The 55974-nt window shown below is 71.0% G+C and carries 57 protein-coding genes and 1 riboswitch (1 of these 58 only partly in view); of the genes, 42 read left to right on the top strand and 15 right to left on the bottom strand.

Translation table 11 applies throughout. The annotated features are described in order from the left end of the window. The 18 genes from rpsH to truA form a co-directional block, all read left to right on the top strand. Nucleotides 1-381 carry the 3' portion of a 30S ribosomal protein S8 gene (gene rpsH, locus ACFHWU_RS04305; protein ID WP_123606136.1) on the top strand. 27 nt of this gene lie to the left of the window's left edge, so the window shows 381 of its 408 coding nt (coding positions 28-408); its start codon lies off the left edge, out of view; it ends in the stop codon at nt 379-381. A 17-nt stretch (nt 382-398) separates the two neighbouring features. Next, nucleotides 399-941 carry a 50S ribosomal protein L6 gene (rplF, locus tag ACFHWU_RS04300; protein ID WP_416589856.1) on the top strand — a complete coding sequence of 181 codons (543 nt, stop codon included), beginning with the start codon at nt 399-401 and terminating at the stop codon, nt 939-941. An 8-nt stretch (nt 942-949) separates the two neighbouring features. Then, entirely contained in the window at nt 950-1333 is a 384-nt protein-coding gene (gene rplR / locus ACFHWU_RS04295; RefSeq protein ID WP_416551407.1) for a 50S ribosomal protein L18, read from the top strand. Between the two features lie 69 nt (nt 1334-1402). Beyond that, the gene (gene rpsE / locus ACFHWU_RS04290; protein ID WP_123606133.1) at nt 1403-2017 is read left to right on the top strand and encodes a 30S ribosomal protein S5; all 615 of its coding nucleotides are present in this window, start codon (nt 1403-1405) and stop codon (nt 2015-2017) included. A 28-nt stretch (nt 2018-2045) separates the two neighbouring features. Beyond that, nucleotides 2046-2228, top strand: coding sequence for a 50S ribosomal protein L30 (rpmD, locus tag ACFHWU_RS04285; protein ID WP_416551281.1), 183 nt, complete (start codon nt 2046-2048; stop codon nt 2226-2228). Then, nucleotides 2228-2671, top strand: coding sequence for a 50S ribosomal protein L15 (rplO, locus tag ACFHWU_RS04280; protein ID WP_278173697.1), 444 nt, complete (start codon nt 2228-2230; stop codon nt 2669-2671). Before rpmD ends, rplO begins: the two co-directional genes overlap by 1 nt. A 230-nt stretch (nt 2672-2901) precedes the next feature. Further along, the gene (gene secY, locus ACFHWU_RS04275) at nt 2902-4233 is read left to right on the top strand and encodes a preprotein translocase subunit SecY (RefSeq protein WP_416589855.1); all 1332 of its coding nucleotides are present in this window, start codon (nt 2902-2904) and stop codon (nt 4231-4233) included. Then, nucleotides 4234-4887, top strand: coding sequence for an adenylate kinase (locus ACFHWU_RS04270; protein ID WP_416551283.1), 654 nt, complete (start codon nt 4234-4236; stop codon nt 4885-4887). A gap of 6 nt (nt 4888-4893) precedes the next feature. After that, on the top strand, nt 4894-5742 hold the full coding sequence (gene map, locus ACFHWU_RS04265; RefSeq protein WP_416589854.1) for a type I methionyl aminopeptidase: 849 nt from the start codon (nt 4894-4896) through the stop codon (nt 5740-5742). A gap of 83 nt (nt 5743-5825) precedes the next feature. Next, entirely contained in the window at nt 5826-6404 is a 579-nt protein-coding gene (locus tag ACFHWU_RS04260; RefSeq protein ID WP_416589853.1) for a DUF1707 SHOCT-like domain-containing protein, read from the top strand. Nucleotides 6405-6786: 382 nt separating this feature from the next. Next, nucleotides 6787-7008 carry a translation initiation factor IF-1 gene (gene infA / locus ACFHWU_RS04255; protein ID WP_007073013.1) on the top strand — a complete coding sequence of 74 codons (222 nt, stop codon included), beginning with the start codon at nt 6787-6789 and terminating at the stop codon, nt 7006-7008. 88 nt (nt 7009-7096) lie between these two features. Next, nucleotides 7097-7210 (top strand): 50S ribosomal protein L36, encoded by a 114-nt coding sequence (rpmJ, locus tag ACFHWU_RS04250; RefSeq protein WP_012184307.1) that lies wholly within the window; start codon nt 7097-7099, stop codon nt 7208-7210. A 242-nt stretch (nt 7211-7452) separates the two neighbouring features. Next, the gene (gene rpsM, locus ACFHWU_RS04245; RefSeq protein ID WP_123606127.1) at nt 7453-7833 is read left to right on the top strand and encodes a 30S ribosomal protein S13; all 381 of its coding nucleotides are present in this window, start codon (nt 7453-7455) and stop codon (nt 7831-7833) included. Nucleotides 7834-7894: 61 nt separating this feature from the next. Further along, nucleotides 7895-8302 (top strand): 30S ribosomal protein S11, encoded by a 408-nt coding sequence (gene rpsK / locus ACFHWU_RS04240; RefSeq protein ID WP_007073011.1) that lies wholly within the window; start codon nt 7895-7897, stop codon nt 8300-8302. A gap of 14 nt (nt 8303-8316) precedes the next feature. Further along, nucleotides 8317-8943: a 30S ribosomal protein S4 gene (rpsD, locus tag ACFHWU_RS04235; protein ID WP_416567410.1), complete on the top strand. Its 627-nt coding sequence runs from the start codon at nt 8317-8319 to the stop codon at nt 8941-8943. Between the two features lie 114 nt (nt 8944-9057). Continuing rightward, nucleotides 9058-10080, top strand: a complete 1023-nt coding sequence (locus ACFHWU_RS04230) for a DNA-directed RNA polymerase subunit alpha (protein ID WP_278173705.1) — start codon at nt 9058-9060, stop codon at nt 10078-10080. Nucleotides 10081-10114: 34 nt separating this feature from the next. Continuing rightward, a complete protein-coding gene (gene rplQ, locus ACFHWU_RS04225; protein ID WP_416589852.1) occupies nt 10115-10690 on the top strand; it encodes a 50S ribosomal protein L17 in 576 nt (191 codons plus the stop codon). Nucleotides 10691-10833: 143 nt separating this feature from the next. Next, a complete protein-coding gene (gene truA, locus ACFHWU_RS04220) occupies nt 10834-11667 on the top strand; it encodes a tRNA pseudouridine(38-40) synthase TruA (protein WP_416551288.1) in 834 nt (277 codons plus the stop codon). Nucleotides 11668-11674: 7 nt separating this feature from the next. Here the strand turns inward: truA and ACFHWU_RS04215 are convergent, their stop codons facing one another. After that, nucleotides 11675-12433: a hypothetical protein gene (locus ACFHWU_RS04215; protein WP_416589851.1), complete on the bottom strand. Its 759-nt coding sequence runs from the start codon at nt 12431-12433 to the stop codon at nt 11675-11677. A gap of 651 nt (nt 12434-13084) precedes the next feature. Between ACFHWU_RS04215 and ACFHWU_RS04210 the strand changes: the two genes are divergently transcribed. The 6 genes from ACFHWU_RS04210 (at nt 13085) to ACFHWU_RS04185 (ending at nt 18799) form a co-directional block, all read left to right on the top strand. Continuing rightward, the gene (locus ACFHWU_RS04210; RefSeq protein WP_416551408.1) at nt 13085-13699 is read left to right on the top strand and encodes a class I SAM-dependent methyltransferase; all 615 of its coding nucleotides are present in this window, start codon (nt 13085-13087) and stop codon (nt 13697-13699) included. Nucleotides 13700-13788: 89 nt separating this feature from the next. Further along, nucleotides 13789-15465: an ABC-F family ATP-binding cassette domain-containing protein gene (locus ACFHWU_RS04205; protein ID WP_416551290.1), complete on the top strand. Its 1677-nt coding sequence runs from the start codon at nt 13789-13791 to the stop codon at nt 15463-15465. A gap of 28 nt (nt 15466-15493) precedes the next feature. After that, a complete protein-coding gene (locus ACFHWU_RS04200; protein ID WP_416589937.1) occupies nt 15494-16474 on the top strand; it encodes an aldo/keto reductase in 981 nt (326 codons plus the stop codon). A gap of 381 nt (nt 16475-16855) precedes the next feature. Continuing rightward, nucleotides 16856-17731 (top strand): helix-turn-helix domain-containing protein, encoded by an 876-nt coding sequence (locus ACFHWU_RS04195; RefSeq protein ID WP_416589850.1) that lies wholly within the window; start codon nt 16856-16858, stop codon nt 17729-17731. After that, nucleotides 17728-17928: a DUF397 domain-containing protein gene (locus ACFHWU_RS04190; RefSeq protein ID WP_416551292.1), complete on the top strand. Its 201-nt coding sequence runs from the start codon at nt 17728-17730 to the stop codon at nt 17926-17928. Before ACFHWU_RS04195 ends, ACFHWU_RS04190 begins: the two co-directional genes overlap by 4 nt. Nucleotides 17929-17950: 22 nt before the next feature. Continuing rightward, nucleotides 17951-18799, top strand: coding sequence for a GNAT family N-acetyltransferase (locus ACFHWU_RS04185; RefSeq protein ID WP_416551293.1), 849 nt, complete (start codon nt 17951-17953; stop codon nt 18797-18799). Here ACFHWU_RS04185 and ACFHWU_RS04180 read toward each other — a convergent pair. Next, entirely contained in the window at nt 18789-19028 is a 240-nt protein-coding gene (locus tag ACFHWU_RS04180) for a hypothetical protein (RefSeq protein ID WP_416551294.1), read from the bottom strand. The two genes, ACFHWU_RS04185 and ACFHWU_RS04180, sit on opposite strands and share 11 nt — an antisense overlap. A 196-nt stretch (nt 19029-19224) precedes the next feature. Continuing rightward, nucleotides 19225-19923, bottom strand: coding sequence for an asparagine synthase-related protein (locus tag ACFHWU_RS04175; protein ID WP_416589849.1), 699 nt, complete (start codon nt 19921-19923; stop codon nt 19225-19227). A gap of 575 nt (nt 19924-20498) precedes the next feature. Next, nucleotides 20499-20610, top strand: a riboswitch (TPP riboswitch). On the opposite strand from ACFHWU_RS04175, the gene ACFHWU_RS04170 reads away from it, so the two are divergent. The 7 genes from ACFHWU_RS04170 (at nt 20605) to thiC (ending at nt 26481) form a co-directional block, all read left to right on the top strand. Then, nucleotides 20605-21276 carry a thiamine phosphate synthase gene (locus ACFHWU_RS04170; protein ID WP_416551296.1) on the top strand — a complete coding sequence of 224 codons (672 nt, stop codon included), beginning with the start codon at nt 20605-20607 and terminating at the stop codon, nt 21274-21276. Its footprint overlaps the riboswitch before it by 6 nt. Further along, entirely contained in the window at nt 21273-22421 is a 1149-nt protein-coding gene (thiO, locus tag ACFHWU_RS04165) for a glycine oxidase ThiO (RefSeq protein ID WP_416589848.1), read from the top strand. The genes ACFHWU_RS04170 and thiO overlap by 4 nt, the downstream gene beginning before the upstream one ends. Beyond that, on the top strand, nt 22412-22612 hold the full coding sequence (thiS, locus tag ACFHWU_RS04160; RefSeq protein WP_416551298.1) for a sulfur carrier protein ThiS: 201 nt from the start codon (nt 22412-22414) through the stop codon (nt 22610-22612). The genes thiO and thiS overlap by 10 nt, the downstream gene beginning before the upstream one ends. 5 nt (nt 22613-22617) lie before the next feature. Continuing rightward, complete coding sequence (locus tag ACFHWU_RS04155) at nt 22618-23388, top strand: thiazole synthase (RefSeq protein WP_416551299.1); 771 nt, start codon at nt 22618-22620, stop codon at nt 23386-23388. Next, nucleotides 23385-23981: a thiamine phosphate synthase gene (locus ACFHWU_RS04150; protein ID WP_416551300.1), complete on the top strand. Its 597-nt coding sequence runs from the start codon at nt 23385-23387 to the stop codon at nt 23979-23981. Before ACFHWU_RS04155 ends, ACFHWU_RS04150 begins: the two co-directional genes overlap by 4 nt. Nucleotides 23982-24049: 68 nt before the next feature. Further along, the gene (gene thiD / locus ACFHWU_RS04145; RefSeq protein WP_416589936.1) at nt 24050-24889 is read left to right on the top strand and encodes a bifunctional hydroxymethylpyrimidine kinase/phosphomethylpyrimidine kinase; all 840 of its coding nucleotides are present in this window, start codon (nt 24050-24052) and stop codon (nt 24887-24889) included. Further along, nucleotides 24889-26481 (top strand): phosphomethylpyrimidine synthase ThiC, encoded by a 1593-nt coding sequence (gene thiC / locus ACFHWU_RS04140; protein WP_416589847.1) that lies wholly within the window; start codon nt 24889-24891, stop codon nt 26479-26481. The genes thiD and thiC overlap by 1 nt, the downstream gene beginning before the upstream one ends. 12 nt (nt 26482-26493) lie before the next feature. Here the strand turns inward: thiC and ACFHWU_RS04135 are convergent, their stop codons facing one another. The 3 genes from ACFHWU_RS04135 to ACFHWU_RS04125 all read right to left on the bottom strand — a co-directional run bounded on the left by ACFHWU_RS04135 (nt 26494) and on the right by ACFHWU_RS04125 (nt 29822). Beyond that, the gene (locus tag ACFHWU_RS04135; protein WP_416589846.1) at nt 26494-28023 is read right to left on the bottom strand and encodes a hypothetical protein; all 1530 of its coding nucleotides are present in this window, start codon (nt 28021-28023) and stop codon (nt 26494-26496) included. A 69-nt stretch (nt 28024-28092) separates the two neighbouring features. Further along, nucleotides 28093-29034: an LLM class F420-dependent oxidoreductase gene (locus ACFHWU_RS04130; protein ID WP_416589845.1), complete on the bottom strand. Its 942-nt coding sequence runs from the start codon at nt 29032-29034 to the stop codon at nt 28093-28095. 2 nt (nt 29035-29036) lie between these two features. After that, nucleotides 29037-29822: an ABC transporter ATP-binding protein gene (locus ACFHWU_RS04125; protein WP_416551304.1), complete on the bottom strand. Its 786-nt coding sequence runs from the start codon at nt 29820-29822 to the stop codon at nt 29037-29039. 303 nt (nt 29823-30125) lie between these two features. Here ACFHWU_RS04125 and ACFHWU_RS04120 point away from each other — a divergent pair, with 303 nt between their 5' ends. Then, nucleotides 30126-31160 carry an ABC transporter substrate-binding protein gene (locus tag ACFHWU_RS04120; protein ID WP_416589844.1) on the top strand — a complete coding sequence of 345 codons (1035 nt, stop codon included), beginning with the start codon at nt 30126-30128 and terminating at the stop codon, nt 31158-31160. Between the two features lie 81 nt (nt 31161-31241). Next, the gene (locus ACFHWU_RS04115) at nt 31242-32081 is read left to right on the top strand and encodes an ABC transporter permease (RefSeq protein WP_416589843.1); all 840 of its coding nucleotides are present in this window, start codon (nt 31242-31244) and stop codon (nt 32079-32081) included. A gap of 89 nt (nt 32082-32170) precedes the next feature. Here ACFHWU_RS04115 and ACFHWU_RS04110 read toward each other — a convergent pair whose 3' ends face one another. Then, entirely contained in the window at nt 32171-33370 is a 1200-nt protein-coding gene (locus ACFHWU_RS04110; protein WP_416551307.1) for an ABC transporter substrate-binding protein, read from the bottom strand. A gap of 465 nt (nt 33371-33835) precedes the next feature. Between ACFHWU_RS04110 and ACFHWU_RS04105 the strand changes: the two genes are divergently transcribed. From ACFHWU_RS04105 to ACFHWU_RS04090, 4 genes are all read left to right on the top strand, one after another. Next, nucleotides 33836-37144 (top strand): nitrate- and nitrite sensing domain-containing protein, encoded by a 3309-nt coding sequence (locus ACFHWU_RS04105; RefSeq protein WP_416589842.1) that lies wholly within the window; start codon nt 33836-33838, stop codon nt 37142-37144. Then, the gene (locus ACFHWU_RS04100) at nt 37141-37554 is read left to right on the top strand and encodes a roadblock/LC7 domain-containing protein (RefSeq protein WP_123606103.1); all 414 of its coding nucleotides are present in this window, start codon (nt 37141-37143) and stop codon (nt 37552-37554) included. The genes ACFHWU_RS04105 and ACFHWU_RS04100 overlap by 4 nt, the downstream gene beginning before the upstream one ends. 80 nt (nt 37555-37634) lie before the next feature. Beyond that, on the top strand, nt 37635-38006 hold the full coding sequence (locus ACFHWU_RS04095; protein ID WP_416551309.1) for a DUF742 domain-containing protein: 372 nt from the start codon (nt 37635-37637) through the stop codon (nt 38004-38006). After that, nucleotides 37987-38610: a GTP-binding protein gene (locus ACFHWU_RS04090; RefSeq protein ID WP_416551310.1), complete on the top strand. Its 624-nt coding sequence runs from the start codon at nt 37987-37989 to the stop codon at nt 38608-38610. Before ACFHWU_RS04095 ends, ACFHWU_RS04090 begins: the two co-directional genes overlap by 20 nt. Nucleotides 38611-38720: 110 nt before the next feature. Here ACFHWU_RS04090 and ACFHWU_RS04085 read toward each other — a convergent pair whose 3' ends face one another. From ACFHWU_RS04085 to ACFHWU_RS04065, 5 genes are read right to left on the bottom strand one after another with little or no spacing between them, the layout of a single operon-like run. After that, on the bottom strand, nt 38721-39809 hold the full coding sequence (locus tag ACFHWU_RS04085; protein WP_416551311.1) for a uroporphyrinogen-III synthase: 1089 nt from the start codon (nt 39807-39809) through the stop codon (nt 38721-38723). After that, complete coding sequence (gene nirD / locus ACFHWU_RS04080) at nt 39809-40171, bottom strand: nitrite reductase small subunit NirD (RefSeq protein ID WP_416551312.1); 363 nt, start codon at nt 40169-40171, stop codon at nt 39809-39811. Before nirD ends, ACFHWU_RS04085 begins: the two co-directional genes overlap by 1 nt. Then, nucleotides 40168-42747 (bottom strand): nitrite reductase large subunit NirB, encoded by a 2580-nt coding sequence (gene nirB / locus ACFHWU_RS04075; protein ID WP_416551313.1) that lies wholly within the window; start codon nt 42745-42747, stop codon nt 40168-40170. Before nirB ends, nirD begins: the two co-directional genes overlap by 4 nt. Next, nucleotides 42744-44201: an FAD-dependent oxidoreductase gene (locus ACFHWU_RS04070; protein WP_416551314.1), complete on the bottom strand. Its 1458-nt coding sequence runs from the start codon at nt 44199-44201 to the stop codon at nt 42744-42746. Before ACFHWU_RS04070 ends, nirB begins: the two co-directional genes overlap by 4 nt. Then, nucleotides 44198-46345, bottom strand: a complete 2148-nt coding sequence (locus ACFHWU_RS04065; protein ID WP_416551315.1) for a molybdopterin oxidoreductase family protein — start codon at nt 46343-46345, stop codon at nt 44198-44200. Before ACFHWU_RS04065 ends, ACFHWU_RS04070 begins: the two co-directional genes overlap by 4 nt. A gap of 421 nt (nt 46346-46766) precedes the next feature. Between ACFHWU_RS04065 and rplM the strand changes: the two genes are divergently transcribed. The 3 genes from rplM to glmM all read left to right on the top strand — a co-directional run bounded on the left by rplM (nt 46767) and on the right by glmM (nt 49285). Then, nucleotides 46767-47210, top strand: coding sequence for a 50S ribosomal protein L13 (rplM, locus tag ACFHWU_RS04060; protein WP_416551316.1), 444 nt, complete (start codon nt 46767-46769; stop codon nt 47208-47210). Nucleotides 47211-47230: 20 nt separating this feature from the next. Then, nucleotides 47231-47713 (top strand): 30S ribosomal protein S9, encoded by a 483-nt coding sequence (gene rpsI, locus ACFHWU_RS04055; protein ID WP_416551317.1) that lies wholly within the window; start codon nt 47231-47233, stop codon nt 47711-47713. A gap of 207 nt (nt 47714-47920) precedes the next feature. Next, a complete protein-coding gene (gene glmM, locus ACFHWU_RS04050; RefSeq protein ID WP_416551411.1) occupies nt 47921-49285 on the top strand; it encodes a phosphoglucosamine mutase in 1365 nt (454 codons plus the stop codon). 57 nt (nt 49286-49342) lie between these two features. Here the strand turns inward: glmM and ACFHWU_RS04045 are convergent, their stop codons facing one another. After that, nucleotides 49343-50551 carry a pyridoxal phosphate-dependent aminotransferase gene (locus ACFHWU_RS04045; protein WP_416551318.1) on the bottom strand — a complete coding sequence of 403 codons (1209 nt, stop codon included), beginning with the start codon at nt 50549-50551 and terminating at the stop codon, nt 49343-49345. A gap of 150 nt (nt 50552-50701) precedes the next feature. Here ACFHWU_RS04045 and glmS point away from each other — a divergent pair, with 150 nt between their 5' ends. Continuing rightward, entirely contained in the window at nt 50702-52642 is a 1941-nt protein-coding gene (glmS, locus tag ACFHWU_RS04040; RefSeq protein WP_416589841.1) for a glutamine--fructose-6-phosphate transaminase (isomerizing), read from the top strand. Nucleotides 52643-52772: 130 nt separating this feature from the next. Here the strand turns inward: glmS and ACFHWU_RS04035 are convergent, their stop codons facing one another. Beyond that, nucleotides 52773-53033 carry a zinc ribbon domain-containing protein gene (locus tag ACFHWU_RS04035; protein ID WP_416589840.1) on the bottom strand — a complete coding sequence of 87 codons (261 nt, stop codon included), beginning with the start codon at nt 53031-53033 and terminating at the stop codon, nt 52773-52775. Between the two features lie 354 nt (nt 53034-53387). Beyond that, entirely contained in the window at nt 53388-53519 is a 132-nt protein-coding gene (locus ACFHWU_RS04030) for a hypothetical protein (protein WP_416589839.1), read from the bottom strand. A 172-nt stretch (nt 53520-53691) separates the two neighbouring features. Between ACFHWU_RS04030 and ACFHWU_RS04025 the strand changes: the two genes are divergently transcribed. Further along, nucleotides 53692-55242: an NAD(P)H-hydrate dehydratase gene (locus ACFHWU_RS04025; protein WP_416589935.1), complete on the top strand. Its 1551-nt coding sequence runs from the start codon at nt 53692-53694 to the stop codon at nt 55240-55242. Nucleotides 55243-55974 lie beyond the last annotated feature (732 nt).

Genomic DNA, 55974 nt, shown 5'->3' with positions numbered 1-55974 from the left:
ATGCTGACCCGTCTGCGCAACGCCAACCAGGCGTACCACGACCGGGTGACGATGCCGTACTCGAAGGTCAAGGCGAACATCGCCGAGGTCCTCAAGGCCGAGGGTTACATCTCGACCTGGCAGGTCGAGGACCCCGCAGAGGGTGCCGTCGGCCGGCGGCTGGTGGTCGATTTGAAGTACGGCCAGAACCGGGAGCGCAGCCTCGCCGGGATCAAGCGCGTGTCCAAGCCGGGTCTGCGGGTGTACGCCAAGTCGGATGAGCTGCCCCGGGTGCTCGGCGGCCTGGGCGTGGCGATCATTTCGACGTCCCAGGGGCTGCTCACCGACCGGCAGGCCCGTAAGCGGAGCGTGGGCGGGGAAGTCCTCGCCTTCGTCTGGTAATCGGGAGACTGGTAACAATGTCGCGTATTGGACGTAAGTCGATCCCGGTGCCGGCCGGCGTCGATGTCAAGATCGATGGCCAGACCATCACGGTCAAGGGCCCCAAGGGCGAGCTGTCGCACGTCCTGCCCGAGTCGATCACCGTTGAGCGGGCCGAGGACGGTCAGCTCCAGATCAACCGGGCCAACGACGAGCGCCAGGCCAAGGAACTGCACGGGCTGAGCCGCACCCTGGTGTCGAACATGGTCATCGGGGTGACCGACGGTTACCGAAAGACCCTGGAGATCGCGGGTACGGGTTACCGGGTCACCGCCAAGGGCAAGGACCTGGAGTTCGCGCTCGGGTTCTCGCACCCGGTGCTGGTGCCGGCCCCGGAGGGGATCACCTTCACCGTGGAGCGGCCGACGCTGTTCCACGTGGCCGGGATCAGCAAGTGGCAGGTCGGTGAGGTCGCCGCCAACATTCGGAAGATCCGCCCGCCGGAGCCGTACAAGGGCAAGGGCGTGAAGTACCAGGGCGAGGTCATCCGCCGCAAGGCCGGAAAGGCAGGTAAGAAGTGAGCGCCACACTGTTGAAGCGTCGGGCGGGCGGGAGCGTCTCCGCGCGGCGTGCCATCGGGCGGGCGCGCCGGCACTTCCGGGTGCGCAAGAACCTCAGCGGGACCGCGCAGCGGCCGCGCCTGGTGGTCACCCGTTCCCTGAAGCACATGGTCGCCCAGATCGTCGACGACACCAAGGGCCACACCCTGGCGTCCGCGTCGACCATGGACGCGTCGCTGCGGGGTACCGCGGGTGCCAAGAGCGAACTGGCCGGCAAGGTGGGCGCGCTGCTCGCCGAGCGGGCCAAGGCGGCAGGTATCTCCAAGGTCGTGTTCGACCGTGGGGGCAACCGGTACGCGGGGCGGATCGCCGCGCTGGCCGACGCCGCCCGCGAAGCCGGACTCGAGTTCTAGCGGCCGTCTGATGCCTGTCCAGACGCAAATCGAAGCAAACCCCGTCACGAGTAGGAAGGAAGGCTGCTGATGCCAGGTCAACAGCGTCGTGGCGGCGGGTCCGGTGGCAACGAAGGTGGTCGCCGCGACAACCGCCGTGAGGGCGGTCGCGGCAACGCGCCCGTCGAGAAGACCCCACACCTGGAGCGCGTCGTCGCGATCAACCGGGTCGCCAAGGTCGTGAAGGGCGGTCGGCGTTTCAGCTTCACCGCCCTGGTGATCGTGGGCGACGGTGACGGCACGGTCGGCGTGGGTTACGGCAAGGCCAAGGAGGTGCCGGCGGCGATCGCCAAGGGCGTCGAGGAGGCCAAAAAGCACTTCTTCAAGGTGCCCCGGATCGCCGCGTCGATCCCGCACCCGGTGCAGGGCGAGGACGCCGCCGGCGTGGTCCTGCTCAAGCCGGCGAGCGCCGGTACGGGTGTGATCGCCGGTGGCCCGGTGCGTGCGGTGCTGGAGTGCGCGGGCATCCACGACGTGCTCTCCAAGAGCCTCGGCTCGTCGAACCCGATCAACATCGTGCACGCCACGGTCGCCGCGCTGAAGAGCCTGGAGTCGCCGGAGGCGGTCGCCACCCGGCGTGGCCTGCCGGTCGAGGACGTGGCCCCAGCCGCGATGCTCGCGTCCCGCGCGGGCGCAGGGGCGTGACAGCGAAGATGAACGGAGGGCGGCTGTGATGGCACGTCTCAAGGTGACCCAGGTCCGGTCCGGGATCGGGACCAAGCGTAACCAGCGGGAGTCGCTGCGGTCGCTCGGTCTGAAGCGGATCAACGACGTGGTGGTCAAGGAGGACCGGCCCGAGATCCGGGGCATGATCTTCACCGTGAACCACCTCGTGACGGTCGAGGAGGTCGAGTAATGGCGATCAAGGTCCACCACCTCCGGCCGGCGCCGGGGGCCAAGACCGCGAAGACCCGGGTGGGCCGCGGTGAGGGCTCCAAGGGCAAGACCGCCGGTCGGGGCACCAAGGGCTCCAAGGCCCGCAAGAACATCCCGGCGGCGTTCGAGGGTGGGCAGATGCCCATCCACATGCGTCTGCCGAAGCTGAAGGGCTTTAAGAACCGGTTCAAGGTCGTCTACCAGGTGGTCAACCTGGACCGGTTGGCGGAGCTCTTCCCGAACGGTGGTGAGGTCGGTCCGCAGCAGTTGGCCGAGTCCGGTGCGGTCCGCAAGGGCCAGCCGGTCAAGGTGCTGGGCAGCGGCGACCTCGGTGGTGTATCTCTCCAGGTGTCGGCGCACGCGTTCAGCGGGTCGGCCAAGGAGAAGATCACCGCAGCTGGCGGCTCGGTCACCGAGCTCTGAACGCCCAGCTTGGACGTGGCGCTCGCTCAGTTGTCCGCGACTGACGGGCGCCACGGCCTACTGGTGAAGCCTCCGTCCCGTTAATATCGGGACCGGTGTATGTTCTAGGCACGCCTGCCCAGACCGACGCCGGACTGTTAGAGTCCGATGCCAGCCATGGATATCGGGCGCTCCGCACCCATCCCGACCCGCCAGAACATCCGGCGGCCGCCTCGCGCAGGAGGAAGAAGTTGCTCTCCGCCTTTCTCAGTGCGTTTCGCACGCCTGACCTGCGCAAGAAGCTGCTGTTCACGGTCTTCATCGTCGCGGTCTACCGGCTCGGCGCCACGCTGCCGAGCCCAGGCGTGTCGTACGGCAACGTGCAGCAGTGCATCACCGTCATGGAGTCCGGGGACTCCAGCGGGGTCTTCACCCTGCTGAACCTCTTCTCCGGCGGTGCGTTGCTGTCCCTGTCCGTCTTCGCGCTGGGCATCATGCCCTACATCACCGCGTCGATCATCCTGCAGCTGCTCACGGTGGTCATTCCGCGGCTGGAGCAGCTCCGCAAGGAGGGGCAGTCCGGCCAGGTCAAGATCACCCAGTACACCCGTTACCTGACCCTGGGCCTGGGTATCCTGCAGGCCTCGGCGTTCGTCGCGTTGGCCCGCTCCGGTCAGCTGTTCAACAACCTGTGCGACGACTACCCGATCATCCCCGACGGGACCGGCCTGCCGATCTGGCTGACGCTCAGCGTGCTGGTCATCACGATGACCGCCGGCACCGGCATGGTGATGTGGCTCGGCGAGCTGATCACCGACCGGGGTGTCGGCAACGGCATGTCGGTGCTGATCTTCACCTCGATCGCGGCACGGCTGCCCAGCGAGGGGTGGACGATCAAGAACACCCACGGCTGGGGCATGTTCGGTCTGGTGATCGTGCTGGTCCTGGTGGTCATCACCGCCGTGGTCTTCATCGAGCAGGCACAGCGCCGGATCCCCGTGCAGTACGCCAAGCGGATGATCGGCCGGCGGATGTACGGCGGCACCTCGACCTACATCCCGTTGAAGGTCAACCAGGCCGGGGTCATCCCGGTGATCTTCGCCTCGTCGGTGCTCTACCTGCCGCAGCTCGGGCTGCAGTTCTTCGATCCGAACGACCCTGGTCAGGTCCAGGCGTGGATCCAGAACAACTTGGCGAACCCGACCAGCCCGATCTACATCATCACGTACTTCTTTATGATCATCTTCTTCACGTACTTCTACGTGTCGATCACGTTCAACCCGACCGAGGTCGCGGAGAACATGAAGAAGTACGGTGGCTTCGTGCCCGGCATCCGGCCGGGCCGGCCCACGGCCGAGTACCTCGACTTCATCCTCAGCCGGATCACCCTCCCCGGTGCGCTCTACCTCGGCATCATCTCTGTGCTGCCGAACTTCTTCTTCATCTGGCTGGACAGCGACCAGTACGTGAACTTCCCGTTCGGCGGCACCGCCGTGCTCATCATGGTCGGTGTCGGTCTGGAAACCGTGAAGCAGATCGAGAGCCAACTCATGCAGCGCAACTACGAAGGGTTCCTCCGGTAGATGAGGCTGGTACTGGTCGGTCCCCCCGGGGCGGGGAAGGGGACCCAGGCCGAGTTCATCGCCGCTCACCTGGTCGTGCCCAAGATCTCGACCGGGGACATCTTCCGGGCCAACGTCTCCCAGGGCACGCCGCTGGGTGTCGAGGCCAAGCGATACATGGACGCCGGCAAGCTGGTTCCGGACGAGGTGACCATCAACATGGTCCGGGACCGGCTGGCCGAGCCGGACGCCGCCGAAGGCTTCCTGCTCGACGGCTTCCCGCGGACCACTCCGCAGGCCGCCGCGCTGGACAAGCTGCTGGCCGACCTCGGCACCGCGCTGGATCTGGTGCTGGAGCTGGTCGTCGACGACGACGAGGTGATCCGGCGGCTGTCCGGTCGCCGTACCTGTCGCGGCTGCGGCAAGATCTGGCACGTCGAGTTCGACGCGCCGGCGACCGAGGGCCGCTGTGACCGGTGCGGCGCCGAGCTGTTCCAGCGCGACGACGACAAGCCCGAGACCATCGCCCATCGCCTGGTGGAGTACGCCGAGAAAACCGCGCCGCTAGTCGACTTCTACGGTGCCCAGGGCAAGCTGGTCGGGATCGACGCCACCGGGCCGGTCGAGGACGTCACCGTACGCGCGATCGACGCCCTGCGTTCGTACGGCGGGTAGCGTCCGATGCGCCGCCAGCAGTTGGACATCCAGCTCAAGACCCCGGAGCAGATCGACCGGATGCGTACCGCCGGCCTGGTGGTCGCCGATGCCCTGGCCCGGATGCGGGCGGCGATCGCCCCCGGCGTCTCCACCGCCGACCTGGACGCCATCGCCGCGGAGACGATCCGCGACGCCGGCGCTGTCCCGTCGTTCAAGGGCTACCACGGCTACCCGGCGACCATCTGCTCCTCGGTCAACGAGCAGGTGGTGCACGCGATCCCGGCGGCTGGGCAGGTGCTGCGCGACGGTGACGTCATCTCGGTCGACTGCGGAGCCGTACTGGACGGCTGGCACGGCGACGCGGCCTTCACCGCTCCGGTCGGGGAGGTACGTCCGGAGCTGCTGCGGATGATCACGGTCGCTGAGGACGCGCTGTGGGCTGGGATCGCCGCTGCGGCGCGCGGGGCGGTCAGCGGCCGCGGCCGACTCACTGACATCTCGTACGCGGTGGAACGGGCGATCCGCACGGGCGGCCGGTACGGCATCGTCGAGGGCTACGGCGGCCACGGGATCGGTACCGAGATGCACCAGGACCCGCACGTGCTCAACTACGGCCGGCCGGGCAAGGGCCCGCGCCTGGTCCCGGGGATGGCGTTGGCCATCGAGCCGATGATCACCGAAGGGTCGGCCCGCACCAACGAACTCGCCGACGGCTGGACGGTGGTGACCCGGGACGGGTCGATGGCGGTGCACGTCGAGCATTCGATGGCGCTGTTGCCGGACGGTGTCTGGGTGTTGACCGAGCCGGACGGCGGGCGTTCCCGGCTCGGCGATCTGGTGACCGCCCGTCAGCCGGCCGATTCTCGACGCTGACCCGGGGCCTGCCCCGGCTCCGGCCGCCCCTCGGCCCGGTGCCGGTCTGGCCGGGCTGGCACCGGGGTGTCAAGCTGGTAGCCATGGATCGGCGGGACGGGATGCGGGCGGCCGACGCCGACCGGGAGGCAGTGGCCGAGCGGTTGCGTAACGCGCTGAGCGAGGGTCGACTGGATCTTGCCGAGTTCGACGAGCGGTTGCAGCGGGCCTATGCGGCGAAGACGTACGGTGATCTGGGCGGCCTGCTCGACGATCTGCCACCGGTGACCGCCGCCGGACGCTCGCAGTTGGCGCCGGTCGTCACCGACGGGTTGCCCGCCGAGTTGACTCCCGGCCCGGACGGGCGCTATCCCGGTGCGACCCGCCGGTGGCTGGTCAACGAGTGGGACGGGTACGGGGCGGCGGTCGGGATCACCATCGCGATCTGGGCGGTGACCTGCGTCATGACTCAAAACCTGCTGTACTTCTGGCCGGGCTGGGTGGCCGGCCCGTGGGGTGCGGTGCTGCTGGTGACCACCGTGCTGGGCCTGATCAAGGGTGAGCCGCAGCGGTGTGCGGCCAAGCAGGCCCGGCAGCAGTTGGCCAGGCAGGAGAAGGCGGAACGGAAGCGGATCGAGCACGAGTCCGGTGGGTCCGGCGGTCCGGCCCCGGGCCAGGGGTAGCCACCCGGCCGCACACCGGACGCCAAGCGGTCGGCCGGCGGCCTGACCGACGCCCGGCGGGTCGCCGGTAAACTCCCTGCTCCTGCCGCTTTGTCGGGTATGCTGACCTGCGGCAGCGCGCGGTTTGCTGTCCGCGTGACAACCCGCGTACACTGATAGATCGGCGCACAGCGTCCACTCCAGCGTGCCTGCTCTGCGCTTCGGCAGGCCGTGTCTGATCGGGTGTCGCCTGGGTTTCCGTAACCCGGGCCGAGCCCGTCGTCAGACGTCTGGAGCCGCGGCTGGCGCGGACGAATCGGTACGGTCGGCAGGCCGGACGGGTCCGTCCGCGAATGGTGTTGTGAGCCGATCCCGAGCAACCGACGTCAGGACAGCGGAGGACATGCCGAAAAAAGACGGGGCCATCGAGATCGAAGGTCGAGTGATCGAGCCACTACCGAACGCCATGTTCCGGGTGGAGCTCGCCAACGGCCACAAGGTACTGGCTCACATCAGCGGCAAGATGCGGCAGCACTACATTCGCATCCTGCCCGAGGACCGGGTCGTCGTCGAGCTTTCGCCGTACGACCTCACCCGAGGGCGCATCGTCTATCGCTACAAGTAACCGCCTGACGGCCGGCCGGGGCGTCCCGTGTCCGTCCTCAAGCCCGCACCGCATACGCGGCCGGGCGTCAACGGAAGTAAGGCACACCGTGAAGGTCAAGCCGAGCGTCAAGAGGATCTGCAACAAGTGCCGGGTGATCCGCCGGCACGGCCGGGTGATGGTCATCTGCACCGACCCCCGGCACAAGCAGCGCCAGGGCTGACCCCGAGCCGACCGGCAGGAGCCGGGCCGGCGACGGGGCGGTTCAGGCGGCCGATCGCACAACAGCACATGCTCGTTCCAGCCGCGAGCACCCGGTGACCATGTCGCCGTGTCCGTGGCGCAACCCCCGGTCGGAGGCCGGGGCCCGGCATGCCGGCCCACTCAGCTGAGTGGTCGGCGAGGGCAGCCGGGGTGGAGCGGGCTCAGACCTCCGTGCACACCACTTGAGGAGTACGCCCGCACATGGCACGTCTAGTCGGCGTGGATCTGCCCCGCGAGAAGCGGATGGAGATCGCGCTCACCTACATCTTCGGGATCGGCCGGACCCGTTCGATCGCCACGCTTGCCGCGACTGGCATCGACCCGAACAAGCGGGTCCGGGACCTCACCGACGAGGAGCTGGTCCAGCTCCGGGATCACATCGAGGCCAGCTTCAAGGTCGAGGGTGATCTGCGTCGGGAGGTTGCCGCAGACATCCGCCGCAAGGTGGAGATCGGCTGCTACGAGGGCATCCGGCACCGCCGCGGGTTGCCCGTGCATGGCCAGCGCACCCGGACCAACGCCCGGACCCGCAAGGGCCCGAAGCGGACCGTCGCCGGCAAGAAGAAGCCGGGCAAGAAGTAGTCCTGGCCGACGCCGGGCCCGCCCGGATACCTCGATCGTTCAATAGGAGCGCAGAAAACTCATGCCACCGAAGGCTCGCGCTGGAGCCGCTGTCAAGAAGGTCCGGCGCAAGGAACGCAAGAACGTCGCCCACGGGCAGGCGCACATCAAGAGCACCTTCAACAACACCATCGTCTCGATTACCGACCCGACCGGTGCGGTGATCTCCTGGGCCTCCGCCGGCCAGGTCGGTTTCAAGGGCTCCCGCAAGTCGACGCCGTTCGCCGCGCAGCTGGCCGCCGAGGCTGCCGCCCGGCGGGCGATGGAGCACGGCATGCGCAAGGTCGACGTCTTCGTCAAGGGCCCCGGCTCTGGCCGGGAGACCGCCATCCGTTCGTTGCAGGCCGTCGGCCTGGAGGTCGGGCAGATCTCCGATGTCACGCCGCAGCCGCACAACGGGTGCCGTCCGCCGAAGCGTCGCCGGGTCTGAGAGGTTAGGAAGAGATGGCTCGTTACACGGGTGCTGACTGCCGCCGTTGCCGGCGGGAGAAGATGAAGCTGTTCCTCAAGGGCAGCAAGTGCGATGGGCCGAAGTGCCCGTTCGAATCCCGGCCCTTCCCGCCCGGCCAGCACGGCCGTGGTCGGACCAAGGAGACCGAGTACCTCCTCCAGCTGCGGGAGAAGCAGAAGGCCCGCCGGGTGTACGGCGTGCTGGAGAAGCAGTTCCGCGGCTACTACGAGGAAGCAGTGGCCAAGCAGGCGAAGACCGGTGAGGTGCTGCTGCAGATCCTGGAGTCCCGGATTGACAACGTCGTGTACCGGGCTGGCTACGCCAAGTCCCGGGACATGGCGCGCCAGCTGGTCAAGCACGGGCACTTCATGGTCAACGGAAATAAGGTCGACATCCCCTCGTTCCGCGTCAAGGAGCACGACATCGTCGAGGTGCGGGCGAAGTCGAAGGAGCTCACCCCGTTCCTGGTCGCCCAGGGCGAGGCCGGTTCCAAGACCGTCCCGGCCTGGCTGGAGGCGATCCCCAGCCAGATGAAGATTCTCGTGCACTCCATGCCGGCGCGTCAGACAATCGACACGCAGGTTCAGGAGCAGCTGATCGTCGAGCTCTACTCGAAGTGAGCCACCCCCGTCGACGGGGGTCGCGGTCGACCGGCGTCACCGGCCCGGCCCCCGTCGACGGGCGCACGACCGACGGGCGTCATATAGCGGTCGCCCCGACCCAAGGAGAAGTACGTGCTCATCAGCCAGCGGCCGACTCTGTCCGAGGAGTCGATCAGCGACACGAGGTCCCTGTTCACCATCGAGCCGTTGGAGCCGGGTTTCGGCTACACGCTCGGCAATTCGCTGCGGCGTACCCTGCTCAGCTCCATTCCGGGCGCGGCGGTCACCAGCATCAAGATCGACGGCGTGCTGCACGAGTTCACCACGATCCCCGGCGTCAAGGAGGATGTGGTCGAGCTGGTCATGAACGTCAAGGAGCTGTGCGTCAGTTCCGAGCACGACGAGCCGGTCAGCATGTACCTGCGCAAGCAGGGCCCCGGTGACGTGACCGCCGGTGACATCCAGCCGCCGGCCGGGGTCTCGGTGCACAACCCGGACCTCAAGCTGGCCACTCTCAACGGCAAGGGCCGCCTCGACATGGAGCTCACCGTCGAGCGGGGCCGCGGGTACGTCACCGCCGCGCAGAACAAGCAGGCCGGTGCCGAGATCGGCCGGATCCCGGTCGACTCGATCTACTCGCCGGTGCTCAAGGTCACCTACCGGGTGGAGGCGACCCGGGTCGAGCAGCGGACCGACTTCGACCGGCTGATCATCGACGTCGAGACCAAGGCGTCGATCGGACCGCGTACCGCGCTGGCCTCGGCCGGCTCCACCCTGGTCGAGCTGTTCGGTCTGGCTCGCGAGCTGGACGAGACCGCTGAGGGCATCGACATCGGGCCGTCGCCGCAGGACGCCCAGCTGGCCGCTGACCTGGCGCTGCCGATCGAGGAGCTGGACCTGACCGTACGGTCGTACAACTGCCTCAAGCGCGAGGGCATCAACAGCGTCGGCGAGCTGATCGGGCGGACCGAGGCGGACCTCCTCGATATAAGGAATTTCGGTCAGAAGTCGATCGACGAGGTCAAGATGAAGCTCGCCGGGATGGGGCTGGGCCTGAAGGATTCGGCGCCCAACTTCGACCCGGCACACGTCGTGGACTCCTTCAGCGAAGCCGACTACGACACCGACGACTACCGCGAGACCGAGCAGCTGTAACGCCGGCTGCCGCCACCACTGAGGAGCACCAACCATGCCCACGCCCACCAAGGGCCCCCGCCTCGGCGGCAGCCCCGCGCACGAGCGGATGATGCTGGCCAACCTGGCCACCTCGCTGTTCCGGTACGGCAAGATCAAGACCACCGAGACCAAGGCGAAGCGGCTGCGTCCCCTCGCGGAGCAGCTGATCACCAAGGCCAAGCGGGGCGACCTGCACTCGCGCCGTCGGGTGCTGACCGTCGTGCGGGACAAGGACGTGGTCTTCGAGCTGTTCGACCAGATCGCGCCCCGGTTCGCCAACCGTCCGGGTGGCTACACCCGGATCGTGAAGACCGGACCGCGCAAGGGCGACAACGCCCCGATGGCGATCATCGAGCTGGTCGAGGAGCTGGTGGTGACCACCCCGGCGCCGGCCAAGGCCGACCGTCGGGCGGCCGCCCAGCAGGACAAGGTCGAGGCGCTCGCCGGTGCCGACGAGGCACCGGCCGCGCGTACCGACGCGGACACCGCGGCCGACCAGGACGCCGAGCCGCCGGTGTCGGCCTCCGGTGACACCGACACGGGCGCGACCCAGGCAGCCCCGGCCGGCGAAGGCGACAACAAGGCCTGAGCCGCCGCCGAAGGCGACGACACGGCCTGAGTCGGCACGAGCACAACCGGTGGGACCCGGCGCTGCGACAGCAGCGTCGGGTCCCACCGTCTTTCCGGCAACCATGCGACCTTTCCGGCAACCATGCGACACAGGAGGATCAGGTGCGGCAGGGGTACGTCCGGCTGCGGCTCGATGTCGCGTACGACGGCACCGACTTCTCCGGCTGGGCGGTGCAGCCGCAGCGGCGGACCGTCGCCGGGGTGCTGACCGAGGCACTCGACCGGGCGTTCGGGCCAGGCGTCGCACTCGGGCTGACCGTGGCCGGGCGTACCGACGCGGGGGTGCACGCCACCGGCCAGGTGTGCCACCTCGACGTGCCGGCCGAGGTGTGGAGCGAACGGTCCGGGGCGCTGCTGCGCCGGTTCGCCGGTACGCTGCCCCGCGACGTCCGGGTGCGGGCGGTCACCGAGGTGCCGGCCGACTTCGAGGCCCGGTTCGCCGCCACCTACCGGCGGTACGCGTACCGGGTCACCGACGCCCCGTACGGTGCTGAGCCGCTGCGCCGGCACGACACGCTTGCCTGGCCCCGTCCGCTCGACCTGGCCGCGCTGAACGCCGCCGCTGCCCTGCTGGTCGGCGAGCATGATTTCGCCGCGTACTGCCGGCGTAAGGAGCATGCCACCACGATCCGGCAGATCACCCGGCTGGACTGGCGCCGGGACGCGGACGGGACACTGGTCGGCACCGTACAGGCGGACGCGTTCTGCCAGGCGATGGTGCGCAGCCTGGTCGGGGCGATGCTGTTCGTCGGCGACGGCCGCCGGCCGGTCGACTGGCCGGGCAGCCTGCTGACCCGGCGGGAACGGTCCAGTGAGGTTACCGTCGCCCCGCCGCACGGGCTCACCCTGGTCGAGGTCGGCTACCCCACCGACCCGGCCGGGTACGCGGCCCGCGCCAGCGTTACCCGCCGGCTGCGGCTACCGGCGGCCGGCTGACGGCCGGTCACCGAGCCGCTGCCGCGCCGGCCTCCGCGTCGGCCTCGTCCGGTGCCGCGTCGCCGTCGGACCCGGCCGGGTCGTCCGCTGCCGCCGGCTGCACCGCCCGCTTTTCCAGTACGTTCGTCTGCAGGTGCAGTTGCAGCATGTCGAAGAGGATCTGCCGGGCGTACGGGTCGTCGGCGGGCACCGGTTCGCTGTCGGCGCGAGCGATCACGCAGTACATCAGGAAGTGGCCGAGCGAGTGCCAGCCGACCTGGGCGGAGGAGAGCGCGATCGCCTCGGTCCCCTCGTCGGCGATCATGCCCTGAAAGCGGCCCTTCTCCTCGTCGACCATCGGTTTGATCCGGGTGTGTGCCCATTCCGCGCCGGAGGCGTCGGCCAGGTTGAACACCCCGGTGGTGATCAGGTACTCGCCGGTCGGTGACCGTAGCGTGCCGCGGACCACCTGGTTGCAGCCGAGCTCGTCGAGCAGGGTGCCGATGTCGCCGGCGACCGCCGCCCGGCAGCGCTCCTCGATCTGGGTCTTCAGCAGCCGGTACGGTGGCTCGGCCGGGTCGATCACGATGTCACCGGTCGGGAAGACCTCCTCAACGGTGAGCGGCTGCGGGTCGGCCTGCCGGGAGCTGATGTCCCGGGGGACCACGGCCGGTGCCGCCGCCGGGGCACCCGCCGCCGCCCGTCCGTTGCGTTCGTCGACGACGATGAAGTACGAGCTAAGCCCGCAGACGCCGAGCATCAGCAGGACGGCGACGCCGCTGATCACGACCTGCCACAGCTTCGTCGACGACCACCCTGCCGTGGCCGGCCCGGTCGGTCGCCGGCCGCGAGGTTCAGTGGGACCGTCGGTCGGGTGGCGACGCGGTCGGGGGGTCCTGCCCGGCGGCGGGGCGGTACCCGGCCGCCCGCGGCCGGTCTGACGACGCGCCCTGGCGGTACGGGACGACAATCCGGGCGCAGCAGGTTCGCCGTCCGCCGGTCTCGGTACGGCCTGCGGCGGCAAAGTCTGCGGTGGGCGGAATGCCTGCGGCGCAGGGAAGCCACGCGGCGGTGGCACAACGTAGTGTGCCGGCCCGGCACCGCGCTGCGGCGGTGCGGCAGGCGGTGGCCGACGTGGCGGTCCAGGATGCGGCTGAGGCTGAGCGCGGGGATGCGGTCGGGGCGGCGGCTGGGGCCGGGGGCGCGGTGGCCTCGGCGGTTCACCGGCGGACCCCGGCGGCCGAACCGATTGATCGGGTCGAATCGGCCGGCGGTCCGCGCCGGATTCGTACCCGTACGTCATGTCGCACAGAGTAACGGATGGATTGGGGGGAGAGCTGCCGGTCAAGACTTGCATCAATTGAAGATCGGGCATAAGCCTATTTCGATCGTGATGACCGCCGTCGACGCCGTACCCAGGTTGGGCGACAATGCCCCGGTGACCGGCGACCACTACTTCAGCCCGCAACCCGGCACCGCGGACGTACGGTCGGAGATCGACTTCACGGTCGCCGGCCGCGACTACACCCTGGCCGCAGCCGCCGGGGTGTTCTCCGCCGGCCGGCTCGACCCGGGCACCGCCGTACTGTTGCGCAAGGCCGACCTGCCCGCGCCGACCGACCCCGGCCCCTTCCTCGACCTCGGCTGCGGGTACGGCCCGATCACCTGCGTGCTGGCCGACCAGGCACCGGCCGCCACGGTCCACGCGGTGGACGTCAACGCCCGCGCCCGCGAACTCACCCTGCTCAACGCCGACCGGCTCGGCGTCGCCGACCGGGTCCGAGTGGCCGATCCGGACACCGTGCCGCCGGAGCTCACCTTCACCCAGCTGTGGTCCAATCCGCCGATCCGGGTCGGCAAGGCGGAGCTGCACGCCCTGCTCGCCCGCTGGCTGCCCCGCCTCGCCCCGGGCGGCGTCGGCTGGCTGGTCATCGCCCGCTACCTGGGCGGCGACTCGGTGCAGCAGTGGCTGCGGGAGCAGGGCTGGCAGGTGGACCGGCACGCCAGCCAGAAGGGCTACCGGGTGCTGCGGGTCACCAACCGCGCCGACTGACCGCCACTTCGGTTCGCCAGTGCCAGTCGCTCACCCGGTGGTGCGAATCTCAGCTGCCGACGACAGGCCCGATCAGGCACCATGCCGGGGTGGGATACGTGGACGTGGCCGCGGTGGGGCACACCCTGCCGGACGGTCGGGAGCTTTTTGCCGACGTGTCGTTCCGGGTCGGTGAGGGTGCCAAGGTGGCGCTGGTCGGCCCGAACGGGGCCGGCAAGACGACGCTGCTGCGGATGGTCGCCGGTGACCTGCCGGTGGCCACCGGAGCAGTCGCCCGCTCCGGCGGGCTCGGCGTGATGCGGCAGTTCATCGGCATGATCGGCGACGACCGTACCCTCGCCGACCTGGCGTTGTCGCTCGCCCCGCCGCCGCTGCGGGCCGCAGGAGAACGGCTCGCCGCCGCCGAACGGGCCGTGCATGCTGCGGAGGCTGCGGGCGCGACCCCGGCCGCCGCCGAGAAAACCCAGATCGGGTACGCCAACGCCCTCGCCGCCTGGGGCGAAGCCGGCGGTTATGAGGCCGAGGTCGTCTTCGACACGGTGGCCACCGCCGTGCTCGACCTGCCGTGGGACCGGGTCCATAGCCGTCCCGTCCGGACACTCTCCGGTGGACAGCAAAAACGGTTCGCGTTGGAGTTGCTGCTGCGTGGCACCGACGAGGTGCTGCTGCTCGACGAGCCGGACAACTTCCTCGACGTACCCGGGAAGCGGTGGCTGGAGCAGCGGCTGCGCGAGTCGACCAAGTCGGTGCTCTACGTCTCGCACGATCGGGAGTTGCTGGCCCAGACCGCCGATCGGGTGGTCGCCGTCGAAGGCGGCTCCGCATGGACCCACCCCGGCGGCTTCGCAAGCTGGCACGACGCGCGGGTCGCCCGGCACGCCCGGCTGGAGGAGCAGCGTCGCCGCTGGGACGAGGAGCACGAGAAGCTGCGCGAGCTGATGCTGATGTACAAGCAGAAGGCGGCGTACAACGACGGGTTGGCCTCGCGGTACCAGGCCGCGCAGACCCGGCTGCGCAAGTTCGAGGAGGCCGGGCCGCCGCCGCTGCCGCCGAAGGACCAGTCGCTGCGGATGCGGCTGTCCGGCGGCCGCACCGGCAAACGGGCGGTGATCTGCGAGCAGCTGGAGCTGGACGGGCTGACCTACCCGTTCGACCTGGAGATTTGGTACGGCGACCGGGTCGCGGTGCTCGGCGCCAACGGCACCGGCAAGTCGCACTTCCTGCGGTTGCTGGCCAGGGGCGGCACCGACCCGGACCCGGCGGCTGGCCCGATCGCTGGCACGACGCTCGCCCCGGTGGCCCACGACGGCAAGGTCCGGCTCGGCGCCCGGGTGCGTCCCGGCCACTTCTCGCAGACCCACGACCGGCCGGAACTGCTCGACCAGGCCCTCGCCGACGTACTGTGGCGCGGCGACGACCACCGCGACGGGATGGACCGGCACGCGGCGATGGCCGTGCTGAGCCGCTACGACCTGGCCGGCCAGGGCGACCAGCGGTTCGGCACCCTCTCCGGCGGCCAGCAGGCCCGGTTCCTGGTGCTGCTGCTGGAGTTGTCCGGCGCCACCCTGCTGCTGCTCGACGAGCCGACCGACAACCTGGACCTGGCGTCGGCAGAGGCGCTGGAGGAAGGGCTGAAGGCCTTCGAGGGTACGGTGATCGCGGTCACTCACGACCGTTGGTTCAGCCGGTCCTTCGACCGGTTCGTGCTGTTCCAGGGCGACGGCGAGGTGGTCGAGGTCCCCGAGCCGGTCTGGGACGTACGCTGACCGTCGTAGGCTGGCCGGTGTGACGGAGATGATCTACCGCCGGTTGGGCGACTCGGGGCTGATGGTGTCGGCGGTCGGGCTCGGCTGCAACAACTTCGGCCGCAAGCTCGACGCCGCCGGTACCCGGGCGGTGGTCGACGCGGCGATCGACGCCGGGATCACCCTGTTCGACACCGCCGACATCTACGGCACCCCGCACGGCGGTTCCGAGGAGCAGCTCGGGGCGGCGCTGCGCGGCCGCCGCGACGACGTGGTGCTGGCCACCAAGTTCGGCATGGACATGTCCGGCCGCAACGGCGTCGACCACGGGGTACGCGGCTCGCGGCGGTACATCATGCGGGCCGTCGAGGCGTCGCTGCGTCGACTCGGCACCGACCACATCGACCTGTACCAGTTCCATGCGCCGGACCCGGTCACCCCGGTCGAGGAAACCCTGCGGGCCCTGGACGACCTGGTCCGTGCCGGCAAGGTCCGCTATGTGGGTTGCTCGAACTTCGCTGGCTGGCAGATCGCCGAGGCGGCGTGGGTCGCGCGTACCGCCGGGTTGTCACCGTTCATCAGTGCGCAGAACGAGTACAACCTGCTGGACCGGCGGGTGGAGCGGGAGGTGGTGCCGGCCTGCCGGCGCTTCGGCCTGGGGCTGCTGCCGTACTTCCCGCTCGCCGACGGGCTGCTGACCGGCAAGTACCGCCGGAGCGAGGCGCCGCCGCCGGGCAGCCGGCTGGCCGGCGAGAGCAGCCGGTACGCCGCCCGGCTCGGTGGAGCGCCGTGGGACGTCATCGAGGCCCTCGACGGGTACGCCGCGAAGCGGGATGTGCCGCTGCTCGCGGTCGCGATCGGCGGCCTGGCCGCGCAGCCGGCCGTGGCGTCGGTGATCGCCGGGGCGACCAACCCCGAGCAGGTACGGGCGAACGCCGTCGCCGGGTCGTGGCAGCCGGACGCCGCCGACCTCGCCGAACTGCGGTCGATCCTGCCGGAGCCCGCCGGCCCCGGCGGCTCGCTGAGCTGACCGGCGCTGGACCGGATCGCGCCACGGCGCCGAGGGAACCCACATTGTTGTCTCGGGGCCGTTTTGACGACAATGACGGTTCCCTCGAGCTGATTCGCGTCACCGGCCGCGCCGGGGGAGTGCCGGCACGGCTGAGCCTCCCATGATCCTGACTCCTCGGCTGGACTTCCGCCGATGATCGGGTACCTGCATTGCGTGGAGTGGAGGCCGGCTGCGGATCGCGGTGCTTCGTGCCGATTTTTAGGACAGCCGTCAGTCAATGATCAATTAGCGGTTCGGCAACGGTGTCGTGGCGTTGTGGTAGAGATATGTCCACTCGATAGTGACTGTCGTCTGTCGATCATTCAGCCGTCGGTGAGTGGCGTATCAGGAGGTGGCAACGTGCCCGCAGCATTGTTGAACTCGTCGGTGCCCCGCCGGCAGCTCGGTCGGGAGCTGCGTCGGCTGCGTGAGCGGTTGGCCGGGGTGCCGCAGACCACGGCGGCCCGGGAGCTGGACTGGTCGGCGACCAAGCTGCTGCGGATGGAGCGCGGCGAGGTGCCGATCCGCGCCGAGGACGTGGTGCTGCTCTGTGAGCTGTACGGCGCGGACCTGAAGACCGTCGAGGCGCTGGCCGCGCTGGCCCCGAAGACCAAGGAGAAGGGCTGGTGGCACGACTACGCCAGCATCCCGTCCTGGTTCGAGCTGTTCATCGGTCTGGAGGAGGCTGCCGCCCACCTCCGCGAATTCCATACGGAGCTCGTCTCCGGCGTGCTGCAGACCCGCGAGTACGCAACTGCCGTGTTCAGCGTGAACCAGTACGAAGTGCCGGCGGAGGAGATCGAGCGCAGGGTCGAGATGCGGATGCGTCGCGCGCGGTTGCTGACCCGGATGGAGCCCTACCTGCCCAGGTTCGACATCGTGCTCGACGAAGCGATCCTGCGTCGACCGATTGGCAGCGGGCAGATCATGGCCGGGCAGCTGCGTCGGCTGGCTCAGGCCGGGGAGCAGCCGAACATTTCGATCCGGGTGCTGCCGTTCAGCGCCGGGCTGCACGCCGGCCTGATGGCGCACGGTTCGTTCACTCTTCTTGATTTTCCAGAAGGGAACGAGCCGACGACTGTCTACGTGGAGGAGCTGACAGGAGCTCTGTTCCTCGATCGGCCGGATGAGGCTGAGCGGTACGCTTGGACCTTCACCGACATCGCTGGCCGGGCGCTGAGCGAGCAGGCCAGTCGTGACCTCTTCTGGCGGACCGCGAAGGAGTACGAGTCATGATCGATCTTTCCGGAGCTAGCTGGCGCAAGAGCAGCCGATCAAACAACCAGGGTCAGTGCGTCGAGGTGGCGGACGGACTGGGTGGGGTCGTCGGGGTGCGGGACTCGAAGGATCCGGCTGGTCCGGCGCTGGTGATCGCCCCGGCGAGCTGGTCGAGTTTCGTCGCCGCCGCGAGAGCTGGCACCTTCACCAGCTGACTTACTCGAGAGGAGGCTGAGGATGGCCACGTCACTGCTGACCCCGGTCACCACCGCCACCTCGGAGCTGGTCGCGTTGATCAACGGCGACCGGTTGCCCGGCCAGCCGGCCTGCACGCCGGCCATGCTGCAAGCCGCGATTGACGGAACCTCACCGGTGGACTCGGCGTGGTGGGCAGAGCTGTCCGACCTGCGTACCGAGGCGCTGGTTGACGGCACAGGCAAGCCGGTCGGCGTCATCGCCTTCGCCCGCCGTCCACGTGACCGTGCCGGGATGATCCTGTGGCTGCACGCCCGCGAGGTCCCCGCCGTCGTGCGACTGCTGCTCGATCACGCCCTGACCGAGTTGGCCGATTGCCCGACCGTGGAGGCGTTCGCCTTCGCCACCGCGCTGGGCCTCGGCCTGGAGGCGCTGCCGGTGCGGCACCGCCCGGCCACCCACACCGTCCTGACCGAATGCGGTTTCGTCGGCAGTGATCTTTGGCGGTACATGTGCCGCGACCTGCCCGCCACCGGCCTGCCGAGCTGCTCTTGCCGAGTCCGCCGGGAGGAGGACCGTCGTGTCCTGGAGGTCGAACGTGGCGGCCAGGTGGTCGCCGAGGCCACGATCGGTGACCCGGTCGACGGGGTCGGGGTGCTGTGGTGGATCGGTGTGGAACCGGCCGCCCGGGGCGAAGGGCTGGGGCCCCGCCTTCTCGGGTCCGCCCTGGACCTGCTGGCGGGACTCGGCGGACGGCAGGTGATTCTCTACGTCGACGACGATGCCCCCTCCGACGACCCGGAACGCTCGCGGGCCGCCGCCAACACGATGTATGAGCGGGCCGGCTTCACCGAGGTTGACCGGCTCTGGTCGTACCGGCTCACCCACTGAACGCGAACCCGCGCGTTGCCGCCCCGGCCAGCCACGACTCCACCGCCGTCACCATCATCCTGGTTGCCGGGTCTGTGTATGACGTGACTGCGGCGGCATCCAGCAGCCCGGCCCCGACGCACACCGGCGCGGCCAGCGGACCCATGACCGACCGGGTCAACGCAGTAGCGTAGTACCGCTTCCGGGTCGGCAGCCCAGCCCGCATGTTGTCCGGAAACAGCCCGGTCACCAAAGGCTTGATTCGATGGTAGGCGTGCCTGGGGCGCGGGTCGTAGCGTGATGCGATCGGTGCCGCCAAGCCGGCGGTGACCAGATCCGGATGCAGGAACGGCGAACCCTCCGGTACGGCGCCCGCCGCCGGTAGGAACCCGCGTGGCCAGAACGTGTCGACTCGGTCGGTTTCCGCCCACGACCGCCCCGCCTGCCTATGGCCAGCGACATGGTCGCGTACCCAACCCGCCGCCCACCTCAGTGCGTCCTGCCGGTGATGGGTCGCCAGTAACGGCGACACCGTCGGGCGACACAACCCGGGCCAGTTCGCCGCCCAGTACGCCTCGCGCCGACCAGTTGGCCGGCAGGACTCGGGCTACGACCGCCACCGCCTCCCCGAGCCGCCCGGCTGCAGTGCCGGCCATGTCCGCCAGATACCGGCGGACACCCCGCAGACCCCACCGGCCAGCGACCTGCGCTGTCGCGAACGACCCTGCCGCCAGCAACTCGTCCGCGCCGTTGCCGGAAAGTAGCACCCCACAACCGGCCGTTGCGGCGGCGGCGTTCACCCGGGCGTTGACGCGCGGCAACGCGTCGAACCTCGGCCCAAGCGGCGACCATGGAGGCACCGGTCCGGCCCCATCCGGCTCGACAACGACCAGGTCTGCCGGCAGTCCGAGATCGGCTACCAGATCCGCCGCCGCCACGGCGGTGCTGGCATCGTCGTCGTCGACCAGATCGACGGTGAACGCCACCACCCGTCGCACCTGGGCCAGTTGGCACACCGCCACCAGCACCGCCAAAGAGTCCAGCCCGCCGGAAAAGTTCACCCCGACAGCCTCAGTATCCCCGCACATCTCGGCGACGACTCGGTCAAATACCTCACCCAGGCAGTGGCCGGTAGCACGGGGCACCGGGGCAGGTCACACCAGGTCCACGCCCTTCCACCAGCCACCCGGCGGGAACTCACCCGCCAGCCCAACCCCGGTGAACAGCCGGGCCAGCTGCCCTAACTCCACGGAAGCACCAGGGCCCGGCACAGCCAATGGATCAGCTTCCACGCGACCGGACGGGCCCCGGTACTCGGGCCGGAGCTGCCTCACCCGCGCAGCAGGTCCCGTAGACCTCGGGCCAAGTCCACCATGAACCCCAGCGGACCACGAGAGCCCTCGCCAGCAGGAGCCTTGCTGCCCTTCGTGCCCTTACCGTGTGTGCCGTCACCCGGTTGCTCTTCGCCGACATTACTACCTTCCCCATCGAAGTCGATAAGTAAACAGAACGTAACTCCGCGACTGCAAGAGGTGGAAGGTCATATCCAGTACCAGCGAAAAATGTCAGGCCGAAACGGCACGCCGAAAGATCAGCCGCGTTGCTGGCGCCCAGCTGGCGGTGAGCCTGGTCACGGCGGACAGCGGCGGGGTGGGCAGCGACCGAAGGTTGCCTCGGATTGACCCTTGGCGGATCGACGAGACCGTCGTACGGTAACAGGCAAGTAACCCACGGGAGCCCGGTGCACCGGGCTGAGAGGGAGGCTGACGCGGCCTCCGACCGTAGAACCTGATCCGGGTAATGCCGGCGCAGGGAGGAGCGTTGCCGTGCCGTCCCTTGGGCGACTGCATCTGATCACCGACACCCGACCCGGGCGCGACCCGCTCGGCGTACTGCGGGTGGCGCTCGCCGCCGCCCGCGCCGCCGACGCCACCGCCGACCTGGTCGTGCAGGTCCGCGTCGAGGACGACATGTCCGACCGGGAGGCGTACGAGCTGACCGTCCGCGCGGTCGCCGAATGCGCCGCGTACCAGGTGACCTGCCTGGTCAACGACCGGCTGCACGTCGCGCTCGCCACCGGCGCGGCCGGTGCGCACGTCGGTGCGGCGGACCTGCCGGTCGACGCCGCCCGCCGGGTGCTCGGGCCGGCCGCGATCCTCGGCGCCACAGCTCGCGACCCGGCCACCGGGCGGGCGGCGGTCGCCGCCGGGGCGACGTACCTGGGGGTCGGGCCGTGCTACGCCACCGGCACCAAGTCCGGGCTGCCGGACCCGATCGGGCCGGCCGGGCTGGCCGCCGTCGCCGCTGCGGTCGACGTGCCGGTGGTGGCGATCGCCGGGATCACTGTGGACCGGGTGCCGGACCTGCTGGCCGCCGGGGCGCATGGAGTCGCGGTGGTCGGCGCGATCGCGGGTGCCGTCGACCCGGGGCAGGCCACCGCTGACCTGCTGACTGCGGTACGGCAGCGGCCGGCCGCCCAGACGGGCGCGACACGATGACCGGGTCGGCCGAGGGCGCGGACGTGGCGGTGGTCGGCGGCGGGCCGATCGGGATGAGCATCGCCTGGCGGTGCGCCCAGCGTCGGCTGCGTACCGTGCTCTACGACCCGGCACCCGGATCCGGGGCGTCCTCGGTGGCAGCCGGGATGCTCGCCCCGGTCGCCGAGTCGCACTTCGGCGAGGCTGAGCTGACCCGGCTGCTGGTCGAATCGGCGGCCCGCTGGCCGGCGTTCGCCGCCGAGCTGACCGCCGTCACCGGCCAGGATATCGGTTACCGCACCGCCGGCACACTGGTCGTCACGCTGACCGGCGACGACCGACGCGAGGCGGATCGCCTCTGGGCGTACCAGCAGAGTCTGGACCTGCCGATCACGCTGCTGCGCGCCACGGCGCTGCGCGAGCGCGAACCGGCGTTGGCGCCGAGGGTGCGCGGCGGCGCGCTGATGCCCGACGACCACCAGGTCGACCCGCGTCGGCTGGTCGCGGCGTTGGACACCGCGTTGGACCGGGCCGGGGTGACCGTCGTCCCGCAGCCGGTCACCGATCTTTCCGCACTGGACGCGCGGGTCGTCGTTGTCGCGGCCGGCTGTGGATCGGCGGCGCTGACCGGGCTGCCGGTCCGCCCGGTGAAAGGCCAGATTCTGCGGCTGCGGGCACCCGCCGGCGCCGTCGGGTTCCGGCATGTGATCCGGGGGTACGCCGACGGTCGGCACGTCTACCTGGTGCCCCGTGCCGACGGTGAGGTGGTCGTCGGCGCCACCGTCGAGGAGCGCGGCGACACCACCGTCACCGCCGGAGCGGTGCTGGAGTTGCTGCGCGCCGCCGCCGATCTGCTGCCGGAGATCGCCGAGTACGAGCTGCTCGAGGCGCAGGCGGCGGCCCGGCCCGGCACCCCGGACAACGCGCCGCTGCTCGGCTGGCACCAGCAGCCCGACGTCAACTCGGCCGGCGGCACCGCAGGCCGGGAAGCGCTGGTGGCGACCGGGCACCACCGGCACGGCATCGTGCTGACCCCGGTGACCGCCGACCTGATCGCCGATTTGGCGGCCGGGGGCGACCCGGATCCGGCGCTGGCGCCGTTCCAGCCGGCCCGGTTCACCGCCGCGACCAGCGAGATCGCGAGGGAGGAGCAGCCGTGGAGTTGATCGTCAACGGGGCACCGATGACCGCGCCGACCGGGACCGTGCTGGCCGACGTCGTCCGGGCGGTCACCGACCGGGCACGCGGCGTCGCCGTCGCCGTCAACGGTGAGGTGGTGCCGCGCAGCGGCTGGTCGGCCGAGCAGCTGTGCGACGGCGACCGGGTCGAGGTGCTGATCGCGGCGCAGGGCGGGTGAGCCGGATGCCGTTCAGCGTCGCCGGGCACAGTTTCGACTCCCGGCTGATCCTCGGCACCGGCGGTGCCGCCAACCTGCACATCCTCGAGCAGGCGATCGCGGCCAGCGGCACCGGCCTGGTCACGGTCGCGCTGCGCCGGGTGGACAGCGCCGCCACCATGCACGGCGGGCTGCTCGATCTGCTGGATCGCTGCGGCGTACGGCTGCTGCCGAACACCGCCGGCTGCTACACGGCCACCGAGGCGGTCAAGGTCGCCCACCTGGCCCGCGAGGCGTTCGACACCGACTGGGTGAAGCTGGAGGTCATCGGCGACGAACGGACCCTGCTGCCGGACGGCGCCGAGCTGCTGCGCGCCGCCGAGCAGCTGGTCGACGACGGGTTCACCGTGCTGCCGTACACCACCGACGATCCGGTGCTGGCCCGCCGGCTGGCCGACGCCGGCTGCGCGGCGGTGATGCCGGCCGGTGCGCCGATCGGCTCCGGGCTGGGCATCCTCAACCCGCACCACATTCGACTGATCCGTCAGTCAGTGGACATCCCGGTGGTGCTGGACGCGGGGGTCGGCACTGCCTCCGACGCCGCGCTCGCGATGGAACTCGGCTGCGACGCGGTGCTGCTGGCCAGCGCGGTCACCCGGGCCGCCGACCCGGTCGCGATGGCCACCGCCATGCGGTACGCCATCGACGCAGGCCGGCTGGCGGCGCGCGCCGGGCGGATCCCGAAGCGTTTCCACGCCCTGGCATCCACTTCGGACGAGGGGCGACCCGAACTGTGAACGGGATATTGTTGCTCACCGATCGCCGGCAGACTGCCCGGCCGCTGTCGGAGGTGGTCGCGGCGGCGGTTGCCGGCGGGCTCCGACAGGTGGTGCTGCGGGAACGCGACCTGCCCCGGGCCGAACGCGCCGCGTTGGCCGACCGGCTGCGCGGCATCCTCGCCCCGGTCGGCGGGACGTTGATCGTCGCCGGCCCCGACCCGTTGGATGGTGACGCGGTGCATCTGAGCGCCGCCGGACCGTACCCGCCACCGGCGTTCGGGCTGGTCGGCCGATCCTGCCACGACGAGGCTGAGCTCAGCCGACTGACCACGGAGGACTACCTGACGGTGTCGCCGGTCTTCGTGACCGCGTCCAAGCCCGGGTACGGACCGCCGCTGGGCCCGGCCGGGCTGGCCCGCCTGGTCCGAGTGGCCGCCGGCCGGCCGGTGATCGCCCTCGCCGGGGTGACTACGGCGGAGCAGGTTGCCACCTGTCGAGCGGCCGGAGCCGCCGGGGTGGCGGTGATGGGCGCGGTGATGCGCGCCGCCGACCCGGCGGCCGTCGTGGCGGAGTTGGTCGCGGCGGCCGCACCGGCCGAGGTGAGCAGCTGATGCCCGGCGGCCGAGGTGAGCAGCTGATGCCCGGCGGCCGAGGTGAGCAGCTGAGGCCCGTCGACCGGATCACCCCGGTGGTGGCGATGACGATCGCCGGCTCCGATTCCGGCGGCGGCGCCGGCATCCAGGCGGACCTGAAGGTCTTCGCCGCGCTCGGCGTCTACGGCACCAGCGCGATCACTGCGGTAACCGCGCAGAACACCACCGGCGTCACCAGCGTCCATCAATTGCCGGCAGCGCAGGTGCTCGCCCAGATCGAGGCGGTCCGCGCCGACCTGCCGGTGCGCGCGGTGAAGACCGGCATGCTCGGTACGGCCCGGATCGCCGGGGCGGTCGCCGCGCTGGCCCGAGCCGGGGAGCTGCCGAACCTGGTGGTCGATCCGGTGCTGGTCTCAACCAGCGGGCACCGGCTCGGTGTGGTCGGCGCGGTCGAGCGGCTGCTGCCGTACGCCCTGGTCGCGACACCGAACCGGGCGGAGGCCTCGGCGTTGGTCGGCTGGCCGGTGCGGACCGTCGACGAGATGGCCCGGGCGGCTGCGGAGCTGGCCGCCGGCGGACCGAGGTTCGTGGTGGTGACCGGTGGCGACCCGGACAGTACGTCGACCGCCCCGGCCTCGGCCGACGCGCTCGCGGCGGCGGACCCGGCGGTCGACGTCGTCGGCACCGCCGTCGACGGCTGGCGGCTGGCCGGCGAGCGGTACGAAACCGGCAACACGCACGGCACCGGGTGCAGTTTCGCGGCGGCGGTGGCTGCCCGGCTGGCGCTCGGCGACGACGTACCAGCTGCGTTGGTTTTCGCCAAGGAGTATGTCGCGCGGGCGCTCGACGGCGCCCGGCACTGGCGGTTGGGCTCCGGTCACGGACCGATAGACCATTTCGGCAACTACCTGAAGGAGGCCCGCTGATGCAGGCTCGGCGCAAGGTGTACGTGCAAGGAACGCGACCGGACATCCAGGTGCCGTTCGCGGAGGTGACCCTTACCGGCGACAACCCGCCGGTCCGGCTCTACGACACGTCGGGTCCGGGGTCGGACCCGCAGGTCGGGCTGGCCGCGCTGCGCGGGCGGTGGATCGCCGAGCGCGGCGACGTCGCCCCGGTACGCGGTGCCGGCACCCCGGTGGCCGGGGCCCACGGGCGTCGGCCCACCCAGTTGGCGTACGCCCGGGCCGGGACCGTCACCCCGGAGATGGAGTTCGTCGCGCTGCGGGAGAACCTTCCGGCCGAGGTGGTACGGGAGGAAATCGCCGCCGGACGCGCGGTGCTGCCGGCCAACGTCAACCACCCGGAGTCCGAGCCAATGATCATCGGTGGTCGGTTTCTGGTGAAGGTGAACGCCAACATCGGCACCTCGGCGGTCTCGTCGTCGGTGGCCGAGGAGGTGGAGAAGCTGACCTGGGCCACCCGGTGGGGCGCGGACACGGTGATGGACCTGTCCACCGGCAAGGGGATCCACGAGACCCGCGAGGCGATCGTGCGCAACTCGGCGGTGCCGATCGGCACGGTGCCGATCTACCAGGCGTTGGAGAAGGTCGGTGGGGATCCGGTCAAGCTGAGCTGGGACGTGTTCCAGGAAACCGTGATCGAGCAGGCTGAGCAGGGCGTCGACTACATGACGGTGCATGCCGGGGTGCTGCTGCCGTACGTGCCGTTGGCGGTCGACCGAGTCACCGGGATCGTCTCCCGGGGCGGGTCGATCATGGCCGCCTGGTGCCTGGCGCACCACGAGGAGAACTTCCTCTACACCAACTTCGCCGAACTGTGCGAGATCCTGGCCCGCTACGACGTGACCTTCTCGCTGGGTGACGGGCTGCGGCCGGGGTCGATCGCCGACGCCAACGACGCCGCCCAGTTCGCCGAGCTGCGGACGTTGGGCGAGCTGACCTCCGTGGCGTGGGAGCACGACGTGCAGGTGATGATCGAAGGCCCCGGCCACGTGCCGATGCACAAGATCAAGGAGAACGTGGACCTGCAGCAGGAACTGTGCCACCAGGCGCCGTTCTACACGCTCGGCCCGCTGACCACCGACATCGCCCCAGCGTACGACCACATCACGTCGGCGATCGGGGCGGCGATGATCGGCATGTTCGGTACCGCGATGCTTTGCTACGTTACGCCGAAGGAGCACCTGGGGCTGCCGGATCGCGACGATGTCAAGGCCGGAGTGATCGCGTACAAGATCGCGGCGCACGCGGCCGACCTGGCCAAGGGACACCCGGGAGCGCAGGCCTGGGACGACGCGTTGTCCAAGGCGCGGTTCGAGTTCCGCTGGGAGGACCAGTTCAACCTGTCGCTGGACCCGGAGACCGCCCGGTCCTACCACGACGCGACGCTGCCGGCCGAGCCGGCGAAGTCGGCCCACTTCTGCTCGATGTGCGGCCCGAAGTTCTGCTCGATGAAAATTACGCAGGATCTGAAGGAGTACGCCCAGCAGGGCATGAAGGACAAGTCGGATGAATTCGTCGCATCCGGTGGCCGGGTCTACCTGCCGTTGGCCTGATCGTCGGCGCCGCTACGGCTCCGGCCGTCCGCGCCGGCGGGGCTGCCGGCCCAACTCGCTGACCCAGTCCACGTGTTCGGCGTCCTCGTCGGTCAACGTCGGTGGAGGCGCCGGCCGCCGCTGGCGCATGAACCGTGGCTGGGGAATCCGACCGGCCGCAGGTGCGGTGGGCGGTGCGGCGACCGGTTCCGGTGCGACCGGTGGTGGTGCGACCGGTGGTGGTGCGACCGGCTTTGGCGTCGGGCGGTCGGCGCCATCGGTCACCGGAGTCGGAGTCGGTGTCGGCGGCCCGCCCGGCGCGATCGGGGTCGGGTCGACACGGGGGGTGACCGCCGCAGGTACCGGCGGCGGACGGTCGCCCGGATGCGACTGCGCGGCGACCGGCACCGGTGACGCTGCGGTCGGGCCCGATCGGACCGAGCCTGATCGGACCGGTTCTGGTGAGGTCAGGCTCGGTGTGGGTGGGTCCGCTGCGGGCGGGTGTGACGCCCGCCCGACGGATGCCGAAGCGACGGGGATCTCTTCACATAGGGCAATTTCCACTACCGATTCTCGGCTCTCGGACGAGCTATCGGCGGGTCCGACGGTCACTCCGACGGCGGGCGCGGGCGTCCCACTCGCGGGCGCGGGCGTTCCGGTTGCGGGCGCGGGCGTTCCGGTTGCGGTGCTGACCCGTCGGCCGGGCCGCCGCACGGCAGCCACGGTGATCGAACCGACGACCCCGGCGGCCACCGCCAGCAGCGCCGCCCAGTAGGGGGCGTCCTGGTATGGCCCGGCGCGGCCGGCTCCGGCGGCCAGGTACGCGGCGTCGAGGACCGCCGGTCCGGCCATCCCGGACACCGCCGTGGCCACCGTCGGCGCCGCCCGCCACCGGGCCAGCCCGCTCACCGCCGCACCGAGCACCAGCGCCAGCGCCGGCAGCAGCACGAACACCTGCCAACCGGAGTCACCCACGTCGAGCACGACCGGTTCGAGCACCCCGGGTCGGATCTCGGCGACGGGGTCACCCGCCCACAGATCCGGGGCAACTGACCCGACCGCCAGCAGCCAGAGCGCGCCGCTGAACACCAGCACGTTCCAGCGCATCGCCGGATGGGTCAACGCGGCCAGCGCCGCCGGCAGACCCACCACCGCCCCGATCCCGCCGATCAGGGCGGTAACCGTCACCGGATCGTCGACCCCGGTCGACGCCTGCGCCGGCAGCACCGACAACCCGACCACGGCGAGCGCCGCACCGATTGCGGCGACCAGCGCCAAGACGACCCGGCGGACCGCTGTCCGGACCGCCGACACCCGCCGGGGCCGGGCCGGACGCTGTTCGGCGACCCGTTGCGCCACGCCCGCGCCGACGACGGCAGCGACGATCGCGAACCAGGCGAGCCAGGACAGCTGGGTCGGCCAGAAGTCTGCGGTCGGCCCGACGAAGTCGCGACGCAGGCGTACCAGTTGGAAACCGTAAGCGGCACCGAGCTGGATGGCACCGGCGAACGCCGCCACACCAAACGCTGTGGTGATCGCTCTGAGCCAGGTCCGCAAGGCCATGCCGGGAGGTTACGGGCGGCTGCGCGCACTGTCGACCTGGACCGAGGCGACGGCCGCCGGCCCGGTGGGTCAGCCCAGCTGGGGCAGCACCTCGGCGGCGACCAGCTCCAGGTGGTCCAGGTCGGCGAGGTCGAGGAACCGCAGGTGCACCCGGCTGGTACCGATCGCCGCAAACTCCCCGATCCGGTCCACCAGCTGGGCCGGCGAGCCGATCACCGGGTCCTCCGGCGGCAGGGCGCTCTTCTCGTGCAGCGGCGCCGCACGGCGCTGCGCCTCGGCGTCGGTCCGCCCGATCGCGATGACGATGCCGGCCGACATGGTCAGTGGCGGTCGGTCCTGCTCGGTGCGCCCGGTCCGGAGGCAGGCCTCGGTCACTCGCTCGTAGGCCGCCGCAGTCTCGGCGACCGACTTGAACGGCATGTTGAACTCGTCGGCGAACTGGGCGGCCAGCTCGGGGGTCCGCTTCGGCCCCCGTCCGCCGATGATGATCGGCGGGCCGGCCGGCTGCGCCGGCTTCGGCAGCGCCGGAGCGTCGACCAGCTGGTAGTGGTTGCCGTGGAAGCTGAACCGGTCACCGACCGGGGTACGCCACAGCCCGGTGATCACCTCGAGCTGCTCGGCCAACCGGTCGAAGCGTTCCCCGACGGACGGGAACGGCAGACCGTAGGCGGTGTGCTCCCGGGCGTACCAACCGGCCCCGATGCCGAGGTCGACCCGGCCGCCGCTCATCTGGTCGACCTGGGCGACCATCACAGCGAGCGGCCCGGGCAGCCGGAAGGTCGCCGAGGTGACCAGTGTGCCGAGCCGGATCCGGGTGGTCTCGCGGGCCAGCGCGGCCAGGGTCAGCCAGGCGTCGGTCGGCCCCGGCAGCGCCAGCTCCTCGCCCATCGACTGGTAGTGGTCGGCCCGCAGATAGCCCTCGAACCCGGACTCCTCGGCGAGCCGGGCCAGCCGGAGCTGGTCGTCGTAGCTGGCGCCGCGGTGCGGCTCGGTGAACACGCTGACCCGCATGGTCAGTACCCTCCGATCCCGGCCGTGGCCGGTGCGTCGCGTTCCATCAGCACCTCGTGCAGCTCGGCACTGCACCGGGCCACGTCCTCGCTGTGCGCGTTGCGCCCCAGGCTGCGGGGACGCGGGATGTCGATCGGCACGATCTTGCGGATCCGCCCTGGTCGAGGGCTCAGCACCACCACCCGGTCGGCGAGCAGGACGGCTTCGTCGATCGAGTGGGTGACGAAGACGATGGTCGCCGCGCGTTCCATGTGGATCCGTTGCAGCTCGACGGAGAGCTCCTCACGGGTCAGCGCGTCCAGCGCCGAGAACGGCTCGTCCATCAGCAGCACCTGTGGTTCGGCGAGCAACGAGCGGCACAGCGACACCCGCTGCTGCATGCCGCCGGACAGCTCGTGCGGCAGCCGCTTGTCGAAACCGGCCAGCCCGACCATCTCCAGCAGTTGCAGGGCTTTCGCCCGGTACTGTCTGCGACGCAGCCCGAAGATCTCCGCCGGCAACAGGACATTGTCCAGCACAGATCGCCAGGGCAGCAGGGCCGGACGTTGGAAGAGCATCGCGATGTCCCGGCGTGGCTTGACCACTTGCTCGCCACCGACGGTGATCGCGCCGGCCGTCGTCGGGAGTAGCCCGGCGATCAGTCTGAGCAAGGTGGACTTGCCGCAACCGGATCGACCGACGACGGCGACGAACTCACCGGCGGTCACCGAGAGGTCGATGCCGCGCAGTGCTTCCACTGTGCCGGAGCGACCGGCGAACGTCCGCCCGACTCCGCTGAGCTGGATCATGGGGCCGGCAGCTCCCTCGTCCCGAGTCGATCAACAAGCGGGGACAGAGTATCCGGATCGTGCCGGCCACGCACGACCCGCGCGGTAAACACTTTTGATTGCGATCCAGGGTTTGCGATGCCCGGCTGTCGCATTAGTCAGGTTTCCCTCGTACTCTGTTGCCCGCGAAGTTTCCCAACGCGACCGCGGCACCGGTCCGGCCCCCACCGGCCGGCCGCCGCGCCGGACCAACTACCCCCTCCGGTCGCCTCGACGACCTGCGGGTTCGTCGAGGGGCCGTCGGGTTGGAAAGGACACACGTTCATGACAAGGCTCACCCGTACGATCGCCGCCACGGCCCTCGCGGTGGCGCTTGCGGTCACTGCCGGCTGCAGCGCGGACGACGGTGACGAGGCGAATGCCGGTGGCACCGAGGAATTGAAGAAAGTGACTTACCTCACTTCCTTCGGTAACTTTGGTCGGGACTCCTACGCCTGGGTCGCCAAGGACAAGGGCTTCTTCGAGGAGGCCGGCTTCGACGTCGAGGTCAAGGCGGGCGCCGGCACCGGCGACAACATCAAGACCGTCGTCGCTGGACAGGCCCACTTCACGCCGATTGACATGACCGGCGGACTGCTGCAGTACGGCAACGGCGAGGCGAAGGACTTCGTCGTGGTAGCCGGCATCCAGCAGCGCACCATGGCCGCGATCATCGCGCTGGACGGCAGCGGCATCACCACCCCCAAGGACCTCGAGGGCAAGACGCTCGCCGACGCCCCCGGCTCGGTGGTGCGCAACCTGTTCCCGACGTACGCCTCGCTGGCCGGCATCGACGAGACCAAGGTCGAGTGGGTCAACGGTGCCCCGCAGACCCTGATGGGCACCCTGGCCTCCGGGTCGGTGGACGGCATCGGCCAGTTCGTGGTCGGCAAGCCCACTGTGGAGACCGTCGCGCAGGGCAAGACCGCCGTGGTGCTGCCGTACAGCGACATCATGACCGACCTGTACGGCAACGTGCTGATCACCTCGACGGCGATCGCCGAGGAGGACCCGGAGATGGTGAAGCGCTTCAGCGCGGCACTGCTCAAGGGCCTGGAGTACAGCATCACCAACCCGGAGGAGGCCGGCGAGATCATGGCCAAGAACGTGGAGGAGGCCAACCCGGCTGCGGCCGCCGCCGAACTGGAGCTGATGGCCGCCTTCGTGAAGTCGACCAGCTCCGGTGTTCCGGTCGGTGCGCTGGACAGCCAGCGGATCGCCCGCAGCATCGCGATCCTGCAGGGCGCCGGGGCAATTCCGCCGGGCCTGGAGCCGGAGCAGGTCGTCAACTTTGACCTGGCCCCGAACGCCGAATCCTGACCGACCCGGGTGCGGGGGGTGGGCCACCGGATGGTGATCCACCCGCCCGCACCGGCGGTTCGGCGAACCTGAGGAGTGTCGATGACCGTTCTCAAACCGGCGCAGGCGCCACCGGTACGCGCCGCGACCACCGCTCCGGTCCGCCGCCCCGTCAGCGGCCGGGTCGCCGCCGTTGGACTACCGCTGCTCGGCGTGGCGGTGACGGTGACCGTGTGGTGGCTCGTGACCAGCGTGTTCGACCTGGTGCACGCGGTGGTGCTGCCACCCCCGCAGGACGTGTACGCGGCGTTCTCCCTGCGGGTACCGCGACTGCTGGAACACACCCTGGCGACCACCACCTCGACCGTCGCCGGGTTCGCGATCTCCACCGTGGTCGGGGTGCTGATCGGACTGGCGCTGGCCGGATCACAGGTGGCCGAGCGGATGTTCTCCCCGCTGCTGGTGGCGCTCAACGCCGTACCGAAGATCGTGCTCGCCCCGCTGCTCGTGGTCACTCTCGGCTGGGGCCAGCAGTCGATCCTCACCATGGTCTTCCTGCTCTGCTTCTTCCCGATCGTGCTCTCCACTGTGACCGGTCTGACCTCTACCCCTGCCGATCTGGCCGAGCTGGCCCGGTCGCTGGACGCGTCCCGCTGGCAGACCTTTCGCAAGATCCGGTTTCCGGCGGCGTTGCCACAGATCTTCGTCGGCCTGAAGGTCGCGATGCCGTTGGCGGCGATCGGTGCCGTGATCGGCGAGTTCCAGGCCGGTGAGGAAGGCCTGGGCTACATGACCCTGCAGTTCAGCGGGATGGGCGAGAACTCCGCCGCCTGGGCGGCGATCGTGTTGATCGGGTTGATGAGTATTCTGCTCTACTTCGCGCTCGTCGGCTTCGAACGGCTGCTGCTGCCGTGGGTGCGGGAGACGACGTCCGCCCGCTGACGTCTGTCACTATGCCGCGCCCGCGCCGGACGTCGTGCGCCCGCCAGGAATCCTGGCGGGCGCACGACGTCCGGGCCGTATCGGGGTCGTCAGCTGGCCAGCCGCCAGCGGCCACCCCGGGAGACCAGCATGGTCAGTGCCTGGGGCATCAGTCCGGAGTGGTTGTCCGGGGTCATCCGGATCGGCCCGGACAGCCCGTCGAACTGGGTGGTCTCCAGCACCTCACGGATGGCCTCCCGGTTGATCGAGCCATCGCCGGCCGACGTGGCCACCGCGTCGGCGATCAGCTGGACGGCGTCGGCGGCGAACGAAGAAAACCCGTAGTAGCTGCCGAACCTGGCCGTGTAGTCGCGGAACCACTGCTTGCGGGCTGCCTTCGCCGGGGTGTTGGCGATCACGTCGTCGATCACCATGGTCTGGGTGAAGACCAGATTGACGCCCTTGGTGCCGGTGGCCGAGCCACCGGACAGGAACAGGTCCCCGGCGGCGGCGGCGTCGAAGAACAGGGGCCCCGGGTAGTCGGCCTGCGCGGCGCTGTCCGCCGCCAGCGCCGCCTGCTCGGCCGAGGTCCAGACCAGCAGTGCGCCCGGATTCTCGCCGGTCAACGGCTGCGCCAGGGCGGCGACGGCCTGGCTCACGTCGGTGTCGGTGGTCCGCACCTGTTCGGTGCCGACCAGGTTGATGCCGAGCTTGTCCAGTTCGGCGGTGATCACCCGCAGGCCGTCCCGGCCGTACTCGTCGTCGGTGTGCAGCAGGCTGGCCCGCCCGATGTTGCGGCGGCGCAGCTCGTTGGCGACCGCGGCGGCGCTGTCTGCCGCGTTGGGACCGAGCTTGAACAGATAGCGACGCTCGGTGACCGGGGTGGCGACCGCGGTGGCCGGGGCCAGCGAGATGGTCGGCACCCGTTCGTCGTTGATCGTCCGGGCGGCGCCGACCGCACAGTCACTGCAACTGCCCATGATGATCGCGGTCACCGCGGAGTCGCCAGAGAAGTCGCCAACGTTGCGCAGCGACTCGCTCGGGTCGGAACGATTGTCCCGGACGTCCAGCCGGATCGTCCGGTCGCCCAGCAGACCCGATTCGTTGATCTGCTCGACCTTCAGTTCGAGGGCTCGCTGGTAGCCCTTGCCGACGGTTGCGGCGGCACCGGACAGTTCCAGGTCGGCGGCGATGAGGATCTCGCCGCCGTCCCCGCCGGCCGAGTCGCTGGCGAACTGGCAGCCGGTGAGCGAAGAGGCCAGCAATGTGGATGCGAGCGCCGTGAGTAGGGCGGAACGGGTGGGCCTCAAGTCAGTCCTCCAGGTACGCGGCGGATGCGCACCCGGTCGGTGGGCGGCGGCGCGGCTGAGCACGTCCTCAGTAGAAGTAGCGCCGGCGGCATGCCGTACGGTGTGCGCGGAGCCTGCAAACTTGGGAAACCATGCCAATGGGCGGCGTTCTGGTCAAGCGCGCCGGTCGGGGCGTTTCCGGGACTGTCGTCCCACATGTTGGCAACGAGTGCATGTTGCGAGCGTTGACTTTGGCGGGACAACTGACGGTGGAAGTTCCATCCGCGCTGATCAGGGCGGTGTGATGAAGATACTCTCCGGTAACACTGGGGTGATTACAGGTCGTCCGACCGATTTCTGCCCGACTGAGGCTTCCCAAGCGGGTCCACTTCTGGTGAAATCGCGGCCGTGCCGCATGCGGCGCTCACCGCTGCAGCAGGCATCGGTCGGCAGTCCGCGTGTGGAGATAGCGACGGAGGCGATGTCGTGAGGACCGGACCGACGACCCTGCCCGACAACGGCCCGCGGAAGCGCCGCGCGCAGTTGCGTTGGGTGCCGCGACTGAGGGATGCGCGGATCAGGTCCAAACTGGCCCTGATCCTGGTCGTTCCGCTGGCCGCGGTCGCCGCTCTGGCCACGGTACGGCTGGTCGACGTAGGACAGGGAGCCGTCGACGCGCGAATGGTGCGGTCGATGGCCGAACTCTCCGTCGACGTCTCAGCCCTGGCTCAGGACGTCCACAAGGAGCGGATGGCCGCGGTGACCTTCCTCGCCGCCCGCGACGCCGACGCCGAGGCATACAACAGCCGGGTGCGCAGCACCGACGAGCGGATCGCTGCGTACGCCGCCGAACGCGACCGGGTCGGAAACGTGCCGGAGGCGGTCGAGCGGCAGCTGGTCGCCATCGACGACCATCTGGACACCTTGAACGCCACCCGCCAGGAGGTGCTCGACCGGCGGCAGATGCCAGTGCCGGAAGCGGTGCTGCGGTACGGCGTCATCCTGTCCGACCTGGCTTCCTACGGTGAGGTGCTCGGCCAGGTCTCCGGTGACGGCGAGGTGCCGGACAGTCTGCGTGCCGTCTCCGCCTTCGCCCGGGCCAAGCTGGCCACGGCCGAGGAGGAGGCGATCATCTTCGCCGCGCTGTCCACCGGCCGGCTGGACGAGGAGCAGTTCTCGTCGTACCTGGCCACGCTGACCAGCCAGCAGGAGGCGTTGCTGTCGTTCTCGCTGGCCGCGTCGCCGTGGGAGCAGGAGCTGGCCGACAGCAGCGTCACCGGCGACGCCGTCTTCCTGGCCGACCGGGTCGCCACCGAGATCACCCGTTCGGTGGGCCAGCGGGCTCCGATGAGCGCCGCACAGGCCGCCCGAGCCGTGGGCGCGGTCAACGACCTGATGCGGTGGGCCGAGGTCCAGCTGGAGAACCGGCTGCTCGACCGGGCCACCGAGGTGAGCACCAACGTCACCCGGCAGGCGATCATCGAGTCGATCGCGGTGCTGATCGTCCTGGTGCTGGCGATTGCCCTTGCGGTGGTCCTGGCCCGCTCGTTGAACGACTCGCTGCGGCGGCTGCGGGAAGGCGCCATGTCGGTGGCCAGCCGGGACCTGCCGGAGGCGGTGGCCAAGCTCCGCGACGTCAACGACCTCAACGACCGGGGCCCGGAGGAGATCGTCCGCAACCTACGTGACCCGATCCGCCTGCCCAACCGCGACGAGGTTGGCCAGGTCGGCCAGGCGTTCAACGTGGTGCACCGGGAGGCGGTCCGGATCGCCGCCGAGCAGGCCGCGCTGCGGGCGAGCGTGTCGGCGATGTTCCTCTCCCTGGCCCGCCGAAGCCAGACGTTGGTCGACCGGATGATCGGCGAGCTCGACGCGATCGAGCGCGGCGAGGAGGACCCGAAGCGGCTCGCCCAGCTGTTCCAGCTCGACCACCTCGCCACCCGGATGCGCCGCAACGACGAGAATCTGCTGGTCCTGGCCGGTGCCGACTCGACGGCGCCACGCCGGGAGGACGCGCTGCTGGTCGACGCGCTGCGAGCCGCGCAGTCTGAGGTCGAGCTCTACAACCGGATCGAGTTCGGCACCGTCGACACCGACATCCTGATCTCCGCGCACGCGGTCAACGACGTGGTACGTCTCGTCGCCGAGCTGCTCGACAACGCCACCCGGTTCTCCCCGCCGACCACCACGGTCGTCGCCGACGCCCGGCGGCTGCGCGACTACGTACTGGTCCAGGTGGAGGACCGCGGCCTGGGGCTGTCTGAGGAGCAGTTGGACAATCTCAACCGGAGGCTTGCCGAGCCGTCCACGGTCGACGTCTCGGCGTTCCGACTGATGGGTCTCGCCGTGGTCAGCCGGCTGGCCGGCCGGTACGGCATCCGGGTCGAACTGCGGCCCAACCCGGAGGGCGGCACTATCGCCCAGGCCACGCTGCCGAGCAGCATCCTGGTGCTGCCGCAGCGCACCCGGGAGCCAGCGATGACGCGGGGACGCCCGGCCATGGCGGCCGAGCCGATCTCCGCCGCGCCCACGTCAGGCGGGACCTGGTCGCCGATCTCGAGTCCGCCGGCGGCGGCACCCGGCCGTACGGCGACCCTCACGGACCAGTGGCAGAACGCCCGGTCGTCACAGTGGAACGCAGTGGCCGGTGCACCTACCGCCGCCTTCCCGGTGACCACCGGCGGGCAGTCGACGCCGGTGTCCGCCGCCCCGATCTCCGCGTCACCGATGTCCGGCGCTCCCATGTCCGGCGTTCCCATGTCCGGCGCACCGGCTGCCCCGGCCGCCGGCCCGGCCGCGCCGACGTACAACCCGGGGCTGCCGGCGTACCGTCCGGCGGCATCCGCCGCCCCGCCTGCGGCGGCACCGCCGGTGGCCAACGTCGGTACGCCGACCGTGGCCTACCCGACGGTGCGACCGGCCGGTACCAGCGGCCACCCGGACCAGTCGGTCATCCCGGCCACCATGCATCCGCTGGCCCCAGCGGTACGCACCGGCGGCCAGCTGCCGCACGGCCCGATGGCCGGCGGCTCCACCGGCGGCAGTGCGCCCGCAGTGCCCGCCAAGCCCGCAGTGCCCGCCAAGCCCGCAGTGCCCGCCAAGCCTGCAGCGCCCGCCAAGCCCGCGGCGCCCGCCAAGCCCGCGGCGCCCGCCAACCCCGGTGCCCGGCCCGAGGACGCCGCTGAGATGCCCATCTTCCGGGAGATGGAGGCGGTCTGGTTCCGGTCACACGGCTCGGCCGAAACCACCGTCCTGCCGCTGCCGACCGCCGGTCGTCCGCCTGCTGCCGGTGCGCCCGCACCGGCGTACCCGCCGGCACCCGCTCCGACCAGGACACCGCTGCCGGCCCGCAACCCGGGACAGTCGGCTCCACAACCGGCGGCGTACTCTGCTCCGGTGCAGCCGAACGCCGCACCACCACCCCCGGCGGCGCCACCGGCGCCAGCACCGTCCATTTCGGTCGGCGCGGCGACGTCGGCGCTGAATGCCATCCCCCGGCAACGGACCGGCGACTCCGGCAGTTGGCGTACCGCCGCCGACGAGGGCTGGGCCCGGGCCAGTAAGGCCGCGGAGCCGGCGACCGCCGGCATCACCCGCTCTGGTCTGCCAAAGCGCCAGCCCCAGGCACAGCTGGTGCCGGGTGGCGTGGAGGCCAAGCAGGGCCGCGAGCCGACCCGGCGGACCCCGGACGAGGTCCGCGGCCTGTTGTCGGCATATCACCGTGGCGTGCAACGCGGCCGGACCGTCGGCAGCGAGCAGTACCGCGCCAACTCAACCAAGGAGACCAGCGAATGAACAGGCCAGCAGCTATTCAGGACATGGGTTGGCTGCTCAGCAACTTCGCCGACAGCGTGGCGGGGATCGCCCACGTCGTGGCTGTCTCGGCAGACGGACTGCTGCTCGCCTCCTCGCGTGACCTGCCGGCGGATCGGGCCGACCAGTTGGCGGCGATCACCTCCGGCGTGGTCAGCCTCACCGACGGGGCGTCGCGGATGTTCAGCGCGGGTGGCGTGCTGCAGACAGTGATCGAGATGGACAGCGGGTACCTGTTCCTGATGTCCATCAGCGACGGATCGTCGATGGCGGTGCTCGCCGCCCGTAGTTGCGACGTCGGTCAGGTCGGGTACGAGATGGCATTGCTGGTCGAGCGGGTCGGTGCCGCGCTGGTCCCGGCCCCACGGGAGGCCGTGGGCGGCCGACCCTGATCCGAGGCTGAAGTTTCGCAGCGACACAAGGGACCGTCACCGATGACGTGCCAGCAGACCCACGAGGAGGTGACCGCTCAATGGGCCAACCACGACAGGACCCGCGCGGAGCGCTGGTCCGCCCCTATGCGGTCACCCGCGGGCGTACCGAGCCACAGCAGCACATCGCCCTGGAGGCGGTGCTGGTGGCCTCGGCGGCGGCGGTCACCGAGTCTCGTTTCGCCGGGCACGACAAGCATCGAATCGCCACGATCTGCGACAACCGTGCCCAGTCACTGGCGGAGATCGCCGCGTACACCCGGCTCCCGCTGGGCGTCGCACGGGTCCTCGTCGCCGACATGGTCGCCGACGGCCTGCTGGCGTTGCACAGCACCGCTCCGACTGAGACAGAGGGCTACGAGGAGCGAATGGAACTTCTTGAGAGGGTGCTAAGTGGACTTCGCAGGCTATGACCGTCCCGGCGTCCGCCGGGACAAGGGAATCACCTCGGCGAAGATCGTCATCGCCGGTGGATTCGGGGTGGGCAAGACCACCATGGTCGGCGCGGTCTCCGAGATCACGCCGCTGACCACCGAGGCGTTGATGACCTCGGCCGGTGTCGGCATCGACGATCCGTCAAAGGTCCCCGGCAAGGAGACCACCACGGTGGCGATGGACTTCGGCCGGATCACCATGGCCGACGACCTGATTCTCTACCTGTTCGGCACACCCGGACAGACCCGGTTCTGGTTCATGTGGGACGAGATCATCCGCGGCGCGGTCGGTGCCGCGGTGCTGGTGGACACCCGCCGGATCACCGACGCCTTCGCCCCGCTCGACTACTTCGAGAACCGGCAGCTGCCGTACCTCGTGGCGTTGAACTGCTTCGACGGCGCGCCAGAGTACGAGCCGGGGGAGGTGCGGGAGGCGCTGGCTATCGCGCCGCACGTTCCGCTGGTGATGTGCGACGCCCGCAGCCGGGACTCGACGAAGAGTGTGCTGGTCACTGTCGTCGAGCACGCCATGGCGACGCTGCGCGCCGAGCACGGCCGGGGGTATCCGACGCCGGTCGGCTGACCGTACGGCAACACAGCCGGCGGCGCGCTGCGCCGCCGGCTGGCGCGTGCTCAGCCGGCCGTGCAGCCTCAGCCCGCCGTGCGGCCTCAGCCCGCCGGGCGCGGCCTTCCTCAGTCGATCGGCAGCCGGTAGCCGCGTTTGACCACGGTCTGAATCACCCCGGGCGTACCCAGCCCGGCCCGCAGCCGGGCCACCGCCATCTCGACGGCGTGCTCGTCGGCACCTCGGGGCAGGGTGCGCAGCAGCGCGGCCCGGGACAGCACCCGTCCCGGGGTCTGCGCCAGCGCGCGTAGCACCGCCATCGGTGCCGGTGCCAACGGGCGTAACTCACCGTCGATCACTGCGGCGTGTCCGCGCAGGGTGAGCAGGTGTCCGCCGACCTTCAGGTTGACCGCCCGCCGGGGCAGTTCGTCGACGATGGTCCGGACCAGCGCCCCGAGTCGGGCGCGAGCCGGTGCGGTCACCGGCACTCCGTGCCGGCGCAGCGGCGCCGCGGTGACCGGACCGACGCAGGCGGCCAGTACGTCGGTCCGCATCGCCTCGAGCACCGCGTCGGCGTTGGGCCCGGCGGCGCGCAGCAGCGCTCCGACCGCCGGCGCGGAGGTGAAGGTGACCGCGTCGACGAGCCGGCCGGCGACCAGGTCGACCAGCCGGTGCAGTGGTGCCGGGTCGGTCGGCGGCGCCCACCGGTACACCGGCACCTCGATCACGGTGGCGCCGGCCGCCTCGAGCGCCGCCGAACACTCCGGTTGCCGTTCCCCGTGCAGCTGCATCGCGATCACCTGGCCGGCCACGCCGCGGGCCCGCAGATAGTCGGTGACCTCGTCACAGCTCTCCGACGCGGGTGACCACTGGTCGTGCAGGCCGGCTGCCCGGATCGCGCCCCGGGCCTTGGGACCGCGGGCCACGATGTAGGCGCCGCCGAGCACCGCCCGCAGCGGCTCGGCCAAGCCCCACCCCTCTGCGGCCTCCAGCCAGCCACGCATGCCGATGCCGGTGTTGGCGATCAGCACGTCCGGCGGATCGTCCAGGCAGGCCCGGGTCGATGCCCGTAGTTCGGTGTCGTCGGCCAACGGCACGATCCGCAGTGCCGGGGCGAGCACCACCCGGGCACCCCGTCGTTCCAGCAGCGCGGCCAGCTCGTCGCGCCGCCGGTCGGCGGTGACCCCGATGGTGAATCCGGACAGCTCGTCGGACATCACTGGTCCTGCCGCCGACCGAGCACCTCGATCAGCCCGTCCCGACAGCGCAGCCGGTAGGTCGGCACGGCGACGCCCGGCAGATCCAGACATTCGCCGGTACGCAGGTCGTAGATCTGCTTGTGCAGTGGTGACGCCACGGTCGGGATGTCCCCCCGGGTACCGACGATGCCCCGGGACATGACGTGGGCACCGGCGACCGGGTCCTGGTTGCCGATCGCGTACAACGTCCCGTCGTAGGTCCGGAAGACCGCCACCTGCTCGCCGTCGACCAGCGCGGCAACGCCCCGCTCCGGCTCCACCCGGGAGTACGGGCACACCGGTGTCCACTGGGCGGTGACGTTGACTGTCTGCACACTCATCGGCGTACCTCCAGGGTTGTCGGGAGACCGAGCGCGACGGGCCGGCGCTCGCCCAGGGCTGGCACCGGCTGGCCCCGCTCGACCTCGAAGGTGATCGACGGGTCCGGGGTGTCGGGTGCGTTGACGAAGGAGGCGAAGCGGCGTAGCCGTTCCGGGTCGTCGATCGTGTCCCGCCACTCGTCCGAGTAGGACTCGACATGCCGGGCCATCGCCTCGTCCAGCTCGGCCGCCAGCCCGAGCGAGTCGTCGACGATCACCGATCGCAGGTGGTCCAGGCCGCCGTCCATCGCCTCGATCCAGGCCGCGGTGCGCTGCAGCCGATCGGCGGTGCGGATGTAGAACATCAGGAACCGGTCGATGGTACGAACGAGTTCCTCGGTGGACAGGTCACTGGCGAACAGGTCGGCGTGCCGGGGCCGGAAGCCGCCGTTGCCGCCGACGTAGAGGTTCCAGCCGGCGTCGGTGGCGATGATGCCGAAGTCCTTGCTGCGCGCTTCGGCGCACTCCCGGGCGCAGCCGGATACCGCAGACTTGATCTTGTGCGGGGCGCGCAGCCCCCGGTAGCGCAGCTCCAGGGCGACCGCCAGGCCGACCGAGTCCTGCACCCCGTAGCGGCACCAGGTGGAGCCGACGCAGGACTTCACCGTCCGCAGCGCCTTGCCGTAGGCGTGACCGGACTCGAAGCCGGCGTCGACCAGCCGCCGCCAGATCTTCGGCAACTGCTCGACCCGGGCACCGAACAGGTCGATCCGCTGCCCACCGGTGATCTTCGTGTAGAGGTTGAAGTCCCGGGCCACCTCGCCGATCACGATCAGCTTCTCCGGGGTGATCTCCCCACCGGGTATCCGCGGCACCACCGAGTAGGTGCCGTCGCGCTGGATGTTGGCCAGGAAGTGGTCGTTGGTGTCCTGCAGGGTGGCCTGCTCGCCGTCGAGGACGTAGCCGTTGCCCAGCGAGGCGAGGATCGAGGCGACCACCGGCTTGCAGATGTCGCAGCCCCGGCCCCGGCCGTGCTCGGCGACCAGCTGGGAGAAGGTCCGGATACCGCGTACCCGGACGATGTCGAACAGCTCCTGGCGGCTGTGGTCGAAGTGTTCGCACAGCGCCGTTGACTGGGCCACCCCGGCGACGGACAGCAACTGCTTGAGCATCGGTACGCAGGACCCGCAGCTGGTGCCGGCCCGGGTGCACGCCTTGATCCCGGCGACGTCGGTGCAACCGTCGCCGATCGCGCCGAGGATCTGATCCTTGGTGACCGCGTTGCAGGAGCAGACCTGGGCGCTGCCGGGCAGCGCGTCGATGCCGGCCCCACCGGCGGCACCGTCGGACCCGGCCGGGGCGAGCAGCGCCAGCGGCGGGCCCGGCAGCGGCCCACCGACGCTGGCCCGAAGCGTCGGGTACGCCGTCGCGTCGCCGACCAGCACCCCGCCGAGCAGGGTCCGCGCGTCATCGGAGAGCACCAGCTTGGCGTAGACCCGGGTGGCCGGGTCAGTGAATGTCACGTCCAGGCAGTCGGTGGTGGTGCCGTGCGCGTCACCGAACGACGCCACGTCCACCCCGAGTAGTTTGAGCTTCGTGGAGGTGTCCGCGCCGGGGAAGGCAGCGGTGCCGCCGAGCAGCCGGTCGGCGACCACCTCGGCCATCGCGTAGCCGGGGGCGACCAGCCCGTAGCAGCGGCCCGGTTCGCCGTCGACGCTGACCGCGGCGCACTCGCCGACCGCCCAGATGTGCGGGTCGCTGGTCCGGCAGGTGGCGTCGACGGTCACCCCGCCGCGCTCGCCGACGGCCAGCCCGGCGGCGCGGGCCAGGTCGTCGCGGGGCCGGATGCCGGCGGCGACGACCACCAGGTCGGTCTCCAGTTCGGTGCCGTCGGTGAGGGCGGCCCCGTGCGGGGTGCCGTCCGGCCCGGTGCGGATCGCCGACGTCGCGGTCCCCAGGTGCACGTCGACGCCGAGGTCCTCGACGTAGCGGCGCAGCATCGCCCCGCCGGCCTCGTCGATCTGGACCGGCATCAGCCGGGGCGCGAACTCCACCACATGGGTACGCAGGCCGAGCAGCCGCAGCGCGTTGGCGGCCTCCAGGCCGAGCAGGCCGCCGCCGATCACCGTGCCGACCCGCCGGTCGGCGGCCGGATCGGTGGCGAAGTCGCGGATGGCGACCAGGTCGTCCAGCGTCCGGTAGACGAACACCCCGTCGCGCAGGCCGCCGCCGTTGGCGCCGTCGGTGGGGCGGTGTGCGCCGTCGATCGGCGGGACGAACGGGTACGAGCCGGTGGCCAGCACCAGCGCGTCGTAGCCGTACTCGCCGTGGTCGGTGACGACCACCCGGCGGTCTCGGTCGATGCGCCGGGCCGGCTGGGCCAGCCGTAGATCCACCCCGTCGTCCGGGGTGTGCACGCTCAACTCGTCCGGCCCGACGCCGTCGAAGAAGGCCGACAACCGGACCCGGTCGTACGCCGGCCGCGACTCCTCGGCGAGTACCGTGACCTGCCATTCGCCGCCGGTGTCACGGGAGCGGACCGCTTCGACCAGGCGCTGCCCGACCATGCCGTTGCCGATGACGATCAACCGGTTCACGCTGGTACCTCCACGTCGGAATCCACAGATGAGAGCCAGTCGACGATGCCGGTGACCGCGTCGGTGCAGCTGCCGCAGCCGGTGGTGGCCCGGGTGGCGGCGACCACCTCGGCGACCGACCGGGCACCGGCGCGCCAGCAGCGCACCAGCGCGCCCTTGCTGACCGTGTTGCACTGGCAGACGGTCGCCGCATCCGGCATCAGTGCCGGACTGGTCGCCGGCGCCGCGACGGTGCCGCCGACCGCCCGGCCGAGCAGCAGCGCCCGCCGGTCGGCCGGCACCGGACCGCCCCGGTCGAACAGCTGGATGACGGTGCCGACGGCCGGGTTGTCGCCGAGCATGATCGCCCCGGTCAGCCGGTCGTCGCGGATCAGCAGCCGGGCGTACGTGCCGCGGGCCGGGTCGGCGAAGCTGAGCTCCTCGGTCTGCCCGTCGGCGCCCGGCCGGGTGTCGCCCATCGCGGCGAGGTCGATGCCGGCGGCCTTGAGGCGGGTCACCGTCGGCAGTGGCCGGTAGCGGGCACCCGGGTCGTCGCCGGCCAGCACCCGGGCCAGCACCTGGGCCTGTTCCCAGGCGGGGGCGACCAGCCCGGTAACGACGCCGTCGTGTTCGGCGCAGTCCCCGATCGCCCAGATGTGCGGGTCGCTGGTGGCCATCCGGTCGTCGACCATCACACCGCGCCCGACCCGTAGCCCGGCCCGCCGGGCCAGGTCGGTGTCCGGCCGGACACCGCAGGCCAGCACCAGCAGGTCGGCGTCCAGCTCCCGGCCGTCGCCGAGCCGCAGCCGGACCCCGTCGGTGGTGGCGGTGACCGACTCGGCGGCGGCGGCCAGCTCGGTGCCGACGCCGAGGCCGGCCAGGGTACGGGCGAGCACCGCGCTGGCGGTGGCGTCGAGTTGACGCTCCATCAGCTGACCGACCTTGTGCACCACCCGTACGTCCAGTCCGCGGGCGGCCAGCCCCCGGGCGGCTTCCAGGCCGAGCAGGCCGCCGCCGAGCACCAGCGCGGTGCGGGCACCGTCGGCGGCGGCGAGGATCCGCCGGCAGTCGTCCAGGGTCCGGAACACCGCGACCCGGTCGGGCAACCCCGCTGGGCCGTCGGTGCCGGTCAGGCCGGGCAGGTCGGGGACCACGGCCCGGCTGCCGGTGGCGAGCACCAGCTGGTCGTACTCGGTGGCGGTGCCGTCGGCGGTGCGCACCGTCCGGGTGGCCGGCTCGATCGCGGTCACCGCCAACCCGGACCGCACGTCGATGCCGTGCCCGGCGGCCTCGGTGAGCGTGACGTCCAGCTCGTCGGCCCGGCCGGCGAGCAGGTTCGACAGCATGATCCGGTTGTACGCCCGGTGCCGCTCCGCCCCGTACACGGTGATCTTGTAGTCGCCGCGCCGGGCGGGCAGCTCGGCGGCGAGCCGGGCACCGGCCATGCCGTGGCCGACGATGACGATACGGTTCACGCTCGCTCCACCCTGACCGCACAGATCTTGAACTCGGGCATCCGGGATGTCGGGTCCAACGCGTCGTTGGTGACCGAGTTGATCCGCCCCGCGCCACCCCAGTGGAACGGGGCGAACACGGTGTCCGGGCGGATCGACTCGGTCAGTCGGGCCGGGGCGCGCATCTCGCCGCGTCGGCTGGTCACCCTGACCGGGTCGCCGTCGGCGACGCCGAGCCGGGCGGCCAGGTCCGGGTGCAGCTCCACGAAGGCCTCCGGGGCGGCACCGCGCAGCGGCGCGATCCGGCGGGTCTGCGCACCGGACTGGTACTGGGCCAGCACCCGGCCGGTGGTCAGGTAGAGCGGGTAGTCGGCGCAGACCTCCTCGGCGGCGGCCCGGTGCTCCACCGGCACGAACCGGGCGCGCCCGTCCGGGGTGGCGAACCGTTCGGTGAACATCCGTGGGGTGTCCGGCCGGTCCGGGTCCGGGCAGGGCCAGAAGACCCCGTCGGCGGTGTCGATCCGCTCCCAGGTGACCCCGGCATAGTCGGCGACCCCGCCGGCTGAGGCCCGGCGTAGCTCGGTGAAGACCTCGGCGGGGTCGGCCGGGAACTGCCCGGCCGGGCAGCCGAGCCGCCGCGCCAGGTCGGCCAGCACGGCCAGGTCGGTGCGGGCGCCGGACGGGGGTGGCCGCAGCGCGTGCCGGCGCAGCACCCGGCCCTCCAGGTTGGTCATGGTGCCGTCCTCTTCGGCCCACTGGGCGGTGGGCAGCACCACGTCGGCCATCGCCGCCGTCTCGGACAGCACGAAGTCGGCGACGACCAGCAGGTCCAGGTCGGCCAGTCGGCGTTGGACCCGGCCGGCACGGGGTGCCGAGACCACCGGGTTGGAGCCGAAGACCAGCAACGCCTTCGGCCCGGCCGGGGTGCCGAGCGCGTCCAGCAGCTCGTACGCGGAAACCCCCGGCCCGGGCAGGTCGGCCGGGTCGACGCCCCACACCCCGGCCACGTGTGCCCGCGCCGCCGGGTCGTCGATGCGCCGGTAGCCGGGCAGCTGGTCGGCCTTCTGGCCGTGCTCCCGGCCGCCCTGACCGTTGCCCTGGCCGGTCAGGCAGCCGTACCCGGAGCCGGGCCGGCCGGGCAGCCCGAGGGCGAGCGCCAGGTTGACGTAGGCGCTGACCGTGTCGACGCCCTTGGCGTGCTGTTCGGCTCCGCGCGCGGTGAGGATGACGACCTTCGCGGGCGGGGCGTCGGTCGCGCGTCGGTCGCCGCCGGCCAGCGCCCGCGCCGCCGCCTCCAGATCGCCGATCGGTACCCCGGCGAGCCGTTCCACCCGGGCCGGCCAGTAACCGGCGACGGTGGCCCGGACGGTGTCGAAGCCGGTGGTCCGCTCGGCGACGTAGGCCTGGTCCACCCAGCCCTCCCGCAACGCGACATGCAGCAGCGCGTTGGCCACCGCGAGGTCGGTGCCGGGGGTTGGCTGCAGGTGCAGGTCGGCCAGGCGGGCCGTGGCGGTGCGGCGGGGGTCGATCACGATCAACGTACCGCCGCGCTGTTTCATCTCGGTCAGGTAGCGGGCGAACGGCGGCATCGTCTCGGCCACGTTCGCGCCGACCAGCAGCAGGGTGTCGGCGGTGCCGACGTCGGCCATCGGGAACGGCAGGCCGCGGTCGACGCCGAAGGCCCGGATCCCGGCGGCGGCCGCCGAGGACATGCAGAACCGGCCGTTGTAGTCGATGTTGCGGGTGCGCAGCGCGACCCGGGCGAACTTGCCCAGCGCGTACGCCTTCTCGTTGGTGAGCCCGCCGCCGCCGAACATCGCGACCGCGTCGCGGCCGTGTGCCTGCGCAATGCCGGTGACGTCGGCGACAATCCGGTCCAGCGCCTCGTCCCAGCTGGCCGGCCGCAGCTCGGCTCCCGGTCGGTCACGGACCAGCGGGGTGGTCAGCCGCTGCGGGTGGTCGAGCAGCTCGGCAGCGGTCCAGCCCTTCTGACAGAGCCCGCCCTGGTTGGTGGGAAACTGCCGGGGCAGCACCTGCACGCCGCCGTCGGCGCTCGCGCGCAGCCGCATGCCGCACTGCAGCGCGCAGTACGGGCAGTGGGTGGCCACGGTCCGGTCGACTGATTCGCCGGTCGGCCCGATGGTCACCTGCACGCTGCCTGGCATGTGCGAAGCGTGCCGGGGGGCGATTTCACCGCGACGTCCCGATTGTTTCCAGCCTGCTAAGAGCAGCTCACACGGACCGTTGTCAGGGGGTTAGCCAGCCCATCTGCTGGGACCTCCGGCTTACCGGTGCCGACCAGGGGTTTTGACCGGCGTGCCGGGCAGCGGGTATCGTCGCCTGCTGTTGTGCGACAACCGAGGGGCGTCCCTCGCCAGACCCGTCACCGTCCCAGGTCACCGTCCGTGGATGTAGCTCACCGTCTACGGGAGGCCCCGTCCGATGATGCCGGGTCAGCCGGGGTATGCTTGTCGTTCGCGCGCGCGTTCTCTGCCAGGTCGCCCGGTTCCGGGTCGCCCCGACGGCCCGCGCGTTACCTGACGACCGACGCGCGACCCCAGACCGACGACGAGACAAGGTAGACCTGTGCGTACGTACAGCCCGAAGCCGGGTGAGATCGAGCGTCAGTGGCATGTGATCGACGCCTCTGACGTCGTGCTGGGCCGCCTGGCCACCCACGCCGCCACGCTGCTGCGCGGCAAGCACAAGCCGACTTTCGCGCCGCATGTCGACACCGGTGACTTCGTCATCGTCGTCAACGCCGGCAAGGTGGCGTTGACCGGCAACAAGCGGCACACCAAGGTGGCCTACCGGCACTCCGGTTACCCCGGCGGGCTGAAGCAGGTCGGCTACGACGAGCTGCTGGCCAAGCGCCCCGAGCGGGCGATCGAGCTGGCCGTCAAGGGCATGCTGCCGCACAACAAGATCGGTGCCAAGCTGATCCGCAAGCTCAAGGTCTACGCCGGCGCCGAGCACCCGCACGGCGCGCAGCAGCCGGTGCCGTTCGAGATCAAGCAGATCGCGCAGTGAGCGCGGGCGAAGGAACAAGCATGACCGAGACCACCGAGGCCAGCCCGGTCGCCGTTGCCGAGACCGAGCCGGCCCCCGCCGTGACGCCCGCGCCAGTGGTGCGCGCGCCGCGCGGCGAGCGCCCGATCCAGACCGTCGGGCGGCGCAAGGAAGCCATCGTCCGGGTGCGGATCGTCCCCGGCTCCGGCAAGGTCACCTGCAACGACCGCGAGCTCGAGGAGTACTTCCCGAGCAAGGTGCACCAGCAGTTGATCCGGGAGCCGCTGGTGACGGCTGAGAAGGCCGAGGCGTTCGACGTGATCGCCAACCTGCGCGGCGGCGGCATCACCGGCCAGGCGGGCGCGCTGCGGCTGGGTATCGCCCGGGCGCTGTGCGCCAACGACGGCGACGACCGCCCAGCGCTGAAGAAGGCGGGCTTCCTCACCCGCGACGACCGGGTCAAGGAGAGCAAGAAGTACGGCCTGAAGAAGGCCCGTAAGGCTCCGCAGTACTCGAAGCGCTAGTCCGATACGGCTGAACGGGCGGCTGGGACACCTCCTTCGTGGGGTTTCTCGGCCGTCCGTGCTTTTTTGTCTAGTTGATGCGGATTTTTCCGTTCATCGGCAGTATCTTCATCGGTTGCCGGCTCGCTCGCCATCGCAGCGGGCGGATCCGTCCCCCGAGGGGCGGTGGAGCGGCACCGTTAGCGGGACCATCGGAGGATGACAGGTATGGCGCGGCTGTTCGGCACCGATGGCGTACGCGGGCGGGCCAACGCCGATCTCACCCCGGAGTTGGCGCTGGCGGTCGCGGTCGCCGCCGCGCACACCCTGGCCGAGCGGGATCCGAGCCGTCAGCCGCTGGCCGTGGTCGGCCGCGATCCGCGGGCCAGCGGCGAGATGCTGGAGGCCGCCGTCGTGGCCGGGCTGACCAGCGCCGGCGCGAACGTGCTGCGGGTCGGCGTGCTGCCGACCCCTGGCGTCGCGTTCCTGGTCGGGGAGACCAAGGCCGACTTCGGGGTGATGCTCTCCGCGTCGCACAACCCGATGCCGGACAACGGCATCAAGCTGTTCGCCGCCGGCGGGCACAAACTGCCGGACGATCTCGAGATGAAGATCGAAGCCGCGATCGGCGCGGCGATCGAGGGCGACGGCTCCATCGGCCGACGGCGGCCCACCGGGGCCGGTATCGGCCGGGTGAGCGACCTGCTGGACGGAGCCGAGCACTACGTCGGGCACCTGGTCGGCACGGTCGACCACCGGCTCGACGGGCTGCGGGTGGTGGTTGACTGCGCGAACGGCGCGGCGGCCGAGGTCGGCCCGGTCGCGTACCGGGAGGCCGGCGCGGAGGTCATCGCGATCAACGCCGAGCCGAACGGGCTCAACATCAACGACGGTTGCGGGTCGACCCACCTCGACGTGGTCCGGGCCGCCGTCCTCGAACACAGCGCCGACCTGGGGCTGGCCCACGACGGCGACGCCGACCGGTGCCTGGCGGTGACCGCCGACGGCACCGAGGTGGACGGCGATGAAATCATGGCGATCCTGGCGCTGGCCATGCGCGACGCCGGCACGTTGACCGCCGACACCCTGGTGGCCACCGTGATGAGCAACCTCGGGCTGCGGCTGGCCATGTCCCGGGAAGGCATCAAGCTGGTCGAGACCAAGGTCGGTGACCGGTACGTGCTGGAGGAGCTGCGGGCCAGCGGGCTGGCGTTGGGCGGTGAGCAGAGCGGGCACATCGTGATGCCCAGCTACGCCACCACCGGCGACGGCGTGCTCACCGGACTGCAGCTGATGTCCCGGATGGCGGCCACCGGGACCTCGCTGGCCGGTCTGGCGGCCACCGTTACCAAACTGCCCCAGGTGTTGATCAACGTGCCGGTCGGCGACCGGGTTGCCGGTGCCGGCGACCCGGCGGTACGGTCCGCCGCCGAGCAGGCCGAGGCCGAGCTGGGCGGCACCGGGCGGGTGCTGCTGCGCCCGTCTGGTACCGAGCCGCTGGTCCGGGTGATGGTCGAGGCGACGACGGTGGAGACTGCCCGTTCGGTCGCCGAGCGGATCGCAGCTGCTGTCCGCGCGGTCAGCCCGGCCTGACCAGTACGCCGGCAAGCCTGATCGACCGGGCCTGAACCTGCCACCCGGCCTGCTCGGTCAGCCGGCCGGTTGCAGGCCGGCCAGTCGCCGGCTGGCTTCGGCGAGGACCTCGGGACGTTTGCAGAAGGCGAACCTGACCAGCAGCCTGCCGGCGTCCGGCTCGTCGTAGAACACCTGGGTCGGTACGGCGACCACTCCGCAGCGCTCCGGTAGCGACAGGCAGAATTCGATCCCGTCGGTGCCGCCCAGCGGGCTGATGTCGGCGGTGGCGAAGTAGGTGCCCTGCGGCACCAGCACCCGGAATCCGGCCTCGGACAGCCCGGCCACCAGTTGGTCGCGCTGCGCCTGCATGTTCTGCCGCAGCCCGGTGAAGTAGCTGTTCGGTAGGTCCAGCGCCACCGCGACGGCCGGCTGCAGCGGCCCGCCGTTGACGTAGGTGAGGAACTGCTTGACCCGGGCGGTGGCGGTGACCAGCGTGGCTGGCCCACTGGCCCAGCCGATCTTCCAGCCCGTACAGGAGAAGGTCTTGCCGGCCGACGAGATGCGGAGCGTCCGGTCCCGCATCCCGGGCAGGGTGGCGAGCGGGACATGTGGGGTGTCGGCGTCGGTGAAGACGAGGTGCTCGTACACCTCGTCGGTGACCGCCCAGATGTCATGCTCCTGGCATATCGCGGCGATCGCGGTGAGCTCGGCGACGGTGAAGACCTTGCCGGTCGGGTTGTGCGGGGAGTTGAGGAGCACCAGGCGGGTACGTGGCCCGACCGCGGTGCGCAGCGTGGCCGGATCAAAGGCGTACCGGCCGTCCCCGTCGGGGCGTAGGGTGACCGGCCGGCGGACCGCACCGGCGAGCGCGATCGCGGCCGCGTACGAGTCGTAGTAGGGCTCGAAGCAGATCACCTCGTCACCCGGCTCGCACAACGCGAGGATGGCGGCGGTGATCGCCTCGGTCGCCCCAGCGGTGATCAGGACCTCGGTCTCCGGGTCGTAGTCGAGCCCCCAGAAGCGCTGCTGGTTGCGGGCGACAGCGGTGCGTAGCGCAGGGGTGCCGGGACCAGGCGGGTACTGGTTGTGGCCGCCGCGCAGCGCCTGGGTAGCGGCCGCCAGCATCACGGTGGGCCCGTCGGTGTCCGGGAAGCCCTGGCCGAGATTGACCGCGCCGGTGCGGACGGCAAGAGCGGACATTTCGGCGAAAATCGTCGTGCCGAACGGGCGCATGCGGCGGACCAGGGGGTCGATGTCGGCGGGGGTGCCGGGGGAGGTGGCCACCTCGCCACTTTATGCGGTCCATTGAAGCAGATGACGGCGCCCGTACTTTGCACTATAAGGCGGGTTTGATCGGTTACTGCTCAGCGTGCCTGATCGATTGCGGGGGTTATGCGCACCGCCGATGAGCGATCGTGGGCTACGCTACGACCCATGTGTGGAATCGTGGGGTACGTCGGCGCGCGGCCGGCGCTGGGCATCGTGCTGGACGGGCTCCGGCGGCTCGAATACCGGGGTTACGATTCGGCCGGCGTGGCGATCGTCTGTGACGACGAGCTGCGCACCGAAAAGCGGGCCGGCAAACTCACCAACCTGGAGAAGGCATTCGGCGACGAGCGGTTCGGCACCGGCACCGCCGAGGACACCACGACGGTCGACAGCACCTGCTGCCCGGCCCCGGTCGGCATCGGTGACGGCACCGCCGGCATCGGCCACACCCGGTGGGCCACCCACGGCGGACCGACCGACCGCAACGCCCACCCGCACCTGTCCCGCGACGGCCGGGTCGCGGTCATCCACAACGGGATCATCGAGAACTTCGCCAAGCTGGTCGCCGAGCTCGAAGCCGACGGGGTCGAGTTCGTCAGCGACACCGACACCGAGTGCGCAGCGCACCTGCTCGCCGCCGCCCTGGCCGACCTGCGTGCGGCCGGCGAGCCGGAAGGGCCGCGACTGCTGGCCGCCGCGATGCGTCGGGTGTGTCAACGCCTCGAAGGCGCGTTCACCCTGCTCGCCGTGGACGCCAGCATCCCGGACGCGGTGGTCGGTGCCCGGCGCAACTCCCCGTTGGTGGTCGGCCGTGGCCCGGGTGAGCACTACCTGGCCAGCGACGTCTCCGCGTTCATCGAGCACACCCGCGACGCCGTCGAGCTCGGTCAGGACCAGGTCGTCCTGATCACCGCGGACAGCATCGAGATCACCGACTTCGACGGTGCCCCGGCGCTGGGCCGGGACTTCCACATCGACTGGGACGCCTCCGCCGCCGAGAAGGGCGGCTACGACTACTTCATGCTCAAGGAGATCGCCGAGCAGCCACAGGCCGTCGCCGATACGCTACTCGGCCGGCTCACCGAATCCGGCGAGATCATGCTGGACGAGGTCCGGCTCACCGATCAGGACCTGCGCGACGTCGACAAGATCTTCATCGTCGCCTGCGGTACGGCGTACCACTCCGGGATGATCGCCAAGTACGCCATCGAGCACTGGACCCGGATCCCGTGCGAGGTGGAGCTGGCCAGCGAGTTCCGCTACCGCGACCCGGTGCTGGACCGGTCCACACTGGTGGTGGCGATCTCCCAGTCCGGCGAGACGATGGACACCCTGATGGCACTGCGGCACGCCAAGGAGCAGAAGGCCCGGGTGCTGGCGATCTGCAACACCAACGGCTCGACCATCCCGCGTGAGTCCGACGCGGTGCTCTACACCCACGGCGGCCCGGAGATCGCGGTCGCCTCCACCAAGGCGTTCCTCACCATGGTGGTCGCCTGCTACCTGATCGGTCTGCACCTGGCCCAGGTGCGCGGAATCAAGTACGCCGACGAGGTCGAAGCGGTGGTCAGCCAGCTGCAGGGGATCCCGGACAAGCTGCGCCAGCTGCTCGCCTCGATGGAGCCGGTCCGCCAGCTCGCCCGGGACCTGTCCACCGCCAACCAGGTGCTGTTCATCGGCCGCCACGTCGGCTACCCGGTAGCTCTCGAAGGCGCGCTCAAGCTCAAGGAGCTCGCCTACATGCACGCCGAAGGCTTCGCCGCCGGCGAGCTCAAGCACGGCCCGATCGCCCTGATCGACCAGGGCACGCCGGTGGTCTGCGTGGTGCCCTCCCCGGCTGGCCGCGGCATGCTGCACGACAAGATCGTGTCCAACATCCAGGAGGTACGGGCCCGGGGCGCCCGTACCGTGGTGATCGCTGAGGAGGGCGACACCGCCGTGGCGCGGTACGCCGACGATCTGATCTACGTACCGCGCACCCCGACGCTGCTGGCCCCGCTGTTGACCACGGTGCCGCTGCAGGTGCTCGCCTGCGAGATCGCCGCCGCCCGGGGACACGACGTCGACCAGCCCCGGAACCTGGCGAAGTCGGTCACCGTGGAGTGACCGCCGCGCCCGTGCCGGGGCGGCTGGCAGCCGGGTTGTCCCCGGCCCATTGACATCCTCGCCGTCCTAAACGACGGCGATTCCAGCCACGCTGCGCGTGACACGCGCAGTGTTCTGGTGGGTTACCGTTCTACCGCGCGGTGCCGGGACGGGTCCCGGTCCTACCCCGCGCTCCACGGTCGTTGAAGTCCGCCTGCCCGGCGACCTTGATGTTGATCGCGGCGTTGACGTCCCGGTCGTGGTGACCGCCACACGGACAGACCCACGACCGGACGTTCAGCGCCATCCGCTCGTTGATCCGGCCGCAGTCCGAACACATCCGGGTGGACGGGAGCCACCGGTCCACCCGGGCGAACGTACGCCCGGACCGCGCCGCCTTGTACTCGACCATGCCGACGAACCACGCCGATTCGACTGTCCCGGTCGATCGACTGACCGAGCACCCCCGCCGTGGCGACCCAGTCGGCGAGCACCGCCTTGGCCCGGGCCAGCTGCTCGGCGTACCGGCTGAGGATCTGGTCGACGACGTACAGCGCCGGGCCGACGGCGTCCAGCCGGTCACCCAGGCCGGCCAACCGGGTGTCGGCGGCGGTCGCCGCCGGGCCGGACCAGCCGGCGCGCAGCGCCCGGGCCGACCCGGCCACCTCAGCGGCCCGCCGCTCGACCGCTGGTTGCCGCCGCCGCCAGCCGTACGCGGCCCGCTGCCAGGCCGCCGGGTCGGCCCGCCACAGCTGCTGGTACGTGATCACCCGGCCAGCCGGTGGACCGCCAGCCAGTCGGCGGCGTCGTGCAGCACGGCCGGCCGCACCCGCAGCGGCCCGCCGCCGGCCGGGCCCACGTCGTTGCCGGGCAGTTCACCCACGTCGCCTCCGCTCACTCATATCGCCTCCGTCGGCATGCGTCGATGGGCAGACGCTATCCGGAACCGACAGCGTGGCGGGGGACCCTGTGGACAATCGGCGCAGCGGTTACCGTCCCACCGGTCACCACCGCCGGTAGGGTGACCATGGGTGGTGCGCGACGAAGGCGGCGCGGCGGAGGTGCGAGGAATGATCCAGGTGTGGCGGGTGTCCGACGTCCGCAGCGCCGAGCAGGCGCTGATGGCGACCGTTCCACCGGGGACATTGATGCACCGGGCCGCCGCCGGCCTGGCCCGCAGGTGCGCCACCCTGCTCGCCGAGCGCGGCGGGGTCTACGGTGCCGAGGTGCTGCTGCTGGTCGGCTCGGGCGACAACGGCGGTGACACGCTGTACGCCGGAGCCCGGCTGGCCCGCCGGGGCGCCCGGGTCACCGCCTGGCTGCTGCGTCCGGACCGGGCCCACTGTGGCGGGCTCGCCGCGTTGCGGGCTGCGGGCGGCCGGGCGGCCGACGGTCGGACCGCCGACGGTGCCGGCCGGCACGCGGACCTGATCCTGGACGGGATCGTCGGCATCGGCGGCACCGGCGGGCTGCGGGAGCCGGCCGCCGGTGCGCTCGCCCGGGCCGGCGAGCTCACTTCGGCACGTGGCGGTCGGCCGGTGCTGGTCGCGGTGGACGTGCCCAGCGGCGTGGCGGTCGACACCGGCGGGGTGCCCGACGGCGCCGCGGTGCCGTCGACCGGAGCTGGCCTGGCCGGGTCCGGAGCTACCGGGGCCGGAGCCGCCGCGGCCGGGACGGACACCGTGCGGGCCGACGTCACCGTCACCTTCGGATGCCTGAAGCCGGCCCTGATGGTCGGACCGGCCGCCGTCCGCGCCGGCCACGTGGAGCTGGTCGACATCGGCCTGCGACCGTGGTTGCGCGGCACACCCGTGTTCGAGGTGCCCGGTCGCGACGACGTGTCAGCCTGGTGGCCGACGCTGGCCCCGGCCGCCGAGAAGTACACCCGGGGAGTCGTCGGGGTGGCGACCGGATCAGCGACCTATCCGGGCGCGGCGGTACTCTCCGTCGGCGGGGCGGTCGCCGGGCCGACGGGCCTGGTCCGGTACGCCGGCAGCGCCGCCGCCCAGGTGCTGGACCGGTACCCCTCGGTGATCGCCACCGGTCGGGTCGCCGATGCCGGCCGGGTGCAGGCCTGGGTGTGCGGCTCCGGGCTGGGCGGCGGGGAACACGCCGTGACCGAGCTGCGGTCGGTGCTGGCCGCGCCGGTGCCGGTGGTGCTGGACGCCGACGCGTTGACCATGCTGGTCGACGGCAGCTGGGCGGAGCAGCTACGCGGCCGGCAGGCACCCACCGTGATCACCCCGCACGATCGGGAGTTCGCCCGGCTCGCCGGCCAGCCACCCGGCGACGACCGGGTCGGGGCCGCGCTGCGGCTGGCCGCCTGGATGCGGGCGACTGTCCTGCTCAAGGGCGACCGTACGGTGGTCGCCGCCCCGGACGGACAGGCGTACGTGAACGCCACCGGCACCCCGGCGCTGGCCACCGGCGGCACCGGCGACGTGCTGGCCGGCCTGCTCGGCTCGCTGCTCGCCGCTGGGCTGGACCCGCAGCGGGCGGCGCTGGCCGCCGCGTACGTGCACGGCCTGGCCGGCCGGGCCGCTGCCCGCAACGGGCCGGTCACCGCGGTCGAGGTGGCCGCCGCGCTGCGCCCGGTGGTGGCCGACCTGACCGACGGGTGATTTGCGCCGTGAGGCGCTGTTGATTCGAGTGGAGGTGGGAGACCTTCGCCGTTGGTCCTGTCGCAGCAGGGCAGCGGAGCTGAGGGCAGCCTGATCCGGGTGGTGCCGGGGAGGGTGGGAGCAGCCCTGACAAAGCCGGGACGTGTCAGTACTGCCAGATGGTGCGGGCTCGGTGAGCGTGGTGGAGAGGGGTACGAGAGGAACCGGCGTCGTTACGTCCTAACTCGGTCACCGACTCGAATCTGGTGGATATGGGTCGGGTGCGGTGCGTACGGCTGCCTGTCGGGTGGCCGGAACTCCTTGGGTTTCTTATTGCTGTTGCCCGGGAGGCCACGAGGAAGTCTGCGGCGTACTCGTGGCGATGCCGCTGGGACACAGCCGGGCTCCTACTTCGCCGAGCGAATCACAGTGAACACGGGAACCGCCGTCTGCGGCTCCTGGACAGCGGGCGTCCAGCTCGCGGTCTGGGATAGGCACACCGACTGCTGAATGCGACGTGCGGGGCGGAGCCGCCGTAGTACTCCGAGCCGGGGAGAGCCCGGTGCATGGGGAAGGGCGGCAGCGGATTTGCGGAGGGAGGAGGCTGCAATGCCGAAAGACGCCTCGGTGAACATCGAGGCCGTGCTGGATCCGGCCCCGGCGGGGCCGCTCCAGCGGGTATCGGAGATGCAGGCCAAGCTTCACCGTTGGGCGGTGGCTGATCCTGGCCGCCAGTTCGACGACTTGTTCAAT

The organism is Micromonospora sp. LOL_015 (genome assembly GCF_048060275.1).
Lineage (GTDB): Bacteria > Actinomycetota > Actinomycetes > Mycobacteriales > Micromonosporaceae > Micromonospora_E.
This window is presented reverse-complemented; position numbering and strand designations above follow the sequence as displayed.

Coding starts and splice junctions, on each gene's coding strand:
- rplF (WP_416589856.1), top strand. CDS start 399: ATGTCGCGTATTGGACGTAAGTCGATCCCGGTGCCGGCCGGCGTCGAT.
- rpsE (WP_123606133.1), top strand. CDS start 1,403: ATGCCAGGTCAACAGCGTCGTGGCGGCGGGTCCGGTGGCAACGAAGGT.
- rpmD (WP_416551281.1), top strand. CDS start 2,046: ATGGCACGTCTCAAGGTGACCCAGGTCCGGTCCGGGATCGGGACCAAG.
- rplO (WP_278173697.1), top strand. CDS start 2,228: ATGGCGATCAAGGTCCACCACCTCCGGCCGGCGCCGGGGGCCAAGACC.
- ACFHWU_RS04270 (WP_416551283.1), top strand. CDS start 4,234: ATGAGGCTGGTACTGGTCGGTCCCCCCGGGGCGGGGAAGGGGACCCAG.
- map (WP_416589854.1), top strand. CDS start 4,894: ATGCGCCGCCAGCAGTTGGACATCCAGCTCAAGACCCCGGAGCAGATC.
- ACFHWU_RS04260 (WP_416589853.1), top strand. CDS start 5,826: ATGGATCGGCGGGACGGGATGCGGGCGGCCGACGCCGACCGGGAGGCA.
- infA (WP_007073013.1), top strand. CDS start 6,787: ATGCCGAAAAAAGACGGGGCCATCGAGATCGAAGGTCGAGTGATCGAG.
- rpsM (WP_123606127.1), top strand. CDS start 7,453: ATGGCACGTCTAGTCGGCGTGGATCTGCCCCGCGAGAAGCGGATGGAG.
- rpsK (WP_007073011.1), top strand. CDS start 7,895: ATGCCACCGAAGGCTCGCGCTGGAGCCGCTGTCAAGAAGGTCCGGCGC.
- rpsD (WP_416567410.1), top strand. CDS start 8,317: ATGGCTCGTTACACGGGTGCTGACTGCCGCCGTTGCCGGCGGGAGAAG.
- rplQ (WP_416589852.1), top strand. CDS start 10,115: ATGCCCACGCCCACCAAGGGCCCCCGCCTCGGCGGCAGCCCCGCGCAC.
- ACFHWU_RS04200 (WP_416589937.1), top strand. CDS start 15,494: ATGATCTACCGCCGGTTGGGCGACTCGGGGCTGATGGTGTCGGCGGTC.
- ACFHWU_RS04190 (WP_416551292.1), top strand. CDS start 17,728: ATGATCGATCTTTCCGGAGCTAGCTGGCGCAAGAGCAGCCGATCAAAC.
- ACFHWU_RS04185 (WP_416551293.1), top strand. CDS start 17,951: ATGGCCACGTCACTGCTGACCCCGGTCACCACCGCCACCTCGGAGCTG.
- thiO (WP_416589848.1), top strand. CDS start 21,273: ATGACCGGGTCGGCCGAGGGCGCGGACGTGGCGGTGGTCGGCGGCGGG.
- ACFHWU_RS04155 (WP_416551299.1), top strand. CDS start 22,618: ATGCCGTTCAGCGTCGCCGGGCACAGTTTCGACTCCCGGCTGATCCTC.
- thiC (WP_416589847.1), top strand. CDS start 24,889: ATGCAGGCTCGGCGCAAGGTGTACGTGCAAGGAACGCGACCGGACATC.
- ACFHWU_RS04135 (WP_416589846.1), bottom strand. CDS start 28,023: ATGGCCTTGCGGACCTGGCTCAGAGCGATCACCACAGCGTTTGGTGTG.
- ACFHWU_RS04130 (WP_416589845.1), bottom strand. CDS start 29,034: ATGCGGGTCAGCGTGTTCACCGAGCCGCACCGCGGCGCCAGCTACGAC.
- ACFHWU_RS04125 (WP_416551304.1), bottom strand. CDS start 29,822: ATGATCCAGCTCAGCGGAGTCGGGCGGACGTTCGCCGGTCGCTCCGGC.
- ACFHWU_RS04120 (WP_416589844.1), top strand. CDS start 30,126: ATGACAAGGCTCACCCGTACGATCGCCGCCACGGCCCTCGCGGTGGCG.
- ACFHWU_RS04115 (WP_416589843.1), top strand. CDS start 31,242: ATGACCGTTCTCAAACCGGCGCAGGCGCCACCGGTACGCGCCGCGACC.
- ACFHWU_RS04100 (WP_123606103.1), top strand. CDS start 37,141: ATGAACAGGCCAGCAGCTATTCAGGACATGGGTTGGCTGCTCAGCAAC.
- ACFHWU_RS04095 (WP_416551309.1), top strand. CDS start 37,635: ATGGGCCAACCACGACAGGACCCGCGCGGAGCGCTGGTCCGCCCCTAT.
- ACFHWU_RS04085 (WP_416551311.1), bottom strand. CDS start 39,809: ATGTCCGACGAGCTGTCCGGATTCACCATCGGGGTCACCGCCGACCGG.
- nirD (WP_416551312.1), bottom strand. CDS start 40,171: ATGAGTGTGCAGACAGTCAACGTCACCGCCCAGTGGACACCGGTGTGC.
- ACFHWU_RS04065 (WP_416551315.1), bottom strand. CDS start 46,345: ATGCCAGGCAGCGTGCAGGTGACCATCGGGCCGACCGGCGAATCAGTC.
- rpsI (WP_416551317.1), top strand. CDS start 47,231: ATGACCGAGACCACCGAGGCCAGCCCGGTCGCCGTTGCCGAGACCGAG.
- glmM (WP_416551411.1), top strand. CDS start 47,921: ATGGCGCGGCTGTTCGGCACCGATGGCGTACGCGGGCGGGCCAACGCC.
- glmS (WP_416589841.1), top strand. CDS start 50,702: ATGTGTGGAATCGTGGGGTACGTCGGCGCGCGGCCGGCGCTGGGCATC.
- ACFHWU_RS04035 (WP_416589840.1), bottom strand. CDS start 53,033: ATGGTCGAGTACAAGGCGGCGCGGTCCGGGCGTACGTTCGCCCGGGTG.
- ACFHWU_RS04025 (WP_416589935.1), top strand. CDS start 53,692: ATGATCCAGGTGTGGCGGGTGTCCGACGTCCGCAGCGCCGAGCAGGCG.